Source organism: Lentzea jiangxiensis (genome assembly GCF_900104175.1).
In the GTDB taxonomy this organism is placed as follows: Bacteria; Actinomycetota; Actinomycetes; order Mycobacteriales; family Pseudonocardiaceae; genus Lentzea; species Lentzea jiangxiensis.
Map to the genome: position 1 here is coordinate 221,545 of NZ_FNIX01000007.1, position 42,478 is coordinate 264,022.

The 42,478-nt window shown below is 70.0% G+C and carries 44 protein-coding genes (1 of these 44 cut by a window edge); 22 read left to right on the top strand and 22 right to left on the bottom strand.

The window, feature by feature from the left end; genetic code table 11:
• Both BLQ91_RS41510 and BLQ91_RS21565 read left to right on the top strand, forming a co-directional pair.
• On the top strand, positions 1 to 1,370 hold the 3' portion of the coding sequence (locus BLQ91_RS41510) for a hypothetical protein (RefSeq protein ID WP_090099095.1). The gene continues 217 nt to the left of window position 1, outside the view; only the last 1,370 of its 1,587 coding nucleotides appear in the window; its start codon lies beyond the left edge, outside the window; it ends in the stop codon at positions 1,368 to 1,370.
• A gap of 113 nt (positions 1,371 to 1,483) precedes the next feature.
• Positions 1,484 to 3,523: a VWA domain-containing protein gene (locus tag BLQ91_RS21565; RefSeq protein ID WP_090099097.1), complete on the top strand. Its 2,040-nt coding sequence runs from the start codon at positions 1,484 to 1,486 to the stop codon at positions 3,521 to 3,523.
• Here the strand turns inward: BLQ91_RS21565 and BLQ91_RS41515 are convergent.
• From BLQ91_RS41515 to BLQ91_RS21575, 3 genes are all read right to left on the bottom strand, one after another.
• Positions 3,494 to 3,661 (bottom strand): hypothetical protein, encoded by a 168-nt coding sequence (locus tag BLQ91_RS41515; RefSeq protein WP_176959876.1) that lies wholly within the window; start codon positions 3,659 to 3,661, stop codon positions 3,494 to 3,496. The two genes, BLQ91_RS21565 and BLQ91_RS41515, sit on opposite strands and share 30 nt — an antisense overlap.
• 86 nt (positions 3,662 to 3,747) lie before the next feature.
• Complete coding sequence (gene trxA, locus BLQ91_RS21570; RefSeq protein WP_090099099.1) at positions 3,748 to 4,056, bottom strand: thioredoxin; 309 nt, start codon at positions 4,054 to 4,056, stop codon at positions 3,748 to 3,750.
• Positions 4,047 to 4,433 carry a MerR family transcriptional regulator gene (locus tag BLQ91_RS21575; RefSeq protein WP_090099101.1) on the bottom strand — a complete coding sequence of 129 codons (387 nt, stop codon included), beginning with the start codon at positions 4,431 to 4,433 and terminating at the stop codon, positions 4,047 to 4,049. The genes trxA and BLQ91_RS21575 overlap by 10 nt, the downstream gene beginning before the upstream one ends.
• 328 nt (positions 4,434 to 4,761) lie before the next feature.
• Between BLQ91_RS21575 and BLQ91_RS21580 the strand changes: the two genes are divergently transcribed.
• From BLQ91_RS21580 to BLQ91_RS21610, 7 genes are all read left to right on the top strand, one after another.
• Positions 4,762 to 5,616, top strand: coding sequence for an LLM class flavin-dependent oxidoreductase (locus BLQ91_RS21580; RefSeq protein WP_090099104.1), 855 nt, complete (start codon positions 4,762 to 4,764; stop codon positions 5,614 to 5,616).
• Positions 5,613 to 6,884, top strand: a complete 1,272-nt coding sequence (locus BLQ91_RS21585) for an LLM class flavin-dependent oxidoreductase (RefSeq protein ID WP_090099106.1) — start codon at positions 5,613 to 5,615, stop codon at positions 6,882 to 6,884. Before BLQ91_RS21580 ends, BLQ91_RS21585 begins: the two co-directional genes overlap by 4 nt.
• Positions 6,885 to 7,115: 231 nt before the next feature.
• Entirely contained in the window at positions 7,116 to 7,964 is an 849-nt protein-coding gene (locus BLQ91_RS21590; protein ID WP_218130353.1) for an amino acid ABC transporter permease, read from the top strand.
• Positions 7,961 to 8,683 carry an amino acid ABC transporter ATP-binding protein gene (locus tag BLQ91_RS21595; RefSeq protein ID WP_090099110.1) on the top strand — a complete coding sequence of 241 codons (723 nt, stop codon included), beginning with the start codon at positions 7,961 to 7,963 and terminating at the stop codon, positions 8,681 to 8,683. The genes BLQ91_RS21590 and BLQ91_RS21595 overlap by 4 nt, the downstream gene beginning before the upstream one ends.
• 12 nt (positions 8,684 to 8,695) lie before the next feature.
• On the top strand, positions 8,696 to 9,628 hold the full coding sequence (locus tag BLQ91_RS21600) for an ABC transporter substrate-binding protein (RefSeq protein WP_090099112.1): 933 nt from the start codon (positions 8,696 to 8,698) through the stop codon (positions 9,626 to 9,628).
• Positions 9,629 to 9,639: 11 nt separating this feature from the next.
• The gene (locus tag BLQ91_RS21605; RefSeq protein ID WP_090099114.1) at positions 9,640 to 10,092 is read left to right on the top strand and encodes a winged helix-turn-helix domain-containing protein; all 453 of its coding nucleotides are present in this window, start codon (positions 9,640 to 9,642) and stop codon (positions 10,090 to 10,092) included.
• Positions 10,093 to 10,228: 136 nt separating this feature from the next.
• Positions 10,229 to 11,095, top strand: a complete 867-nt coding sequence (locus BLQ91_RS21610; RefSeq protein WP_090099116.1) for an aminoglycoside phosphotransferase family protein — start codon at positions 10,229 to 10,231, stop codon at positions 11,093 to 11,095.
• 146 nt (positions 11,096 to 11,241) lie between these two features.
• On the opposite strand, the gene BLQ91_RS21615 is transcribed toward BLQ91_RS21610, so the two are convergent.
• Positions 11,242 to 12,063 (bottom strand): helix-turn-helix domain-containing protein, encoded by an 822-nt coding sequence (locus tag BLQ91_RS21615; protein ID WP_090099223.1) that lies wholly within the window; start codon positions 12,061 to 12,063, stop codon positions 11,242 to 11,244.
• A 54-nt stretch (positions 12,064 to 12,117) separates the two neighbouring features.
• Between BLQ91_RS21615 and BLQ91_RS21620 the strand changes: the two genes are divergently transcribed.
• The gene (locus BLQ91_RS21620; protein WP_090099118.1) at positions 12,118 to 12,870 is read left to right on the top strand and encodes a nuclear transport factor 2 family protein; all 753 of its coding nucleotides are present in this window, start codon (positions 12,118 to 12,120) and stop codon (positions 12,868 to 12,870) included.
• A gap of 350 nt (positions 12,871 to 13,220) precedes the next feature.
• On the opposite strand, the gene BLQ91_RS21625 is transcribed toward BLQ91_RS21620, so the two are convergent.
• From BLQ91_RS21625 to BLQ91_RS21640, 5 genes are all read right to left on the bottom strand, one after another.
• On the bottom strand, positions 13,221 to 16,118 hold the full coding sequence (locus tag BLQ91_RS21625) for a helix-turn-helix transcriptional regulator (RefSeq protein ID WP_090099120.1): 2,898 nt from the start codon (positions 16,116 to 16,118) through the stop codon (positions 13,221 to 13,223).
• Between the two features lie 504 nt (positions 16,119 to 16,622).
• Complete coding sequence (locus BLQ91_RS40415) at positions 16,623 to 16,826, bottom strand: hypothetical protein (RefSeq protein ID WP_143022750.1); 204 nt, start codon at positions 16,824 to 16,826, stop codon at positions 16,623 to 16,625.
• Between the two features lie 105 nt (positions 16,827 to 16,931).
• Positions 16,932 to 17,429: a hypothetical protein gene (locus BLQ91_RS21630; RefSeq protein ID WP_090099122.1), complete on the bottom strand. Its 498-nt coding sequence runs from the start codon at positions 17,427 to 17,429 to the stop codon at positions 16,932 to 16,934.
• A gap of 32 nt (positions 17,430 to 17,461) precedes the next feature.
• Positions 17,462 to 18,682, bottom strand: a complete 1,221-nt coding sequence (locus BLQ91_RS21635) for a beta-ketoacyl-[acyl-carrier-protein] synthase family protein (RefSeq protein ID WP_090099124.1) — start codon at positions 18,680 to 18,682, stop codon at positions 17,462 to 17,464.
• A complete protein-coding gene (locus BLQ91_RS21640; protein WP_245733721.1) occupies positions 18,679 to 18,906 on the bottom strand; it encodes a phosphopantetheine-binding protein in 228 nt (75 codons plus the stop codon). The genes BLQ91_RS21635 and BLQ91_RS21640 overlap by 4 nt, the downstream gene beginning before the upstream one ends.
• Positions 18,907 to 19,298: 392 nt before the next feature.
• Between BLQ91_RS21640 and BLQ91_RS21645 the strand changes: the two genes are divergently transcribed.
• The 5 genes from BLQ91_RS21645 to BLQ91_RS21665 all read left to right on the top strand — a co-directional run bounded on the left by BLQ91_RS21645 (position 19,299) and on the right by BLQ91_RS21665 (position 24,713).
• Positions 19,299 to 20,933 carry an AMP-binding protein gene (locus BLQ91_RS21645; protein ID WP_090099127.1) on the top strand — a complete coding sequence of 545 codons (1,635 nt, stop codon included), beginning with the start codon at positions 19,299 to 19,301 and terminating at the stop codon, positions 20,931 to 20,933.
• Positions 20,930 to 21,214 (top strand): acyl carrier protein, encoded by a 285-nt coding sequence (locus BLQ91_RS21650; RefSeq protein WP_090099129.1) that lies wholly within the window; start codon positions 20,930 to 20,932, stop codon positions 21,212 to 21,214. The genes BLQ91_RS21645 and BLQ91_RS21650 overlap by 4 nt, the downstream gene beginning before the upstream one ends.
• Entirely contained in the window at positions 21,211 to 22,440 is a 1,230-nt protein-coding gene (locus BLQ91_RS21655; protein ID WP_090099131.1) for a cytochrome P450, read from the top strand. Before BLQ91_RS21650 ends, BLQ91_RS21655 begins: the two co-directional genes overlap by 4 nt.
• Positions 22,437 to 23,426, top strand: a complete 990-nt coding sequence (locus BLQ91_RS21660; protein WP_090099133.1) for a 3-oxoacyl-[acyl-carrier-protein] synthase III C-terminal domain-containing protein — start codon at positions 22,437 to 22,439, stop codon at positions 23,424 to 23,426. Before BLQ91_RS21655 ends, BLQ91_RS21660 begins: the two co-directional genes overlap by 4 nt.
• 102 nt (positions 23,427 to 23,528) lie before the next feature.
• Positions 23,529 to 24,713, top strand: coding sequence for a glycosyltransferase (locus tag BLQ91_RS21665; protein WP_090099135.1), 1,185 nt, complete (start codon positions 23,529 to 23,531; stop codon positions 24,711 to 24,713).
• Between the two features lie 87 nt (positions 24,714 to 24,800).
• Here BLQ91_RS21665 and BLQ91_RS21670 read toward each other — a convergent pair whose 3' ends face one another.
• The 10 genes from BLQ91_RS21670 to BLQ91_RS21715 all read right to left on the bottom strand — a co-directional run bounded on the left by BLQ91_RS21670 (position 24,801) and on the right by BLQ91_RS21715 (position 34,937).
• On the bottom strand, positions 24,801 to 26,618 hold the full coding sequence (locus BLQ91_RS21670) for a beta-ketoacyl [acyl carrier protein] synthase domain-containing protein (RefSeq protein WP_090099137.1): 1,818 nt from the start codon (positions 26,616 to 26,618) through the stop codon (positions 24,801 to 24,803).
• Complete coding sequence (locus BLQ91_RS21675; protein WP_090099139.1) at positions 26,615 to 27,493, bottom strand: ACP S-malonyltransferase; 879 nt, start codon at positions 27,491 to 27,493, stop codon at positions 26,615 to 26,617. Before BLQ91_RS21675 ends, BLQ91_RS21670 begins: the two co-directional genes overlap by 4 nt.
• Entirely contained in the window at positions 27,490 to 28,719 is a 1,230-nt protein-coding gene (locus BLQ91_RS21680) for a beta-ketoacyl synthase N-terminal-like domain-containing protein (protein ID WP_090099141.1), read from the bottom strand. The genes BLQ91_RS21675 and BLQ91_RS21680 overlap by 4 nt, the downstream gene beginning before the upstream one ends.
• The gene (locus BLQ91_RS21685) at positions 28,716 to 29,507 is read right to left on the bottom strand and encodes a polyketide synthase (protein WP_245733715.1); all 792 of its coding nucleotides are present in this window, start codon (positions 29,505 to 29,507) and stop codon (positions 28,716 to 28,718) included. The genes BLQ91_RS21680 and BLQ91_RS21685 overlap by 4 nt, the downstream gene beginning before the upstream one ends.
• Positions 29,504 to 30,247: an enoyl-CoA hydratase/isomerase family protein gene (locus BLQ91_RS21690; RefSeq protein ID WP_090099143.1), complete on the bottom strand. Its 744-nt coding sequence runs from the start codon at positions 30,245 to 30,247 to the stop codon at positions 29,504 to 29,506. Before BLQ91_RS21690 ends, BLQ91_RS21685 begins: the two co-directional genes overlap by 4 nt.
• A complete protein-coding gene (locus BLQ91_RS21695; protein ID WP_090099145.1) occupies positions 30,244 to 31,485 on the bottom strand; it encodes a hydroxymethylglutaryl-CoA synthase family protein in 1,242 nt (413 codons plus the stop codon). Before BLQ91_RS21695 ends, BLQ91_RS21690 begins: the two co-directional genes overlap by 4 nt.
• Complete coding sequence (locus BLQ91_RS21700; protein WP_090099147.1) at positions 31,482 to 31,739, bottom strand: phosphopantetheine-binding protein; 258 nt, start codon at positions 31,737 to 31,739, stop codon at positions 31,482 to 31,484. The genes BLQ91_RS21695 and BLQ91_RS21700 overlap by 4 nt, the downstream gene beginning before the upstream one ends.
• 4 nt (positions 31,740 to 31,743) lie before the next feature.
• Positions 31,744 to 32,004 (bottom strand): acyl carrier protein, encoded by a 261-nt coding sequence (locus tag BLQ91_RS21705; protein WP_090099149.1) that lies wholly within the window; start codon positions 32,002 to 32,004, stop codon positions 31,744 to 31,746.
• A 31-nt stretch (positions 32,005 to 32,035) separates the two neighbouring features.
• On the bottom strand, positions 32,036 to 33,202 hold the full coding sequence (locus BLQ91_RS21710; protein WP_176959879.1) for a cytochrome P450: 1,167 nt from the start codon (positions 33,200 to 33,202) through the stop codon (positions 32,036 to 32,038).
• A 277-nt stretch (positions 33,203 to 33,479) separates the two neighbouring features.
• Complete coding sequence (locus tag BLQ91_RS21715) at positions 33,480 to 34,937, bottom strand: acyl-CoA carboxylase subunit beta (RefSeq protein WP_090099154.1); 1,458 nt, start codon at positions 34,935 to 34,937, stop codon at positions 33,480 to 33,482.
• Positions 34,938 to 35,561: 624 nt separating this feature from the next.
• Here BLQ91_RS21715 and BLQ91_RS21720 point away from each other — a divergent pair.
• The 6 genes from BLQ91_RS21720 to BLQ91_RS21740 all read left to right on the top strand — a co-directional run bounded on the left by BLQ91_RS21720 (position 35,562) and on the right by BLQ91_RS21740 (position 39,109).
• A complete protein-coding gene (locus BLQ91_RS21720; RefSeq protein WP_090099156.1) occupies positions 35,562 to 36,575 on the top strand; it encodes a beta-ketoacyl-ACP synthase III in 1,014 nt (337 codons plus the stop codon).
• A 52-nt stretch (positions 36,576 to 36,627) separates the two neighbouring features.
• On the top strand, positions 36,628 to 36,873 hold the full coding sequence (locus BLQ91_RS21725; RefSeq protein ID WP_090099158.1) for an acyl carrier protein: 246 nt from the start codon (positions 36,628 to 36,630) through the stop codon (positions 36,871 to 36,873).
• Positions 36,874 to 36,905: 32 nt separating this feature from the next.
• Positions 36,906 to 38,108, top strand: a complete 1,203-nt coding sequence (locus tag BLQ91_RS21730) for a beta-ketoacyl-ACP synthase II (RefSeq protein ID WP_090099160.1) — start codon at positions 36,906 to 36,908, stop codon at positions 38,106 to 38,108.
• Positions 38,105 to 38,584, top strand: coding sequence for a MaoC family dehydratase (locus tag BLQ91_RS21735; protein WP_090099162.1), 480 nt, complete (start codon positions 38,105 to 38,107; stop codon positions 38,582 to 38,584). The genes BLQ91_RS21730 and BLQ91_RS21735 overlap by 4 nt, the downstream gene beginning before the upstream one ends.
• A 136-nt stretch (positions 38,585 to 38,720) precedes the next feature.
• On the top strand, positions 38,721 to 38,894 hold the full coding sequence (locus tag BLQ91_RS41520; protein ID WP_176959881.1) for a hypothetical protein: 174 nt from the start codon (positions 38,721 to 38,723) through the stop codon (positions 38,892 to 38,894).
• Entirely contained in the window at positions 38,891 to 39,109 is a 219-nt protein-coding gene (locus BLQ91_RS21740; protein WP_090099164.1) for a hypothetical protein, read from the top strand. Before BLQ91_RS41520 ends, BLQ91_RS21740 begins: the two co-directional genes overlap by 4 nt.
• Before the next feature lie 187 nt (positions 39,110 to 39,296).
• Here the strand turns inward: BLQ91_RS21740 and BLQ91_RS21745 are convergent, their stop codons facing one another.
• Positions 39,297 to 39,551: a DUF6480 family protein gene (locus BLQ91_RS21745; RefSeq protein ID WP_090099166.1), complete on the bottom strand. Its 255-nt coding sequence runs from the start codon at positions 39,549 to 39,551 to the stop codon at positions 39,297 to 39,299.
• A gap of 465 nt (positions 39,552 to 40,016) precedes the next feature.
• Between BLQ91_RS21745 and xynC the strand changes: the two genes are divergently transcribed.
• Entirely contained in the window at positions 40,017 to 41,282 is a 1,266-nt protein-coding gene (xynC, locus tag BLQ91_RS21750) for a glucuronoarabinoxylan endo-1,4-beta-xylanase XynC (RefSeq protein WP_090099168.1), read from the top strand.
• A 4-nt stretch (positions 41,283 to 41,286) separates the two neighbouring features.
• On the opposite strand, the gene BLQ91_RS21755 is transcribed toward xynC, so the two are convergent.
• On the bottom strand, positions 41,287 to 41,841 hold the full coding sequence (locus BLQ91_RS21755) for a DUF6518 family protein (RefSeq protein WP_090099170.1): 555 nt from the start codon (positions 41,839 to 41,841) through the stop codon (positions 41,287 to 41,289).
• A gap of 163 nt (positions 41,842 to 42,004) precedes the next feature.
• A partial coding sequence (locus BLQ91_RS21760; RefSeq protein WP_143022752.1) for a 3-deoxy-7-phosphoheptulonate synthase occupies positions 42,005 to 42,478 on the bottom strand: 474 nt, incomplete at its 5' end.

Here is a 42,478-nt window from a genome sequence, read left to right on the forward strand (position 1 = left end):
GCGACCGCGTGGTGTGGAAGGGCGCTGCCGAGGGCAACAACCGCCGCGAGCAGGTCGTGACGCTGCAGAGCAACGTCTGGGCCGCCCTCCCGCAGGCCGTGCGGCAGCGCCTTTTCGCGCCCGGCAAGTTCTCGGAGATGTGGCCGCTCGGCCCGGACTCCCCGGCGTCCAAGGGGCGTCCCCGCAACATCAAGATCCGCTGGATCGAGGACTGCCTGCTCGACATGGCGCAGGACGTCTACGGCATCGAGGTCGTCCCCGAGGCCTACACCGCGCCGGCGAAGTTCGACGGCCTGCACGTCCTCGCCATCGCCGACGGCGCGCGCTCCGCGACCCGTGACGCGTTCTCGGCGCAGTTCGGCACCCCGAGCCGCGAACTGTTCTCAGTGGACGGTTCCCCGCTCGACGAGCGCGTCCTCGGCATCCGCGTCACCGCCAAGTCGCCCGACGAGCACACCGTCCCGCTCACCGTGGCGCAGAACAGGTTCCTGTTCAACTCGCTCGGCGGCGGCTTCATCAACATGCGCCTGACCGCCGAGGAGGCGTCGGAGATCGTCGCGCTCGGCGAGAGCGGCCCCGTCTCGTGCATCGGCAAGTTCGGCTGCACCATGCGTCCCTCCGCGAACGGCCGCTTCGTCTGCGACCGCCACCGCGCGGTCTTCAAGCCGTCCGTCGACAAGCTCTCCTACCTGTGGCCGCGGATCCTCGACGGCCTGCGCTTCTTCGGCGTCGGCGCGGCGGACGTCGTGGGCATCACGTCGTTCACGCTCGGCATGCAGCAGATGTCGAAGTTCACCGCCCAGCTGGCCCCGTCCACCTTCGGCTTCCTGCTCGGCGACGCCGCGAACTCGCTGCACTTCTGGCCCGGCCGCGGCCTCAACACGGGCCTGAAGAGCGCCCTGTCGCTGGCCGTGAACCTGCAGAAGCGCTGGCGCGGCAAGGATTTCCGCGCCGCCGACTTCGCGCAGCACGAGGGCGTCATGCAGCAGCTGCAGTACCGCGAGAAGTCGCGCGCCTGGACCACCATGCTCATGCCCGACTCCGAGGGCACCCCGCGCGGCATCGAGGACCGCATCCGCGAGGGCCTGCAGGGCCCGTTCGACCGCGCGGCCCTGGTGCAGGCGATGTACGAGCGGGTGCTGGACATCAAGAAGCGCCTGGGTGACCGGATGGGCCCGCTGGCGACCGACGAGTGGTACTACGGGCGGGTGAACGCGCTCGACACGCGGACGCTGAAGGTCATGGTGGAGTCCGGCGCGTGGATCACCCGCGAGATCGGGGGCGAGGAGGTCGAGGTGCCCTCGGCCGAGACGGCGGCGCCGGCCGCGGGTGCCGAGCCCGTTCGCCGCGGCCTTTCCCTGGTGTCGTAGACGATTCGCTGCCATTTCGCGGACAATTCCAGTCCGGCGGGAAAGATCGTGCGCGGCGGGTGGCTTTCGGTTACTTTGTGACCTCGTCGTGATTCCCTGCAGGGACAGAGTTGATGAATCTCGCCTGGCTCCTCGTGCCCATTGCTGTCGCACTGGCGGTCGTCGTTGTCGTCGTGCTGCTCCGCAGGAAGAGCGCGCGCCGCGAGCGGGACTGGTGGGATTCCGGCCCCGCGGTGGCCGATGCCGGGAAAAGCGGCATCGGAGGGGTCAGCGCTCCGGCGGAGGACGATGTCCCGACGCTCGAGCTGCCGCCGGTCGTGAGGTACGGGACCCTTCCCGGCTACGACCAGGGCGTACCGCCGAGCCCGGTCAACGTCGACGAGCCGCTCGTGGGTTACGGGCAGCCCGCGACCGTCAGCACGCACGGTACCGATCCGGACTACGAGCCGGATGAGTGCGACGTGCCCCCGATGAGCCGCCCACAGCCGGATGACCGCGACGTGTTTACGGCGAGGGGCCTCGAGCCCGCTGCCCAGGTCATCCGCCCGATCTCCGCCGAAGCGCCCGGCTGGCCGAGGTTCGTGGTGCCGTTCGACGACGACCGCGGTCCGCTCCCGCGCAACGGCCTGTACGTCCGCCGCAACAACGCGTTCGGCACGAAGGCGACCGCCGGCATCGCCGACCTGGTCGACCAGGGGGTGCTGATCGACCAGACCCAGGTGCGGTTCGACGATTTCGTCGCCTCGAACCTCACCGGGATTCCGTCACCGCCGCCGGGGGAGGCGCTGGCCGTGAGCCACGGCGTCGCAGCGGCGGGAGAGGACTTCCGCGCGAGGCCGGACACCACCCACTTCGTCGAGCTGGCGCTGCGTGCCGGTGACATTCCACGCCGAGCACCGCGAGAAAGCATGCCGGTGAACTTCGTGTTCGTCGTCGACACGAGCGCGTCCATGGAAGGTTCGAAGCTCCGCACGGTGAAAACAGCGATTCGCGAGCTTTATGCCCAGCTGCGCGAAACCGACGTCCTGGGAATCGTCACGTTCGACACGCGGGTCCGCACGGTGCTGAAGGCCACCCCGAAAGCGGAGATCCCGCCGCGACTGCTCGAAGACGTCGTCACGGAGCTGAAGGCCGACGGAGGCACGGACATCAACATGGGCGTGCTCTTCGGCGTCGACGAGATCGCCCGGCACTCGGGCGGCCGTCCGGACCTCGTCAACTGCCTGTACCTGTTCTCCGACGGCGACCCGACCTCCGGTGAGCGCGACTGGATCAGCATCCGCCGCACGGTCGCCGAGCGGGTCCGCGGCGACATCACCCTGTCCTGCTTCGGGTTCGGCGAGGACGCCCGCCTGCGCGAGCTGGAAGCGCTGGCGGGCGTCACCGGCGGCTTCTGCACGCTGGTGACCGACCCCGACGACGTGCGCCTGCACCTCGCCGAGGACCTGACCCGGCGCGAACACCTGGCCGCCATCAACGTCCAGCTGCGGCTCCGGCTCGACGAGTCCGTGACCGCGTGGCACCTCTACGGGCACGACCTGGTCACCGACCCGTCCACCCGCGCCCGCGTCGAACGGGAGGTGGCCACCGCGAAACACCGCGCGAGGGACGACTTCGGCGTCGAGTCGCTGCCCGACCTCGTCACCGGAGACGAGGGCATCCGGATCTTCGCGCCCGACCTCGCGGAAGGCGAGACGTACTGGGTGGTCCTCGAGGTCGAGGCCCCGGACGGCACGACGGACTTCGGCAGGGCCACCGTGCAGTACGTCGACGTGGTCGCCCGTGACACCCGCCGCCACGAACTCGAACTCACCGACGGGGCCATCGCCCCGGAGACGGTCTTCGCGCACGCGGTGGGCCTGCACACCAGCGAGGTCGTGTTCCACGCGCTCGAAGACCTCTACCAGGAGGACCGGGAGGCGGCCCGCCGGAGGCTGGCGGACCACGTCGAGACGCTGCGCGCGGCCCACACCGTCAGCCCGTCGCCGCAGTTCCACTCGGACCAGGTGACCGTCCGGAAGCTGACGAGCCTCGTGCACAACGTCGGCCTGGTCCAGGCGTGGTCGGACCGGGGAGAGGGCGCGTTCACGATCTTCACCCTCAACCGGATGGGCCGCAGCAGGTCAGGCTTCGCGCGCAGGAAGTTCGACTAGCACCGGGTTCGCCACGTCCGCGTTGCTCGCGGCGTGGTGGCGCTGCTCGAAGGCCCGCCGGGCCTGCCGCAGACCGCCGAGCAGCTCGGCGTCCCGCCGCGTGCCGCGCTCGAAGGCCGCCGGCACGAAGCCGAGCACCGCACACGACCAGCAGGACCGGTGCGGCGACGCTCAACCGTTCCGACGCAACGCTGCTCGCCAGGATGCACTGGAAGATGGGCGGCTCACGCGCGCAGCGCGTCATCCAGTTCGGCCAGCAGGCGGGCCTTGGGTCGCGCTCCCACGATCTGGCGGATCGGCACACCGTCGCGGAACAGCAGCATCGTCGGCAGCGACATGACCTGGTGGTCGCGGGCGCTGGCGGTGTTCTCGTCGGCGTTGATCTTGAGCACGGTCAGGTCGTCGCGCTCGCGGTCGATCTCGTCGAGCACGGGCGAGAGCATGTGGCACGGCCCGCACCACTGCGCCCAGAACTCGACGAGCACGGTTCCGGTCCGCGTCTTCTCCGCGAACGTGGCGTCGGTCAGCTGCACTGGAACTCCTCAGATTCGGGCACTAGGCACGGGTCCTGGAAGGCGAGACCGGCCAGCAGGAACTCCCGGACGGCCGTGAGCCGCTCCAGGCAGGCGTCCACCTCGGCGAGCTTGCGCCGGTAGACCTCCCGCGAGTCCGGGCACGAGTCACCGGACTCGTGCCCGGCCCGGAGGCACGCCACGAACGGTCGCGTGTCCTCCAGGGACATCCCGACCGCCTGCAACGACTGGATCTCCCGCACCAGCCGCAGGTCGTGTTCGCCGTACTCGCGGTACCCGTTGGACGTGCGCCGCGCCTCGAGGAGCCCCTGGGACTCGTAGAAGCGCAGCGCACGGGTGGTGGTGCCGGCTCGCTTGGCCAGTTCGCCGATCCTCATGGACCGAACGCTAAACCTTGACGCTCACGTCAAGGCAACCGTTCCAGTCCGCGGACAACCCCATGACCCGCTGCCGCCGGACGACCCGGTGACCCGGCGCGATGCCGGTGCCGCCGTGCTCGGGGTGCGGCAGGTGGACGGGCGCGGTGGATCCGGCAAGCCCGCAAAGCCTTCGCGCCGCCGGGGGTGGGGTGGGGTCCGAGTTCGCCTCGTCTGCGGCGCCTGCTCGAAAAATTCCCGAACCGCCGAGCTTTCCCACCCTGTGGCCGTCCCGGCACCACCCCCTCGACCGCGCCCAGAATGCGAGGACCAGACGAGAGGGGATCCGGTGGGCTCACGACTGCACCTGGCCGCCGCACTGCACGCGTCCGGCGACGAGGCCTTCACCGCGAAGCACTGGGCCGGGCTCGCGCGCGAGGCCGAGGACGCCAAGCTCGACTTCGTCACCTTCGACGACGCGCTCGACGGACGGCCGGGCCTGGACGCGGTGCTGACGGCGGCCCGAATCGCTCCGCTGACCAGCAGGATCGGCCTGGTCCCGACCGCGGTGGTCACGCACACCGAGCCGTTCCACCTGTCCAAGGCGATCGCGACGCTCGACTACGTGAGCAAGGGCCGGGCCGGGGTCCAGCTCACCACAGCCCCGGACGTCGCCACCGCGAGGCACTTCGGGCGCCGTGACGACCTCGGCGACCTGTGGGACGAGGCCGTGGACTACGCCGAGGTCCTGCGCCGGCTGTGGGACAGCTGGGAGGACGACGCCGAGATCCGCGACGAAGCCACCGGCAGGTTCATCGACCGCGAGAAGCTGCATTACATCGACTTCGAGGGCCGCTGGTTCCAGGTGCGCGGCCCGTCGATCACCCCGCGTCCGCCGCAGGGGCATCCGCTGATCGCCGCCACACAGCCGTTGGGGGACATCGTGTTCAGCGACGACCTGTCGGCTTCCGACAAGCTCGTCTTCCGAGACGTCGACGAAACCACACCGGTGGACCGGCTCGTCGCCTGGCACCGGGAAGGCTTCGCGGGCTTCCGCGGCGAGCTCCGCCACCTCACCGGCACCGTCGTGCCGGAGCTGCGGAGAAGAGGGCTGTTCCGCGAGGAGTACGAGCACACGACGTTGCGCGGCCACCTGGGTCTGGCCCGGCCCGTCAACCAGTTCGCCCGAAGGAGCGTGGGATGACCAAGCAGATCCACCTCGCCGCGCACTTCCCCGGCGTGAACAACACGACCGTCTGGAGCGATCCGCAGGCGGGCAGCCACATCGAGTTCGACTCGTTCGTCCACTTGGCACAGACGGCCGAGCGGGCCAAGTTCGACTTCTTCTTCCTCGCCGAGGGGCTGCGACTGAGGGAGCAGGGCGGTGAGATCTACGACCTCGACGTGGTGGGTCGGCCGGACACGTTCACCGTGCTCGCCGCGCTGGCCGCCGTCACCGAACGGCTCGGGCTCGCCGGCACGATCAACTCCACCTTCAACGAACCCTACGAGGTGGCGCGGCAGTTCGCCTCGCTCGACCACCTGTCGGACGGGCGCGCGGCGTGGAACGTGGTCACGTCCTGGGACGCGTTCACCGGCGAGAACTTCCGCCGCGGCGGGTTCCTGGAGCAGGAGGACCGGTACGCGCGGGCCGAGTCGTTCCTGCGCACGGCCTGGAAGCTGTTCGACACCGGGATCGGCGCGTTCGAGCACAGCGACGAGCACTTCGACATCGGCGGCACGTTCGGGGTGCCGCGGTCGCCGCAGGGGCGTCCGGTGATCCTCCAGGCCGGTGACTCCGAGGAGGGGCGGGAGTTCGCGGCCGCCACCGCCGACGCGATCTTCTCCCGGCACGGCACGCTGGAGGCGGGGCAGGAGTTCTACCGGGACGTGAAGGGCAGGCTGGAGAAGTACGGGCGCACGCGCGATCAGCTGGTGGTCCTGCCCGCTGCGACGTTCATCCTCGGCGACACCGACGCGGACGCCCAGGAGAAGGCCGCGGTCGTGCGGCGGCAGCAGGTCAGCGGGGCGACCGCGATCCGGTTCCTGGAGCAGGTGTGGAACCGCGACCTCAGCGGCTACGACCCGGACGGGCCGCTGCCCGACGTCGAGCCGCTGACGGGGGAGAACACCATCGCACGGGGACGCGCGAGCGTGCGGATGTTCAAGGACCCCGCGGCCACGGTGAAGGAGTGGCGGGAGAAAGCGGCGGCCAAGAACCTGACCATCCGCGACCTCGTGATCGACGTCAGCGCGCGGCAGACGTTCATCGGGTCGGCGGACAGCGTCGCCACGCAGATCGACGACCTGGTGCAGCAGGACGCGGCGGACGGTTTCATCCTCGTGCCGCACGTGACACCCGGCGGGCTCGACGAGTTCGCCGACACCGTCGTGCCGCTGCTGCAGGAACGCGGCGTCTTCCGCACCGAGTACTCAGGTCCGACGTTGAGGGATCATCTCGGTATCCGATAGTTGTTCACCACGTGGACGTCCTTGCCCGAGCCGTCGGGCGGTACCTAACGTGAACGTCGTTGAGTGAGTGCTCTCCTCAAGAGCGCAGGGAAGGGAGGACAGGGTGAACGCCGCGTTGGTCCTGTCCTCCCGCTGCCACATCGACTGCACGAGCTGAAGTTCTTCTCGCTCGTCTCACGTCCCCCGCCGCAGCAAGGACCCGCCATGACGTCTTCCGGCACCCTGACGCCGATGTCCACAAAGGACGACGATTTAGCCTCCTCACCGGTCGTGCCGGCCCGCTACCCCTGGCGCTGGGTCGGCGTCGCCTTCGTGCTGGTGCTCGCTGCGCAGTTCGTGCACGGCCTGGTCACGAACCCCGCGTGGGACTGGCCCACGTTCGCCCGCTACTTCACCGCGCAGTCGATCCTGACGGCCGTCGGCACGACCATCGTGCTGACCGTGCTCGGCACGGTGCTGGGGTTCGCGCTCGGCATCGTCGTCGCGGTGCTGCGGATGTCGAAGAGCCCGTTCCTCTCCGCGGTCGGCTGGACCTACATCTGGGCGTTCCGCTCGATACCGCTGATCGTGCAGCTGTTGTTCTGGTTCAACATCTCCTACCTCTACAGCAGGCTGAGCCTCGGCATCCCGTTCGGGCCGGAGCTCGTGAGCTTCGAGACCATCGCGCTGATCAGCCCGATGGGCGCGGCGGTGCTGGGGCTCGCGCTGCACCAGGCGGCGTACGCGGCGGAGATCGTGCGGTCCGGCGTCATCTCGGTCGACCGGGGGCAGCTGGAAGCGGCGGCCGCACTCGGCATCCCGAGGTTCCGCCAGTTCCGCAGGATCGTGCTGCCGCAGGCGATGCGCTCGATCCTGCCCAACGCTGCCAACGAGGTGATCAGCCTCTTCAAGGGCACGTCCGTCGTCTCCGTGATGGCCATCGGCGAGCTCTTCTACCAGGTGCAGGTGATCTACGGCCGCAACGCGCGGGTCGTGGCGCTGCTGATGGTCGCGACCGTCTGGTACATCATCCTGACCACCCTGCTCTCGATCGGCCAGCACCACGTCGAGCGCTACTTCGCGCGAGGAGACCGCCGGTGATCAAGGTTCTGGGCGTGCACAAGAGCTTCGGTTCGCTGGAAGTGCTGCGCGGGGTGTCGCTGACCGTCGCCGCCGGCGAGGTCGTGGTGGTGCTCGGGCCGTCGGGTTCCGGCAAGTCGACGCTGCTGCGCACGATCAACCACCTGGAGAAGGCCGACCGCGGGTTCGTCGCCATCGACGGCGACCTGATCGGCTACCGCCGCCGCGCCGGCAAGCTCCACGAGCTCAAGGAACGCGAGATCCTCAAGCAGCGCAAGGACATCGGGTTCGTCTTCCAGAACTTCAACCTCTTCCCGCACCTGACCGCGCTGGAGAACGTCGCGGAGGTCGCCGACCTCGCCTCCGCGCGGCACTTCCTGGAGCGGGTCGGCCTGGAGGACAAGGCGTCCGCCTACCCGCGGCAGCTCTCCGGAGGTCAGCAGCAACGGGTCGCGATCGCACGGGCCCTGGCCACGCGGCCGAAGGTCGTGCTCTTCGACGAACCCACGTCCGCCCTCGACCCCGAGCTGGTCGGCGAGGTGCTGGACGTGATGCGCGACCTCGCCCGCACCGGCACGACGATGGTCGTCGTCACCCACGAGATCGGCTTCGCCCGCGAGGTGGCCGACCGCATCGTGTTCATCGACGGCGGCGTGATCGTCGAGGAGGGGGCACCGGACGAGGTGCTCGACCGCCCGGTCCACGACCGGACCCGCGCTTTCCTGTCCAAGGTTCTCTAAAAGGAGCTCGTTGTGCGCAAACTACTTCTCGCCGTTCTCGCGTTCGGACTGGCTGCCTGCGGCACCGCCGGCGGGGAGGAGCCCGTCGAGGTCGCCGGCCTCAGCGTGAACCTCGGCCCCGACCAGAAGCGGATCACCGCCACCAGGGACGACAAGATCGCCGCGAAGGTGCCGGAGAAGTTCAGAGCCAAGGGGGAGCTGACAATCGGCGGATCCGCCGGCACGGCACCGCCACTGCGGTTCTACGCCACCGACGACAAGACCGTGATCGGCGTCGAGACCGACATCGCGTCCCTCGTCGCCGACGTGCTCGGGCTGAAGCCGAAGCTCGAGGTCTCGTCGTGGGAGAACCTGTTCGTGGGCCTCGACAGCGGAGCCTACGACCTCGGCCTGTCGAACATCACCGTCACCGAGGCGCGCAAGGAGAAGTACGACTTCGCCACCTACCGCCTCGACACGCTGGCGTTCGAGGCGAAGAAGGGCGGCACCTGGAAGGTCCGGGAGCCGAAGGACGTCGCGGGCAAGGTCATCGCCGTCACCTCCGGCACCAACCAGGAGAAGATCCTCGTCGACTGGAGCGCCAAGAACGTCGCCGCGGGCCTGAAGGCCACCGACATCAAGTACTTCCAGAACTCCTCGGACTACTACCTCGCGCTGCAGTCCGGCCGCATCGACGCCTACCTCGGCCCGAACCCCACCTCCGCCTACCACGCGGCGACGTCCGGGCAGACCGAGGTGATCGGCAACTTCTCCGGCGGCGCCACCGTCCAGGGCAAGATCGCCGCGACCACCAAGAAGGGCAGCGGACTGGTCGTCCCCGTCCAGGAGGCGCTGAACCAGCTGATCGCCAACGGCAAGTACGCCGAGGTCCTGAAGCGCTGGGGCCTGTCCGACGAGGCCGTGCCGACGTCCGAGATCAACCCGCAGGGTCTGCCCAAGAGCTGAGGAGGTGCGTCATGAGGTTCAGCATCACGATCGACACCGAGGACGAGGGGACCGCGCTGCGCCTGCTCGGCGCGCTCAAGGAGGCGGGCCTGGCGCCCGCCGCCGAGGCGGCGGTCGAGGAGGTGGACGTCCGGATCCTCCCGGACACCCGCCAGGTGCTGCTCCACGGGCGGCCCGTCGAGCTCACGCGCCTCGAGTTCGAACTGCTCCAGCACCTGTGCGAGCACACCGACCGGGTGCACCGCCGCCGTGAGCTGCTGGCGGCTGTCTGGGGCGTCAACGACGGCTGCAGCGGCGCCCGCACGGTCGACGTGCACGTCCGCCGGGTGCGCCAGAAGCTCGGTGGCGCGGCGGACGTCATCCAGACCGTGCGCGGCGTCGGCTATCTGGTCGCGTCCAGCGCCCGCGTCAAGGTGGAACGCTCCCCGAACGTGGTGCGGCTGGCGGACCGGCGCGCCGGATGACCGACGGGGCAGGGATGATGGCCGGCTGCACGAGTGCGTGAGCAGGGACGGCCGGGCCGCTGCCGTTCGAGAAACGAGTTGCCGAGGCGGTGGGGACGGTGTTGCATGCGTAGCTGACCTCCGGGGGAGTTGATCGATGCCCGAGATCGCTACGGATGTGGCTCTCGTGCGGGAACTGGTCCGCACGCAGTTCCCGCACTGGCGGGGGTTGCCGGTCCGGGAGGTCGCGCACGGCGGCACCAGCAACGCGCTCTACCGGCTGGGCGACGAGCTCGCGGTGCGGCTGCCCCGCCGCGAGTGGTCGTCCGGCGACGCCGCCCATGAAGCTCAGGTCGTGCCGGTGGTCGCGCCTTCCCTGCCGGTCGCGGTGCCGGAGCCGCTGGAGCTGGGCTCGCCGACGGAGTCCTACCCCCACCAGTGGTCCGTGGTGCGGTGGATCGACGGCGTGATGGCTCCCGTCGAGGCGGTCGGTGAGGACGTCCCGGTCCGGCTGGCCGAGCTGGTCCGCGCGCTGCAGTCGGTCGACGCCGGTGACAGGCCGTGGAAGACCGGTCGTGGCCGGGTGAGCGGCATCGAGGACGACGCGGCGGTCCGCTCGTGCATCGCCGAGCTCGGCGGGAACCCGCGGCTCACGGCGATCTGGGAGGAGTCGCTGACCGCGCCCCGGTGGGAACGGCCGGGACGGTGGCTGCACGCCGACCTGCACGAGGGCAACCTGCTGTTCACCGGCGGCTCGCTGACCGGCGTGATCGACTGGGGGAGCGCGGGGGTCGGTGACCCGGCGGCCGACCTCATGACGGCCTGGCTCTACCTCGACTCCCGCGGGCGCAAGCTCTTCCAGCGCGAACTCGCCGAGTTCGACGACGCGGACTGGGCACGGGCGCAGGGGTGGGCGTTGCACCTCGCCGTGCTCGCGCTGCCGTACTACCGCGAGACCAACAGGTTCCTGGCGGGCATCGCGAGCCGCACCCTCGACCGGCTCTGCCCGGGCTGGGACGACTGACGCGGATCGACCTGTCCGTCAGCGACATCTCCGTCAGCGACGCGGGCGTCCAGCGGGCTGTCGCGGAGCTCTCCGTCCTGGCCCTCGCGCGGCACGGCGACAGCATCCCGTCCGTCGCCGGGATCGCCCGTCACGCCCTCGGTCAGCTACTCGCGGAACGCCCCCGGTGATGTCCCCGTCTCCCGGATGAAGAACTTCGTGAAGTTCGTGGCCTCGCTGAACCCCAGCCGGTGTCCGATCGCGGCCGAGGACAGGTCGGTGTGCACCAGCAGCCGCTTGGCCTCCAGTGCCACCCGCGCGTCGATCAACGCCTTCGCCGACTGCCCGGTCGCGGCGAGGCAGATGCGGTTGAGGCTGCGCGGCGAGTAGCCGATCCGCGCCGCGTACTCGGCGGCGTTGCGGGTCGTGGCGAACGAGCGCTCCAGCTCGTGCTGGAAGCGTTCGAACCGCGGGTCCAGCCGCGCGGGGTCGTCGCCGGTCGGCAGCCGGGCGACGCGGAGCAGGAAGGCGCCCAGCAGCACGCGGAGCAGGTCCACCGGCTCGTTGGTCAGCAGGTTGCGGCGGTACTCCTGGCGGAGGTCCTGCGCGGCACGGGTGAAGACGGCCATCTCCGCCCGCGGCACCGAACGCCGCACCGGGCCGAAGGCGCTGGGTGCCGACGCCGGGAACGCGGGGGTGAAAAGCACCACGGACGCCTCCAGCTCACCGCTGGGCAGGCGCAGCACGCGGCCGGGGCTGACGTGCAGCAGCGTGCCGGGGGAGCAGGGGTGGTCCACGAAATCGACCATGGTGCCGCCGGTGCCCGACGTGACCAGGAACAGCTGGTGGAAGTCGGTGCGGTGCACCTTGGTCAGGGTCTCGGCGGTGAGCCTGCGGCGGAGCGCGGCCAGGTCGAGCGCTTCGAGGCCCAGCTTCCCGCGGTCGGGGTTGCTGAAGCCGAACTGTGCGACCTGTCCACTTCTGACCATGACGAGGCGGGATCCTACCTCGTTCCGCAGCGACCGCCGGGCCACTGTGGAGCCATGAACAACAAGGAACTCGTGCTCAAGGCCACCGGCGAACTCTTCGGCGACAGGGACCCGTCCGCGGTGGACCGCTGGGTGTCCCCGGACTACCGCCAGCACAGCTCGCTCGTCGCGGACGGGCCGGAAGCGTTGCGGGGCCTCGTGTCGGCCCTGCCGGACGGTTTCCGCTACGACCTGGCGCGCGTGGTCGCGGACGGCGATCTCGTCGCCCTGCACGGCGTCTACCACGGCTTCGGGCCGCAGCCGCTGGTCGCGTTCGACCTCTTCCGCGTCGAGGACGGCAAGCTCGCCGAACACTGGGACGCGCTCACGCCCGTCGTCGAGGAGACCGCGAGCGGACGGTCCCAGACGGACGGTCCCGCGCGGCCCACCGGTGCGGACACCGAACGCAGCCGTGCCCTGGTGGAGGAGTTCGCGCAGCGGATCCTCCAGGACGCCGACTACTCGGCGCTGACCGACTACATCTCGACCGAGACCTACCTGCAGCACAACCCCGAGGCCGCCGACGGGCTCGACGGGTTCGGCGCCGCCGCGGCGAAGTGGTCCGAGCAGGGCAGGAACCTCGTCTACAAGACCGTCCACCGCGTCGTCGCCGAGGGCGACCTCGTGCTGCTGCAGTCGGAGGGCGAGTTCGGCGTGCCGGTCGCCTACTGGGACCTCTTCCGCGTGCAGGACGGCAAGATCGTCGAGCACTGGGACGTGATCACGCCGGTCCCCGCCGAGCTGTCGCACTCCAACGGGCTGTTCTGACGTGCTCGCCACCCTGCCGGGGGGTGCCGGCTCGGCGAACCAGTCGCCAAGCCGGCGCGGCAGGGGAAACGCCGGTGTGCCGTCGCATCGTGAAGTCATGCCGAGTCGCGGGGAACAGCGATCCGGGATTGGTGTCTTGATGAGCGGATCGCAAAAACCGGACCAGCCCCGGCTGCGGTCCTGTGTCAATCGTGTCCACGTGCGACTGTTGAGGCACTTCGTCTTGTTTTGACGCGGCGAGCGCCTTCACGCGAACGGCGAACTCGGGCCTCGTGGCCGCGGCCCGATGTGCAGTGGGGCACGGCAGGGGAAACACTGAAGTGCCCCGAACACCTGCTCGCCGGCGGATGTCACCTCCGTGAGACGAATCCCGCGAGTGCGGAGGGCAGCTGGGTCCGGCGGCGCACACCGAGCTTGCGGTAGATGCTCGTGAGGTGGAACTCGACCGTGCGTCGGGAGACGCTCAGCTTGCGCGCGATCTCGTCGTTCGAGTTCCCTTCGAGCACCAGCCCGGCCACTCGGTGCTCGTGCGGCGTCAGCGCGAGCGCGTTGGCTCGAGGACCGGGTGGCACGACCTTCGTCGGTTCGGCCGGCCGCGGGATCCGGGCGCGTGCAGTGCGGGCGGAGACCGGGTCGGCGGGCTTTTCTCCCGTTTGCACGGCGACGCCGCACTGCTCGCCGAGCTTCTTCGCCTCCGCGAGGTGGTTCCGGGCGGTGTTGTGCTGTCCTTTCTCCCCCAGCGTGCCGGCGAGTTCCAGCAGCACCTGCGCGTGCAGCATCCGCGCGGACGACGGCCGCAGCACCGACTCCGCCTCGGTGAGCCACGGAGCAGCGGCGGCGCCGCCGGTCACGATGCCCATCGTCAGCAGCGCACGGCCGATCACGCTCGGCGCACCCCACTTCCGCGCCAGTTCCACCTCCCGCAACGCCAGGTCGAGAGCGGGATCCCGCTGCCCGAGCTTGAGGTGCGCCAGCGCCGCGTACGACCGCCAGGGGCGCAGCGCCGGGCTGGGCCGGCCCCACGCCTCGAACCGCTCACCGCACTCGAGCTGGTCGGCGAGCGCTCCCTCGGTGTCGCCGAGCTCCATGCGCAACGCGCCCCTGGAGTGCAGCAGTGCGGTGTGGTGCCAGGTGGACGGCAACGCCCTGAACCTGCCGAACGGCCGGAGCGCGTTCTCCGCCGCCTTGACGTCGCCGAGGGCCAGCTGGGCGCGAACCTGGGCGTCGACGGCGTAGACCTGTCCGAAGTGGTCCGGGGGGAGTGCCGCTGTCCGCGCCGCGGACAACGCGAGCTCCGCGTCCGCGACCGCCTCCGCGAAGGACCCGCGGTGGTAGTGCGCCCGCGACCGGAGGGTGTGGCCGAGCAGGACGATCAGCGACAGCCCTTCTCGATGGGCCTCGAGCAGGATCTCGTCGCAGTACCGCATCACCAGCTCCGCCTCGTCGGCGCGCAGCAGGGAGTTGAGCACCCCGACCATTCGTTGCGGGTAGTGCAGGATGGCGGGCGCTCCGCCGGACAGCGCCGCGAGCGCCGTCTTCCGGCACAGCGGCAGATCGATGCCGCGGTTGCTGGCGTCCTCGGCGATCAGTCCCGCCAGCCTGCGGCCGTGCTCGTCACCGCGGCGCCACTCCTGCTCGTCGAACTGGCGGAAATCCACCTGACCGGTTGTCTGGGTCCGGGACGGCACGGTGATCCGCTCCAGCAGCCGCAGCATTTCGACGACCGCGGGGATCTTCGACCCGATCTCGGCCTCGGTCCGGCGCAGCACCTCGCTCGCACTGTCGTAGGCGCCGTCGAAGTAGAGGACCTGGGCGAGGCGGCAGGCGACCGCGAGGACCTCCTCCGGATCGTCCAGCCCGGTCATCCCCTCTTCCAGGTGCACCACGGCCATCCGCGGGTCGAAGTAGACCTCGGCGAGGCCGAGCCGCACCAGCAGGTCCTTCCTCTGCGAGGTGGACAGTTCCTCGTCGAGAGCTCTGCTGAGGAGCTTCGCGCCGGTGCGGGGATCGCCCGCGGCCGTCGCGGTGTCGGCCGTGGTGCGCAGGGCTGCCACCGCCCAGGCACCCAACCGGGAGGACGTTCGCAGCACGTGGTGTGCCACGACAGGAGCGGGGGCCCGCGTGCGGTGCAGGTGTCGCGCGGCCTTGGCGTGCAACTCCTCGCGTTCCTGGTAGGGGACCGCGCCGCCGATCGCCGTCTTGATCACCGGGTGGGAGAACGCGAGTTCGTCGTCCGGTGCGAGCAGCCCCATCCCCTCCAACTGCCGAACCAGATCGGCGGCCGCGCCGTTGCTCACGCCCATGACAGCGGTCAGCAGGTCCAGGTCGTCCGGCTCCACGACCGCGATCGCCTTGGCGACCTCGACGAGTTGGCGTGACTGGCGGTTGAGCCGTGCGAGCATCGATCGGCCGAGTTCCTCGGGGTCGAGGCCGGGCAGGGCACCCGCGGCCTCTTCGTCCGGTGGGGTCGATCGTTCCCGCATCTGACCCAGGACGTGACTCGTCACCATGGGACAGCCGCCGGTGGCCTGGAGGACGGCTTCGACGAAACTCCCGTCCGGTGTGCGTCCGAGCACCTGCTCGGTGAGCTGCACGACGTCCTGCGCCGTGAAGACCGTGAGCCTCGTGGACTGGGAGTAGAGCTCCAGCTCCGCGATCAGCAGGGGATCGGCCGGACGGATCCCGGGCGTGCGGGTCAGCAGGGTCACGACCGGGAGTTTGGCGACGCGGTGGAGCAGGTAGTTCAGCCAGCGCAACGACGGCACGTCAGCCCATTGCACGTCGTCGACGACCAGGCAGAGCGGTGCGCGTTGGGCGAGACGCACGGTGAAGCGGTAGACGTCCCGGATCGCCCGCAGGACGTGGACGTCGTCCATGTCGCGCACTTCGGCGGTGAAGTGCCCGGCGATGGCGCCGTGCCCGTGCGGTGTCCCCTCACCGTCCTGGCCCTGGGACAGTTCCTCGCGCAGGTGCTCGAAGAGCTGCTGGACGACGGCGAAGGGCAGCTCCCGCTCCATGGGCGAGGCTTTCGCCCGGCAGACCACGAACCCGCGCGCCTGGGCGAGGTCGCACGCCGCGTCCAGCAGCGCCGTCTTGCCGATGCCGGTCGCGCCTTCGACCAGGATCGTGGCGGGCGTCGCGTGCTTCGTCGATTCGAGAGCATCGACAATCCGTTTCAACTCCGGACCTCTGCCGACGAGAGTGGTCCGGCTTCCGGTATTCCGGTGGTGCTGCGAGTCGGCGACCATTCTGCGCGCTCCGTGGTTGTCGGCTAGGCCATTCGGGTATTGCGTGACTCACACCTTGGTCATATAGGGCGTCCTGTTGATTTCACGGTGGGAGTACCCGTTTGGTCAAGTTGATGACCTCTCGCGGGTGTAGGACTTTCTGGCGATGAAACCGCAGTTCAAGCGGATGGGAGTCGGTGCCGGGGTGCGACAACGCCATGATCGGGCATGCGTTACGCCGAGATTTCTCACATGTTCATCTGGGAGTCCCCGGCTCTGCCGGAAACCCGGTGTGCTCCCTCCGGAGGTTTTGTCGATCTCCGAGTGAGTGAAATCACGCCGTTGGACGATCTTCGCGACGGCGGAAACGCTGTGCTCGCATTGATGCCGCTGACGCGGAAGATTTCACCGCATCGGTCTTGTGCGAGACGCTGGGAGCGGTCCGCCGGTACCGGAGTCGCGGCGGTCGTGCACGAGATCCCGCCGTCACCGCGGCATGGTGCGGGTCTTCTCGAGAGCGATCACTCAGGTCAGCGGCAGGCCGGACACCGGCAGCAGCCGCGCGTAGGCCTCGACGTAGTCCTCGGCCGCGATCGGGACGCGCTGGACGTCGTTCGTGATGCCGAACGCCTCGACGACGTCCTCGGCGTGCGGCAGGAGGAGCTCGTCGAGCCGTGCGACGAGCGACGGGATATCCCGCACCTGAGCGGGGACAGGGTGCCGTCGCACAGGTGCCAGGCCGCGTCCCTGTCCAGCTCGGACACGGCGAACCGCAGGAACAGCGACGTGAGCACCGCTCCGCTGCGCGGTAGGCCCGCCCGCCGTGCAGCCTGCTTAGTTCGGCGGCGAGTACACCGCACGTGTGCGCATCTCGGCGGCGTTGTTGCCGTAACCCAGCTCGGTCGCCAGGAAAACACCGACCGAGTCCATCCGCGCCGGCTCGTCGGCCACCGCGGTGAGTTCCGGGCGGTCGTCGCCGAGCTCCAGGACTGCGCCGAGGCAGAGGTTGTAGTGGATGGTGGGTACCGACACCAGCGTCGGGTCCAGCACGCCCGCCCACTCGTGCAGCACGAGGAAGCGGTCCGGGTCCTCGGTGACGAACTCGCGACCCGGCCCCAGCTCGGCGTTGACGTGCCGCAGCCGCCGGTGGACCATCGCGGCGTTCTCGGCGGGAGAGCTGCCCTCGACGCGGTCGAAAAGCTCGGCGGAGAACAGCTCGGCGAACCTGTCGTGGTCGTCGGCCGCGCCGTACCGCAGCAGGTCGCGCAGTTCGGCGGCCTGGTCGGCGGCGAGCCGTGCGGGGGCCCCGGACCGGGTTTCGCGCTGGACCACCCCGTCTGCTCCTCGGTGTGCGTGGTCGGACATCAACGTGCGCCGATCAACAGCGCGGCGTTCTGGCCACCGAACCCGAACGAGGTGCTCATGGCGACGTCGATCGACTGCTGCCGCGGCACCGGGGCGAGATCCAGGTCGATCTCCGGGTCGACGTGCTCCAGGTTGGCCGTGGGAGGGACGAGCCGGTGCTCGATGCTGAGCGAGGCGTAGATGGCCTCGGCCGCGCCGGCGGCCGCCAGCAGGTGGCCGGTCACGCCCTTGGTGGAGCAGACGGAGACCTCGTCGCCGAGCACCGAGCGCACCGCCTTCGACTCCGCCCGGTCGTTCAGCTTCGTCGACGTGCCGTGCGCGTTGAGGTGGTCCACATCGGTGCCGGCGAGGCCCGCGTCGGCGAGTGCCGCCCGGATCGCCGCCTGTGCGCCCATCCCGTCCGGGTGCGGGCTCGTGACGTGGTGGGCGTCGGCGGAAGCGCCGTAGCCGAGGACACGGCCGCGGATGGACGCACGCCGGGCACGGGCATCGGTTTCCCGTTCCAGCACCACGACCGCCGCGCCCTCGGCCGCGGTGAAGCCGTCGCGGTCGCGGTCGAACGGGCGAGACGCGCGGAGGGGGTCCGCCGAGCGCTTGGTCAGCGCTCCCATCCTGGCGAAGGCCGCCAGGATGAGAGGCACGAGCGAAGCGTCGGCCGCGCCGGCGATCGCGATGTCGCACGCGTCGGCCTGCAGCAGCTGCCGGGCCGTCCCGATCGCGGTGGCCCCGGAGGCGCAGGCGGTCGACACGGTCAGGTTGGGGCCGGTCGCCCGCAGGTGGATGGCGAGCTGCCCGCTGATCATGTTCACCAGGGACATCGGCATGGTCAGCGGTGAGGTCGCGGCAGGACCCCGCTGCAGGAGCGCGACGTGTTGTGCGGTCAGGGTTTCCACTCCGCCGACCGACACGCCCATGACGATGGCCACGCGGCTGCCGTCCCACTCGTCGCTCCGCAGACCCGCGTCGCCGACCGCCTCGGTCGCGGCCACGAGACCGAGCTGGCTGTAGCGGTCGAGGCGCCGAGCGTCGGGACCGAGCACCGCCGGCGCGTCGAAGTCCTGCACGGGACAGATGACCTGGGTGCCGAGCACACCGAGGTCGGGACCGAGCACCGCGGTGGACACCCCCGCGCTGACGCGCTTCCAGTTGTCGTCGACGCCGGTGCCGGCCGAGGTCACCATGCCCCGCCCGGTGATCACCACGTCGGGACGTGTGGTCATGCCGCCACCTTGGTGTTCATCAGCGCGGCGACATCGGCGATCGTGGTCACCGACGAGAGTTCGTCGTCGGAGAGGTGGGTGTTGTAGCGCTCGCCGACGACGACGCCGAACTCGACCACGTCGAGGGAGTCGGTCAGCACCTCTTCGAGCGCGGTGTCTTCGTTGATCACCTCCGCCGGAACGGCGAACCTGGTGGTGAGGATCTCGACGAGGGTGTCGTACACGGTGGGCAAGGCGGTTCCTCCGGTAGCCGTCGGGGGTTGCACATCGGGGGATGGGATGTTTGCGACCACCGTGCGTCACGACAGGCTCACGCAGACTGCGGAGAACCGCAGCACTTGGTCGCGCTCCGCAGCGGTGCCGACGAGGTCGATCCGCGTCGGGAAGCGTTGGTCACCAGGAGTTCGCATCGATGACGGACTGCGGTCGCGTGGGGGAGTTCTGCGGAATTCCGCAGCGGATTTCCGATTCGCGATGCCTACCGTCGCTGAAGGCCAACCGGTGGAGGCCCCGCGGTTCACCGGCGTGGTGATCGACGACGGCCCGCGTCCAGCCCGCCACCGATCAGCATCCGTCGCACAGCCGGCCCACCACACCGCGACAACAGGGACAACGCATGACGATCGACATTTCCGGCACCCTCGTGGACGCGATCACCTGCGCACCGGGCGATCGAGGTCGGATGATCTTCCCGGAGTCCGCGACCGTCCTGACCCGTGCCGAACTCGGCCCCCGCGCCAACGGCGTCGCCGCCGCGCTGCTCGCCGCCGGTGCCGAACCCGGTGAGGTGGTGGGCGTGCTGCTGCCCGCCACCCCCTCCTTCCCGCCGGCTCTGCTCGGTGTGCTCACGATCGGCGCCGCCGTCAGCGTGCTACCGCTGCCCGCCGTCGCCCACGACGTCGACAGCGTCGCCGACGACCTCGCCGCGTTCATCCGGACCGTCGGCGTCCGGCACCTCGTGACCGGTGATCTCTTCGCCGCCGCCCTCGAGCCGCTGCAGCGCCGTTGCCCCGGACTGCGCGTCGTCAACGCCGACCGGTGCGCGCCGACCACCCGCGTCCCGACCACGCACACCCCCGGCCCGGATGATCGCGCCGTCGTGCAGTTCACCTCCGGCACCACTGCCCGGCCGCAGGGCGTCGTGCTGTCCCACCGCGCCGTCGTCAACGGCGTCCTCGCCCCGGTCGCGCGCTGCGAACTGACCCCCGCCGACGTCGGCTACCAGTGGCTGCCGCTGTTCCACGACTTCGGCATGATCGGTCTGCTGATCTCGCTGTGCGCCGGGTTCGACACCCACCTCGTCTCACCGGCGGCGTTCATCCGGCGCCCGGTGGACGCGCTGCGCTACCTCGGCGAGCACGGCGTCACGATCTGCACAGGACCGAACTTCGCCTACGACAGGCTGGCCGAGGCCGCCCGCACCGCGGACCCCGATGGACTCGACCTCGGACGCTGGCGCCTGGCGCTCAACGGCGGTGAACCGGTCTCCCCGGCCACGGTCCGCGCCGTCACCGAGGTCCTGGGCCGCCACGGACTGCCGGCCGGCGCGATGACCCCGGCTTACGGCATGGCCGAGTACTGCGCCGGCATCACCATCGACCTGCCGGGGCTGGCACCTCGCACCGTCACGCTCGACCGGGCCGCGGCCACTGACGGCCGGGTCGTCCCCGTCACCGACGAATCCGGCTGGACGATCGTGTCGCAGGGTCCCCCGTTGCCCGGCACCGAGGTGAGGGTCGTGGACGCCGCGGGCGCCGTTCTGCCCGAGGCCGGTGTCGGCGAACTCCAGGTGCGCGGTCCCAGCCTCATGGACGCCTACCTCGCCGAGGACTCCGCGGCCGTCTCCAGCGTCCTGGACGACGGCTGGTTGCGCACCGGTGACCGGGGCTTCCTGCTGCGCGGCGAGGTGCACGTCGCGGGCAGGCACAAGAACATGATCATCGTGCGGGGCCGCAACGTCCACGCCGAGGAGGTCGAACACGTCGCCCGGCACGTGCCGGGCGTCTACCAGCGCCACTGCGTCGCGGTGGCCGACCAGGAAAGGGAGCGGGTGGTCGTGGTCGTGGAAACCGTCGAAACCGACAGGGCGGCGGTGGCCGAGGGCGTGCGGCGGGCCGTCAGCGAACGCCTCGGCATCACCGACGCCGACGTGCGCACCGTCGACCGCCGCTGGCTGCCCCGCACCACCAGCGGCAAGTGGAAGCGCGACGAGCTCCGCCGTCGGCTGTTCGGAGAGGAGAACGCGGCATGACCGAACCAGTGCACGACAACGAGGCTCCAGCACTGACCGTGGTGGTCCAGCAGCTCGCCAGGGTGCTCGAGATCCCCGCCGACCAGTTGTCGCCGGAGGACCGGCTCGCCTACCTGCCCAACGTCGACTCGCTGCGGCTGCTCGACGCGATCACCGCCGTGGAGAACATGAGCCGCGTCAAGCTCAGCGAAGACGACCTGGTGACCGCGCGGACGGTGGCGCAGCTCGCGGCACTGGTCGAGTCCGCCAAGACCGCGGATGCGAAGAGGGACCGGTCATGAGCCTGCCCACTCTGGTCTCGTTGCCCGAGGACGACACCAACACCGCCTACTACGCGCGACTGCGTGAAGCCGCGTCCGTGCAGCAGGTGCAGCTGCCCAACGGGTTCCCGATCTGGCTCGTGACCAGGTACGACGACGTGCGGACCTGTCTGCGCGACGAGCGGCTCGCTGTCGATCCCCGGCTGCTGAGCTCCCCCGAGCACAAGTTCGGCGGACGGCGCGTTCCCGAGGACACCCTCAGCTCCACGGGACGGCACATGCTCAACACCGACGGGGCCGAGCACCGCAGACTGCGGTCGTTGGTCAACGCCGAACTCTCCAGCGGTGCCGTGGGTCGCTGGCGCGCGACCGTCGACCGCATCGTGCACGAGCAGCTCGACCACCTCGAGCGCGAAGGCACCGAGGCAGGTGGCGGCCCGGTCAACCTCATGACCGCCTTCGCCAACCAGGTCCCCGTCTCGGTGATCAGCACCGTGCTCGGCCTGCGCCCCGCGGACACGCCGGTGGCCGCCGCGCTGCTGCGGGAGCTGCTGTCCAGCAAGCCCACCGACAGCCCCGAGATGATCGGCTACTACCACGAGCTCGTCGACCTCGTCCTCGCCACGATCGAACACCGCAGGAGCGAGCCCGGCGACGACCTGATCTCCATGCTGCTCGCCCGGTCGGAGCCCGCCGGAGTCCGCGACCTGCTCAGCACGGTGATGGCGCTGTTCGTGGGAGGACCGCCGACCACCGCGACCGCCATCGGCCACGGCGCCGCCACGCTCGGCGCCCGGCCGGACCTGCGTGCTGAAGCCCTGGGCAGCGAGGCGTCCACCGCGCGGATCGTGGAGGAGCTGCTGCGCCACCACCCGCCGTTCCAGTTCGCGATCTGGCGGTTCGCCACCGCCGACATCCCCATCGGCGACGTCGTCATCCCGAAGGACGCGACCGTGCTGCTGTCACTCGCCGCCGCCAACCGAGACCCCCGTGCCTACGACGATCCCGACGCGGTCCGTTCCCACCGCGACGGTGAGCCCAGCCACCTGTCGTTCGGCAGCGGCGTGCACCGCTGCATCGGCGCACCCCTGGCCCGCATGGAGATCACCGTCGCGGTCCGCTCGCTGTTCCTCCGCTTCCCGCGACTGCGGCTCGCCGTCGACCCGAGCGAGCTGTGCTGGAGCGACATGGTGTTCGACCGCAGGCTGGAGTCGATGCCCGTCCACCTCGGCGGTGCGCCCGCATGAGGGTTTCCGGACGGGTGCGCATCTCCGCCGCCGGGACATGGCTGCCCGCGGGACGGTCCCGCGCCGCTGACGCGGTCGCGGCGGGCACGCTCAGCGACATCGACGCGCGGTCGGCCGTCTGCCACGAGGTCGCGGTCGCCGACGGGCAGCAGGCGTGGCAACTCGGCCTGACCGCCTGCCGGGACGTGCTCTCCAGCACCGGGACCACGCCGGAGGAGATCGGGTTCCTCGCCTACGCGGGCATGTCCGCGACCGACGAGGAACCCGCGTCCCCGGCACACCGGCTCGCCGCCGAGCTGGGGACCACCCACGCCGTCGCCGTCGGCCTGAGCCAGATGTCCAGCGGCGGCGACGCGGCGCTGCACGCGGCCATCACCACCCTGCTCACCGAACCCGGCACCCACCACGCTCTCGCGTGCACCGGCACCGACACCCGCGACCTGCCCTACGACCGCTGGCGCACCGCGCCCGAGGTCGTGCTGGGCGACGGGGGCACCGCCGCGCTCCTGCACCGCGACCGGGGACCACTGGCCGTGCTGGCCACCGGCCGGGCCGGCAACCCCCGGCTGGAGAACGCCTTTCCCCGGTTCCACCCCTTCCGGCCGCTCCCACCCGCGCTCGACAACAGCGCCGCCCTGCTCGAGTTCCGCACGACCTCCCAGGAAATCCGCGCCACCGTCGCCACGGCGGTGCAGCAGGCGCTGTCCGACGCGGATCTGCACGACGCCGATCGCATCCAGGTCGTCTGCACCGCGCGACTGCGCCCGGAAACCGTCAAGTACACCGTGCTTCCCGCGCTGCCCGAAGCCGCGCGTGACCGCCTCGTGGTGTTCGGAGACACGACAGGGCACCTCGGTGCGGGTGACACGATCGCCAACCTCGACGACCTCCTCCGCCTCGACAGGCTGACCACGGGCGGCTGCGCGCTGCTCGTCGGCCTCGGCGCGGGGTTCACCGCGACCGCGCTCGTCGTCGAGCGCTGCTGATCCAGTTCACGACCTACGACGAAATCGACCACCGCGACCGGTGACCCCCGTCAGTCGCCGGGTTCCGCCGCAACGGGTGGTCATCACGATCGGAGCACGTCCTTGCGGATTCTCTTCACCGTCGCGAACTCGCCGTCCCACATCCGGGCGCTGGTCCCGGCCATCAGGGCCGCCGAGGCCGCGGGGCACACGGTCGCGATCGCCACCGCCGCGACGTCCGCCGAGGACATCGCCGCCTACGGGATCGAGCACCTGCCGGCGGGTCTCGACATCCTGGAGCTCGTGGCGCGGACGCTGGAGGAATCCGGTACGACGTTCGCGCACCTCACGGCGATGGAGAGGACGGTGGACTTCTTCATCGGCCCTCCGGCCGAGGCGATGGCCGAGGACGTCATCGACTCGGGGTGGAACCCCGATGTCATCGTCCGCAGCACGCTCGAGTTCGGCGGCGTGCTCGCCGCGGAGGTGCTCGGCGTGCCGCATGCCTCCGTCGCCATCGGTGGCGCGGTCAACGTGATCTCGCCACCTTCCACGCTCGCGCCGCTGATGGCCCCGCTGCGGGCGTCGTTCGGCCTGCCGCCGGATCCCGCCGGGGAGGCGAGCTTCCGCCACCTGCACGCCTGCCTGATGCCCGAGACCTACGACCCGGCAGAGGCCGCCGTGCCCCACTCCAGGTTCTACCGGCACGAGAACCCCGGCAGGCGGGGCGACGCCCTACCGCCTGTTCTGGCAGGGTTGCCCACCGACAAGCCGTGGGTGTTCGCGAGCTTGGGCACGCTGGCCGCGTTCGCGTCAGACGGCATCTCTCTGCTCAAGTCTGTCGTCACGGCCGTGACGCAACTGGACTGCGTCGCGGTGATCAGCACAGGACGCGGTGTCGCGCACCAGGAGTTCGGCTCTCTGCCGTCCACCGTGGTCCTGGTGGAGTCGGTTCCCCAGCCGCTTCTGCTGGAGTGCTGCGATCTCTTCATCACCCACGCCGGTCACAACAGCGTCCGTGAGGCGATGAGAGCTGGCGTTCCGCTCGTCTGCACGCCCCTGTTCTCGGAACAGCCGTACAACGCGCGCAGGTGCGCGGAAGCCGGCGTCGGCGAGCAGCTGCGCACGGAAACCATGACTGCCGACGACGTTCTGGCCGCCTGCCGCGAGGTTCTGGACGACCCGCGCTATCGGAACAACGCCAGGCGGATCCGCCGCGACATGCTCGCCCTGCCGACACTCGAGACGTTCGTCGCCGACCTCCAGTCGTTGGTGCGAAGCGGAAGCGGGCGTTCGAACGGTCACTAGTGCCGGCGGCGCGGACGATCCGGCGCGACCCCGGCCCGGCCGCGGGTCGCGCACTCGTCGAAGCACACCCGTGCCGTTCCGCGCTCGCTACGTCGCGTCGGAGCCGGCAGTCGCCAGCGGCCCGAAGGACTCGTGCCAGCACGTGGTCCGGTCGAACGGATAGGCGGACAACGGAACTCGCCGCGGCCGCTGCCCGGCCGGCCACAGGTCGGCCCACTCGACGCGCTCGCCGGCGAGCCAGCGAGCAGCACCCTGCAGGTCCGGCTCCGGTACGTGGCGGTCAGCGGTTGTCGGGTCCGCGGGGTCGAACGTGGTGTGCAGCACCAACGGGTGCGGCTCTCCACGCACGAATGCGCCAGCTGCGACCGCGAACTCATCCGCGTCCCCGGCGAGGATGACGACTCGCTGTGCCAGCTGAGCACGTCCCGTTTGGAGGGTCCACACGGCGGCGGTGAAATCCGGCGGCGCGAGCCCCGGTCCGCCCGCCGGGTCCTGCCTGCCGTGGGGGAGCAGGTCGGCCAGTTCGGTCACCAAACGACGCAGACTGCGCTCGGTGCGTGCGCTCACCGGCACAGGCCAGCGGCCGGACCGCCGCCAGCCGGAGCTGTCGAGCTCGGGCGCTTCCTCCAGCACGATGTGGGCGTTGGCCCCACCGACTCCCAGTGCGGTGATACCGACCCTGCGGGCCGGGCCGTCAGGCCAGGGAACAGCTCGTGCCGCGATGTCCACCGGACCGCGGTCCACAGGGATGTCGGGATGTGGCGTGGTGAAACCGGCGGTGAGGGGAATCGTGCGATAGCGCAGCACCTGCACCGCCTTGGCCAGGCTCGCCGCGCCCGCCGCACCTTCGAGGTGACCGATGTTGCCCTTCACCGACCCCATCCACAGCTTGCCGTCGGGCCCGGCGGCGGTCGTCCGACCCTCCTGCGACCGCAGCAGCTCGACCACGGCCTGCACCTCGATGGGATCGCCTTTGCCGGTACCTGCGGCGTGCGACTCCATGTACCCCAGCGCGGAAGGAGGCAGATCCGCCTGCGCCAGCGCGCGGGTCATCAGCTGCACCTGCGACTCGGCGTCGGAGCGCGTCAGCGTGCCACGCCTGCCGTCGTGGTTCAGCGCGCTTCCCCTGATGACCGCGAGCACCGGGTCACCGTCGGCCACCGCGTCCTCCAGGCGTTTGAGGACGAAGCAGAACACCCCTTCACCGCGGATGTAGCCGTCGGCGTCCGCGCTGAAGCACCGGGCCTGCCCTGTCGGCGAGAGAGCGCCGAACCGGTGCATCACGGCCTGCATGTGGCCGTGCAGGTAGATGTTCGGGCTTCCGGCGATCGCCATGTCGAGCTCACCCGCGCGAAGCCCCGACACCGCTTGGGCCACCGCCGTCAGGCCGCCCGCGCAGGCGGTGTCCAGCGTGATGCTGGGGCCGCGCAGGTCGAACTGGTGCGAGATCCGCGCCGAGGCGAAGGTCAGCAGGAGCCCGATCGCGCTGTACCGGTCGACGAGGTGCCGGTCCGCGGCGCGGTCGCGCATGTCGGAGCTCGTGGTGGAGACGAACACGCCGACGTCGCGCCCGGCGAGCGAGTCGGGTGCCAGGCCGGCGCTCTCCAGGGCGTGCCAGGTGGCTTCGAGCATCAAGCGCTGCTGGGGGTCCATCCAGACGGCCATCCGCGGCGTGATCTGGAAGAGTCCCGGCTCGAAGTCGCCCACGTCCGGCAGCAGGGACACGACCGGGTCCGGCGTGCCGCCCAGGTCGGCGCGGTAGTCGTGCAACCGGCCGGGAATCGCGGGGGACGAGGTGCACCTGCCCTCGGCGAGCAGGCGCCAGAACGCGTCGGCGTCCTCCGCACCGGGCACCCGCGCGGCCATGCCGATGATGGCGACGGGCGCTGCCTTTCCGACGCTCACCGCGCACCTCCCGTGGCAGCGGAGAGCAGGTTCGCCGCGGCGGGGATCTGCCGCAACATCCTCACCAGCACCTGGCTGACGCCCGGCTGGTGGAAGGACACGTCCTGGAAGTTCTCGACCACCCACGTCACGGACTGGTGCCAGCGCACAGGGCTGTGCACGTGCCGGACCAGAGAACCGGCGACGTCCGCCGCACTGTGCGGACGCGCGGTCAGGTTGGACACGACCGGAATGGCGGGCTCCTCGAAGGAGAACCGTTCCAGCCGCGCCCCGAAGTCAGCAGCGGCCTCCCGCATGTGACTGCTGTGGAACGCGCCGGTGATCGCCAGTCGCCGCACATCCGCGGCACCGAGATCGCGCATCCGCTGTTCCGCCGAAGCGAGAGCGCTCTCAGGACCCGCCAGGACCGTCTGCGTCGGCGAGTTGAAGTTGACGGCCTCGACGCCCCGCAACCGCGGATCGCCCAGCGCTTCGCAGACGGTCTCCTCGGCCAGCCCCTGCACGGCCGTCATCGCGCCGACAGCCGCCTGGGACGTGATCTCGGCGCGCAGCCGGACCAGCTCCAGCCCTTCGAGGAAGCCGAACACACCCGCTGCTTCCAGGGCGTTGTACTCACCGAGACTGTGCCCCAGCGCGACATCGGGACTCAGCCCGTCCTCGCGGGCGGCTCGCAGGGCCAGGGCGCTGACCACGTAGGTGGCGGGCTGGGTGTAGCGGGTCTGGGCGAGTCGCTTCTCATCGGCGCAGAGTTCACGCAGGTCGTAGCCCAGCGTCGCCGCGGCGGCCCCGGTCAGGTCGGGGAACCGCGCGAAGAGCTCGACCCCCATGTTCTGACGCTGCACACCCTGTCCTGGGAACAGGAAAACAACAGTCATCGAGTGTCCCTCGTCTGGATGGTCTCGGTGGTGAGTGCGATGGAGGTGTTGATGCCGCTGAAACCGAAGCTGTTGGTGAGCGCCACAGGCCGGTCGAGCCGGCTGGAGGTGCGCCCCGCCAACCGCCCACCCACGTCGGGCATGGGACTGCTGGTGTTCGGGTTGCCGTGCACCCGGCCGTGACGCAGCTGCACCACGGTGGCAATGAGCTCGACCAAGCCCGCCGCGGTGAGCGCGTGACCGAGGAAAGCCTTGGTGGAGTTGACGAGTGGCCCGGCACCGACGCCGAAGACCTGCGCGATGGCGCGGGCCTCGCACTCGTCTCCGACCCGTGAACCGGTGGCGTGCGCGCTGAGATAGCCGACATCGGCGGGTTCGATCCCGGCGGCGAGCATCGCGGCGCGCATGGCTTCGGTCTGCCCGGCCGAGTCGGGGGCAGCGCCGTGCCGGGCGTCGAGCCGCTGCCCGGCGCCCAGCAGAAGCGCCAGTGGTTCCTGCGCCGTCTGTCCGGCGAGTTCCAGAACGACCGCCGCCGCAGCCGGTCCCGGGACGAAACCCTCCCGGTGGTCGTCGAACGGCCGGCACACCGGCTCGGGGCCGGGGTGCAGTGCGCCGCTGGTGCTCAACGCGCGCGTTTCGGTCGACGACAGCTCCGCTGCGGGGGCGACCACCACGCACCGCTGCGCATCGCCCGCGCGGAGCAGGCGCATCGCCTGGATGACCGCCACCGCTCCGCTGGCCGACGCGGCGCCCACGGTCCACCCCTCGGCACGCAGGCCGAGCAGTTCGCTCACCACGCCCACGGTGTCGGTGTCCTGGTAGGCCACCGCGTGGGTGGGACGCACCCGCCGGGTGCCTTGCACCTCGCCCAGCACCGTGCGTGCCTGGTAGTCCATGGCCAGGTTGTTGCCCGCCACGATCAGCGCGCACCCGGCGAGTTCGGACGCCGCCAGCCCGGCCTCGCGGGCACAACGCACGGCGACCACCGCTGCCGTCCTGGCCGGATCGGCGCTGCTCCTCGTGACGCGGCGCACCCGCGCCGCGTCCTCCGCGTCCAGGCGGTGGACGTCCGGATCGTCGAGAAGGCCCACCCAATCCCGTTGCGCCGGAGGTGGATCGCCGTCGGACAGCAGTACGTCCGCGAGCTGGTCGAGGCTGCTGAGCGAAGGGGTGAGGACGGTGGCGGCCCGCACCGCGACCGCAGCCCGGGCCGCGGACGCGGTCATGACGTCGTGGTCCGAAGCAACCCGTAGCCCTCTTCGGTCAGCGAGACGACATCGGGCAGTTCGCGGGAGGTCATGTGGGGCTCCAGCTCCCGTTCCATCGCCGCGTCCGATCCCGCGAGGCACTTGCCCATCAGCTCGCGTTTGAGCAGTTCGAGGCTGGCACGCGGCGAACGCGCGATCATCAGGGCCAGGTTCCGGGCCGTGGCCGGCACCTCGTCGTGCGCGACCACCTGCACGCCGCAGCCGCGCTGCTTGAGCTCGATGCCGCGGTAGCCGCGTGCCGTCAGCAACATCTCGGTGCCCAGCGCCTCCCCGATCTTGGCGGGGACGACGTAGGTCGCTCCGACGTACGGTGCGACGCCGTATTGCATGAAGTTGGCGGCGTAGTAGGAGCGTTCGCTCAGCACGGCGACGTCGGCGTAGAGCCCGAGCACGAGTCCGCCGCCCAGCGCGTGGCCCTGCATCTCGGCGACCACCGGTAGGGGACACGTCGCGAAGACCCTGGCGAACCGCCGGTACTCCGGCAGCGGCAGACCGTCGGCGATGCCGACCAGCGTCTCCCTGGTCGCTCCCGCGCAGAACACGGAAGGCATGCCGGCCGCGATGACCACACGGGTGTCCGGGTGGCCGGTCGCCGCTTCCACCGCCTGGAAGAGGTGGTCGAGCCACTCCCTGCGGAACGTGTTGCCGTTTTCGGCGTCGGCGAAGCGCACCGTGGCGATCGGCGCTTCGAACTGCACGGAGATCGGTCCGAACACCTGCCCGGGAACCGCGCTGCTGTCGCTCACAACAATCCCTCCGTCACCAATGCCTTGATCCGCTGGGAGACCTTCGGGTCGTTCAGGCGTGCGCCGAACACCCGTTCCGCCATCAACCCGTACTGGTTGTCGGCCGGGAACAGGGCCTGATGCGCCTGCTTGAGGTCCGCGAGGGTGTCACGGTCCGAGCGGCGCAACGAGAGCAGCACTTTGCGCATCGCCGTCCGCGGATCGTCGCTCACGATGTCGACGAGTCCGATGCGCTCGGACTCGGCGGCGGTGAGCTGATCCGCGAGCATGGCCAGCCGGAGCGACCTGTGCTCTCCGACGCGCCGGGCGATCCACGGCATGATGATGGTGGGCAGCATGCCGAAGAAGACCTCGGTGAGCTGAAGGGTCACCTCGGGCGAGGCGATCACGATGTCGCAGGCCGCTGCCAGACCGACCCCACCGCCACTGGCCCAGCCCTGCATGACGGCGATGGTGGGCACCGGCCCCGAACTCATCCGGGTGAGCAGGTGCCACAGACCGGTGGTCAGCCCCTTGAACTCGGCCTCGCCGAGTTCGGTGATGTGCGCACCCGCGGAGAAGACCGGGCCGTCGGAGAGCAGTACGACGGCGCGGCAGTCCGGGTCGGCCTCGGCCTGGTCGAACGCGGCGTGCAACTGGGCGATCAACGCCGGCGTGAGCGCGTTGCGGGACTCGACGTCGTTGAGCTCCAGCACGAGGTGACCCGGCTTGGGGACCACTCGGAAACCGTCGGATGTCATGACATGTCCTTGTCGCACCACAGGTACTCCCGGTGGTGATCCTTGATCGAGCCGAGCATCAGCAACGGCCCTGCGGTGTGTGCGGCCGTGGTGACGAGGTCGCTGACGCCGCGCAGGCAGTCATCGGCGTCCGGCGTGCCCGGCAGGGTGCGGCGAGCAACGTCGAGCACGGCGTCGTAGCGTTCGACGCTGATCTTCGTGCGCGCGGACAACGCGGCGTCGAGCTGGGCCGCCGCCGGTGTGCGTTCGGTGTCCGCGGAAGCGGTGAGACCGATGAACTCGGACGAACACCCGCCTCCGTAGGAGTAGACACCGAGCTCGTGACCGGTCGTCGTCGAATGGTGGCGCAACGAGCTCGCCAGAGCCATCAGGGTGCAGCCGGAGTAGATGTTGCCGACTTCGGCCGGGACTTCCAGCGAGGCGCTGACCCGCTTCTTGAAGTCCAGGTCGATCCCGGCGGCGTCCATTCCGGACAGTCGCCGTGCCGCGGTGCGATGCGCTCCGCGCACCATTCCCGGGAACGGGGTGTGCATCGCCAGCGCGTCGAAGGACGCGCCGAAATCGGACGCGGTGTGCTCGGAGTAGTTCTTGTACGAGCCGATGAGGCAGTCGATGTACGACATGATGGACAGGTCGACGTTGATCACGTCGACGTCGACCGCCGGCCGGCGGAAGTCGGTGTTGTCGAAACTCCAGAGGCCGTAACGGTCCGCGTGCCACCGGGCGAGGCGGGGTTCGCCGAGCAGGACCGCGATCGCCCCGGCGCCCTGGCTGGGCTCGGCGTAACTGCCCTGGACCGGAATCGGCGCGTCACCGGCGATGACCAGTGCCCTGCCGCGACGCGGCGAGACGGCGAGTGAAGCGGCCGCCATCTGGAAAGCGGCGGCACCGCCGTGACACGCCTGCTTGACCTCGAACACCCGGCACGTCTTCGGCAGGTCGAGGAAAGCGAGGGCGAACGCCGCGGCGGACTTCGCGAGGTCCACACCGCTCTCGGTCGCCACGACCACCGTCTCGATGGTCGCCCTGCCCTCCGCGCCGAGGCGGTCGAGCACCGGCCGAGCGGCGTTGACCGCCATCGTGACGATGTCCTCGCACGGCAGCGCGACGCTCTTGCGCCGCATCAACAGGTTCGCGAGCCTCGCCTGTTCCAGGCCGCGAGCCTGGAACAGCTCGCCGACCTCGACGTGGGCGGTGCCGAAGTAGGCGCCGATGTCCTCGATGCCGACCGCGGTCATGCCGGCACCGCCTCGAGGATCAGATCGGTCAGCTCGCCGAGGTTCGCGGCGTCACCGAACCGGTGCAGTGCCGCGTCGATGCCCAACGCCTCGACGGTGCCGACCACGACGTCCATCCGATCCATCGAATCGGCGCCGAGCGACCTCATGCTGGCGCTCGGGACGACCGAGGCAGGGTCGAGATCCGGGAGCACCGCGAGCAGCTGCTCCTTCAGCACGGCGAAGACCTCCTCGCGAGAGGTTCGGTTTCCCACCCGGTCACCCCGCGACGACGGGCTTGAGGGCAGCCGCCAGCTGACGCACGCTGTCGTTCTCGTAGATGGTGTCGACCGTGATGACGCTGTCGAACTTGGTGCGCAACATGCTGACGAACTCGACGGCGAGGATCGAGTCCACGCCGACGTCGGCGAACGACTGGTCCAGCGCGATGTCCTCGGGCGAGAGCATCAGCAGCTCGGCGAGCACGTCGATGATCACGGTCTCGTTCTCGGTGTTCGTTCCGGCAAGGCGGTCGCTCATGTCGATCTCCGTTGTTCGTTGGTGTCGGTGGTCAGCGGGAAGCCGGACTCGGCCCGTCCTGCAGCAGCCGCACAGGGACGGTCCGGTAGCCGGTGAAGGTGTTGGACGTGGTCGTGGTCGGTTGTCCGGAGAGGACGACGCGGAGCCGGTTCTCCACGAAGAACTCCAGCAGCGCGGTCAGCTGCGACTTGGCGACGACGGCGCCCAGGCAGTGGTGCGGGCCGAAACCGAAGGCCATGCTCGTGCCTTCCCTGCGCAGCGGGTCGAACACGTCCGGATCGCGGTAGCAGCGCGGATCGCGCAGGACCGCGCCGAGCACCACCCGCACGGTGTCGCCGCGGCGGATGAGCCGTCCACCCAACTCCGCGTCACGACCCGCGGTCCTGCCGATCGTGGTGGTCGGTGCGGTCCAGCGCAGCGCTTCGTCGACGAAGCCGGACACCAGTTCCGGCGCGGCCGCGAGGCGGGAGAGCCACGACGGCTCCCGGGCGAGCAGCACGGCCAGCCCCGTGAAGGCCAGGCGAGGTGCGACAGTGCCTCCGACGACGACACCGATCAGGTTGGAGAGCACGTCCTTGCGTGAGATCCCGCCGGCGCGTTCGGCTCGGTGCAGGTGACCGATCAGGTTGTTCAGCCCGGCGTTCCGGTGTTCCACCATCAGATCGCTGAAGAGGCCCGCCGCCTTGGCCAGGGCCTGGCGTGCCGACTCCCGGTCGGTACCGGTGAAGGCCTCCGAGCCCGTGTCACCGAGAATGCCCGCGACCTGGTCGCCGATCTCGGCCATCTGCGGCTCGTCCAGCCCCAGGAGATCGGCCATGGACGCCAACGCGAGCGGCCAGGCGATCTCGGCGTTGAAGTCGAACGACGCAGTGCCGATCCGGGGCCGCACCAGGCGTTCGAGCGCTTCGGTCAGAGCCGTGGTGCGGGTCTCGACGCGCCGTTTGGTGAACAGTTCCTTCATGGCGGAACGCACGACGCCCCGATGTTCGCCATCCGTGGCGATCAGGATGCTGCCGCGCAACGGGTCCGGGTTGGCGGGTCCGTTCCACGGGAAGACACCCTGACCTGAGAGGAAGACGTCGTCGTCGCCCAGTACGACCTTCGCCTCCTCGGCGCGGAAGACGCCCCAGAATTCGTCGCCGACAGCGGCGGACGCGAGCCTGTGCACAGCCGCGGCCTCGCGGAACCGGGCCAGCACGGCGTGCGGCTGTCCGTTCGAGAAGAGTTCGGCGGAACCGAAGTCCGGGGCTCCGGCAGCACATTCGGTGCAACACGAAGACGCTCTCGCGGAGAGGTGCGCATCCTGCTGCGAAAGCATGGTTCCTCCAGGTGGCGCTCGTCGCCGAGCGCTCGGGACGAGTCGATCGAACCGGCTTCACCGCTCTGCCGGGCACGGCGAAAGGCGATGCGGGTGAATCTCAGCTTCAGGAGTGCCGAACGGCCTTCCTCGGTGGTGTCCGAGGCTCCGGGGGTTGTCACTGCGGCATGTTGTCGTGACTGTGACGAGGTTGCCGGGCGCGCATCAGCGGACGGATGACCTTGATGATCGCGTCGCGGGTCTCCGCGGGGGTGATCATGGCGTCGACCGCCTGGCGAGAAGTCGCCAGTGCCGGTGAGAGCGCCTCCGCGCGGTAGTTGTCGAGCAGTTCCTGGCGCCTGCCCGGATCCGCCGCGAGCTCGCGGCGGAACACGATCTCCACCGCGCCTTCCGCACCCATCACTCCGATCTCCGCCGTCGGCCAGGCGAAGACGCGATCGGCGCCGAGCTGCTTGGAGTTCATCACGATGTACGCCCCGCCGTACGCCTTGCGGAGGATCACGGTCACCCGGGGCACCGTGGCCTCCGAGAAGGCGTACAACAACTTGGCCCCGCGGCGGATGACGCCGTCGGTTTCCTGCGACCGCCCCGGCATGAACCCCGGTGTGTCGACCAGGGTGACCAGCGGGAGGCCGAACGCGTCGCACATCCGCACGAACCGCGCGCCCTTCTCCGCCGCCTGCGTGTTGAGGGTGCCGGCCAACGTGTTCGGCTGGTTGGCCACCACGCCCACCGGCATTCCGTCGAGGCACGCGAAACCGATGACGATGTTCGGGGCGTAGTGCGGCTGCAGTTCGAGGAAGCTGTCCGCGTCGACCAGCCCGCGGACGACCTGCCGCACGTCGTAGGTCTTGCGCTGCTCCGCGGGGACCTCGGGAACCAGCTCCGGGTCGCGGGCCAGGTGCAGCGGCAGTTCGTCCCAGCACGAGCTGGGCAGGTAGGACAGCACCCTGCGGACCAACGGGAACGCGTCCTCGGGACGCTCGGTCACGAGGTGTGCGAGACCTGACATCGCCGAGTGGACCCGGGCGCCGCCGAGCTCCTCGGCGGTGACCTCCTCACTCGTCACGCTGCGCACCACTTTCGGGCCGGTGAGGAACATGTAGGCCCGGCGGTCCATCACGATCAGGTCGGTCAGCGCGGGGGAGTAGGCCGCGCCACCGGCACAAGCACCGAGGATCACGCTGATCTGGGGAACGCGGCCGGACAGGGCCACGTTGCGGCGGAAGATCGACGCGTACCCGTCCAGAGCGGAGACGCCCTCCTGGATGCGCGCACCGCCGGAGTCCAGCACGCCCACCACGGGACACCTGGCCCGTTGCGCCTGGTCGAGCACTTGGGCGATCTTCTGCGCGTGGGTGGCCCCGAGAGTGCCCCCGAGCACGGAGACGTCTTGGGCGAACACGGCCGCGGGCCGCGCGTCGATCTCGGCGGTGCCGGTGATCACGGCGTCACCGGCGGGCCGCTTGGCCTGCATGCCGAAGGCGGTGCACTGATGTGTCGCCTCGGCACCGAACTCCAGCAGACTGCCCGGATCCACGAGCGCGTCCAGCGCGTCGCGGGCACCGAGCTTGACCGGCGTCAGCGCGGTGGTCGTGTTCGTCGTCGTTGTCAAGGAATTCCTGTTCCTGTCAGCTCTCGAGGTCGGACCAGCGGCAGATCGGACAGGAGCGGCAGACCTGCCCGGTCCGTGCGCAGTCCGGTGATCGGCGGGAACGCGTGCCACATCTCGTGCGGAACCACGCGTTCAGTCCTTTCCCTGTCAGGCAGAGCGATCGGGGTGCGCCGGTCAGCGGTGCGGCGTTCCGGCCGGCGTTCCTCCCGCCGCGGTGGGATCACGGGTGCACTGAGCGGCCGGAGCTAGAACGACAGTGCGGCGGAGGACGCGATTCGGCACTGTGGAGAACCGCAGTGCTCTGGCGGCGATCCGGCGCAGCAGAATCCGTGTCGGAATGCAAGGCTGCGGAACGGTTTCATCCTTTCGGTCCAACGAAAGCGGCGCGGTCGAACGTCCATTCCGGACTTCCGGGTGTCGTTTGATTTCCAACGAGGGCTGAAATGGCAGGTGGGGCAAGAACGAATGCCCCCGCAGGCGAGGGTTGCGGATTTCCGCAGTCCGGCTCGGCTCAGCTCTGACCTAGGCTCGTGGAGTCCCGCCGACCTGGAGGGCGCCGGTGTCATCGTGTGACGCCCTGCGCATCAGTCGAGGCGCTGGTGCAGTCGACCAACGGGAGAACGTATGACAGCGGATCATCGCCGTGCCGCAGTTCTGTGTGGAATCGGTACGTGGTTGCCGCCCAGGGTGGTGACGAACGACGACCTCGCTCAGCAGCTCGACACCTCGGACGAATGGATCCGCTCCCGGACGGGGATCCGGGAGCGCCGTGTGATCGATCCGGGCACGTCGACCTCGGACCTCGCGGTCGAGGCGGGAGCCCGTGCGCTGAAGTCCGCGGGTGGGGGGAACGTCGACCTGGTGATCGTGGCCACCACGACACCGGACCACCCGTGCCCGTCGACCGCCCCCGAGGTCGCGAGTCGCCTCGGACTGACCGGAGTGCCGGCTTTCGACCTGAACGCCGTGTGCGCTGGGTTCGTGTACTCGCTCGCGACGGCCGTCGGGCACATCGTCGCGGGCATCGCCTCGCGCGTGCTGGTGATCGGCGCGGACACCTTCACCACTGTGCTGAACCCGCACGACCGCACGACTGTCGCGATCTTCGGTGACGGTGCGGGCGCGGTGGTCCTCCGCGCGGGGACGGCTGACGAGCCGGGCGCGCTCGGCCCGTTCGACCTGGGCTCGGACGGCACGAACGCGGAACTGCTCATCGTGCCTGCCGGTGGATCCCGGCAACGCGGTTCCGGGCAGCCCCTCGACCCCGCGGACGTCCACTTCCGGATGGACGGCCAGCCGGTGTTCCGCAACGCCGTCACGAGGATGAGCGAGTCGGCCGCCAAGGTGCTCGCCCAGGCCGGCTGGCGGATCGAGGACGTGGACAGGTTCGCCTGCCACCAGGCGAACGCGCGGATCCTCACGGCGGTGGCGCGCACTCTCGAAGTGCCCGAGGAACGTGTCGTCATGAACGTCGACCGTGTGGGCAACACCGTCGCCGCCTCCATCCCGCTCGTCCTCGCGGACGCGGCCGCGGCCGGCGACATCGTCCCCGGCCACCGCGTCCTCATCACCTCCTTCGGCGCGGGTCTCGGATGGGGCTCCACCGTGATCACCTGGCCGGACATCGACCTCGGCTGACCCAGCCGCGAACCCGTCATCGAATCCCGCTCACATCCTGGAGAACCACATCATGAGCAACAACGACACGTTGAACCGGTTGACCACGCTGCTCGTCTCGCACTTCGGCGCGTCCGAGCAACGCGTGAGCGGCACGGCGACGTTCGAGGAGCTGGACTTCGACTCGCTCGCGCTGGTGGAGCTGGCGATGGTGGCCCAGAAGGAGTTCGGCGTCGAGGTGGACGAGCAGGAGATCACTCCCGACCAGTCCGTCCAGGACGTCGCGGAGCTGATCGACGCGAGGACGGTCGCCGCCTGATGTCGTGGCCGGGTGCGGGTTTCGCAGCAGCTGTGACCGGACTCGGCCTGGTGACCCCGGTGGGCATCGGTGTCGAGTCCTCGTGGCGACGTGTTCTCGCGGGGGAGGCGGCGGGGAGCCACGACCCGCTTCTCGCAGGCCTGCCGGTCGACTTCTCGTGCCGGGTGGCGGGATTCGACCCGGATGCCGCGCTGGGCAGGAGTGCGGCGTGGAGGCTGGACCGGTCGGCGCAACTCGCGATCGTGGCTTTGCGGGAGGCGCTGCAGGACTCGGGTCTCGACCAGACGACCTGGGATGGCGCACGGGTCGCCGTGGTGCTCGGCAACGCGCTGGGTGGTGTGCAAACGTACGAACTGCAGCAGCGCCAGCTCGACTCCGCCGGTGCGCGCGCGGTCTCCCCACTGCTCGTACCGATGTGCGCACCCAACATGGTGGCGGGTCACCTCGCCATGGAGTGCGGTGCCGGCGGTCCGAACCTCGTCACGGCAACGGCTTGCGCGTCGGGTACCACGGCGATCGGGACAGCACGCGACCTGTTGCGCAGCGGACGCTGCGACGTGGTGATCACCGGAGGCGCGGAGGCCGCGATCGGTCGAACGATGATCGCGGGGTTCGCCAGGATGGGCGCGTTGTCCCGCCGCGCCTCGGAACCGGACGCCGCGTCGAGGCCTTTCGACGCCGGTCGTGACGGCTTCGTGGCGGCGGAGGGAGCCGCGGTCCTCGTGCTGGAGCGCGTCGCCGACGCCAGGGCGAGAGGTGCCCGCGTGCACGGGATGATCAGCGGATACGGCGCGTCGGCGGACGCCCATCACGCGACGACCCCCGACCCGTCCGGTGACGCGGTGGAGCGGGCGGTCCGCTCGGCGCTGGACGACGCGGGCCTGACGACGGCGGATGTCGACCACGTCAACGCGCACGGCACCTCGACGAAGATCAACGATGCCACCGAGGCGAAGCTGATCCAGCGCTTGTTCGGCGATCGTGTTGCCGTGACTTCCACCAAGGGGGTCATGGGACACGCCTTGGGTGCCGCGGGGGCGATCGAGGCCGTGTGCACGGTCCTGGCGCTGCGCGAGGGCGTCGTCCCGCCGACGGCGAACCTCGAGACGCTCGACCCGGAGATCGAGCTCGACGTCGTGGCGAAGGCACCCCGGCTCGCGCCGCACAGGGTGGCGGTCAGCAACTCGTTCGGGTTCGGTGGCCAGAACGCCGTTCTCGTCGTGACCGCGCCATGACGGAGCGGGTCTTCACCAGGCCGGCGGAACTGCTCGAGGCTGTGGGTGACACGCTCGGCACCAGTTCTTGGCACACCGTCAACCAGTCCGCTGTGGATGGTTTCGCCGAAGTCACAGGTGACCACCAGTGGATCCACCAGCCGGGTCCCGCGGCCGACGCAGGCCCGTTCGGTGGCCCCGTGGTGCACGGATTCCTCACGTTGTCGCTGCTCGTACCGATGCTCGACCAGATCCTCCGCGTGGACGGAGCCTCGTTCTTCGTCAACAAGGGCGTCGACAGGTTGCGGTTCACCGCGCCGGTTCCGGTGGGAGGCCGAGTGCGGGCCAGAGCCGTCCTGGCCTCGGCGAAGTCGCGTCCGCGTGGCTTCACCGAGGCTGTGTTGTCCGTCGTGGTCGAGGTCGAGGGAAACACCCGACCGGCGTACACGGTCGACGTGTTGTTGCTCTACCGGGCTGATGGAGAAGCGACGGCATGAGAAAAGGCGCGGACTGCGGATCCGCGGTCCGCGCCAATTCGCATGAACAGGAATTCCCGTCGAATTCTGGCCTTCCCGCCGGCGCGGCTGATCTGGTACCGATTCCCGGCCGGTGTCGCATGACGCGGCAGCGTGAATGGGCGAACACACCTGCCCCTGCCGCGGGGTGTCGGTGGAAGCCTGCCCGCGCGGCGGGTGGTCCAGCCGGTCGGCTTGGATGCGGGGTGTGCTGTGGTTCGACGAGGACGACGTGGTGGCGCGGGCCGGTGACGAGGTGTACGCGCGTGGTTTCGCACTTGGCGACGGGTGAGCATCTCGGTGTCCGAGGGCGCGGTGCTGGCGCGGGCGGCACGCGTCGCGATCGACCGGCGGGCGGACTACCCGTTGGCTGCCCGGTTGCTGGTCGAACTGCGCCATCTGCACCACGAACTGGGTTTGGACTTCACTTCCGGGTTCGAGCGTTTCACCGCCTCCTACGGCCACAGCGAGGAGTTGATGCGGGCGCTGCGCCGCGTCGGACTGTGACCCCGTCGCTTCATGCCAGCCCACGACGTCGGCCTCCGTGCCCTCGATACGGCGTCGTACCGCCACGGGTGGCTGCGGGGCTCAGGTGGGCGGGTGGGGTCGTCGCGGTGCTGCTCACCGGGCGAGTACGGCGACCATCAGCGGGAACCGCGCCGCCGGAGCTCCTCGCCGCCGACGCCGATCGGAATCAGAACGCGGTGAACCAGCCCATCAGCGTCGCGACCATGAATGCGAGCGTCAGCAGGGTCAGGATCACGATCGCCACCAGCGTCACGATCGGAGCCTTGCGCGACGGCATCGGTTGCGGATGGGACAAGCCGGAGGTCTGCCCGGAGTCGGGCGGGGTGTCGCCCGGTGCGACGCCGCCACCTCGTTCCAGGCCCGGGGTGCGGGCGGGATCCGGGTCGGGCGGCGTGTCGCGGGGAGCACCGCCACCCTTCATCCCGGCGTTGCGGTTGGGATCGGAATGTGCGGGAGTTGCGGTCATGCCCGCCGAGTACCCCGGCGTACCAGCCCGAACCGCTGCCGGAACAGCGCAGGCGGGGACCTTTCGCTGAACGGTCCACACCGGAACTTCGCGGTTGTCGCTCGACCGGGTGAACGGAGCTGGTCCAGCGCTGGGCCGGGTTCAGCGACCCGCCGGGAACCAACCCGGTTCCGGACGCCTGCGACGACCGCGCCGTCGCACTGGAGCGGCTTCGACCAAATGCTGCGTCGAAAAGCGCGAGGGATATCACCGCAGCGCATTTCCGGTATTCGACTCGTTCGACTGTCGAACGCCTTGACCGTGCATGCGGCCGCTGTTACGACTGGGTCGTCGGCTTTCTCGTCCGATTCTGGTCGTGGTGACGGTCAGGCGGAATTCGAGTTGTTTGAGCCGTGAACGAGATCAACTCCTGGAGACGTCATGACGGCAGGTCGAGACCACTCGGAGAACAAGTCGCCGCTCGTGCACCGGCGGACGCTGCTGGCCGCGGGCGCCGCGCTGCCGGTGCTCGCCACGGCGGCACCGGCTTCCGCGGCGACATCGGTGGTCGTCGAACCGTCGAACGTGCAGCAGACGATCCTCGGCTTCGGCGGGATGAACCACACCGTCTGGATCAACGATCTGACCGCCGCCCAGCGCGAAACCGCCTTCGGCAACGGCGCGGGGCAGCTCGGCTTCACCGTGCTGCGCATCCCCGTGCACGAGGACAGGGCCAACTGGAGTCGCGAGGTGGCCACGGCGCGGCGTGCGATCGAGCTCGGGGCCAAGGTCATCGCCTCGCCGTGGAACCCGCCCGCCTCGATGACCGAGAGCTTCTCCGGGGGCAAGAGGCTGCGGTACGCCTCATACGGCGCCTATGCGCAGCACCTGAACGACTTCGTCGCCTTCATGGCGGGCAACGGGGTGAACCTGTACGGCATCTCGGTCCAGAACGAGCCGGACTACGCGCACGAGTGGACGGCGTGGACGTCCGGCGAGATCGTGCGGTTCCTGCGCGAGAACGCGGGTGCGATCAACGCCAGGGTCATCGCCCCCGAGTCGTTCCAGTACCGCAAGAACCTCTCCGACCCCATCCTCAACGACCCCGCCGCGCTCGCGAACGTGGACATCATCGGCGCGCACCTCTACGGCACCCAGCCCGCGGACTTCCCCTACCCGCTCTTCCGGCAGAAGGGCGCCGGCAAGGAGCTGTGGATGACGGAGGTCTACCACCCCAACAGCAGCGACTCCGCCGATCTGTGGCCGCAGGCCCTCGACGTGGGTGAGCACATCCACCGGGCGTTGGTGGACGGCCGGTTCCAGACCTACGTGTGGTGGTACATCCGCCGCTCCTACGGCCCCATGCGCGAGGACGGGCAGATCAGCAAGCGCGGGGCCAACATGGCGCACTTCGCGAAGTGGGTCCGCCCCGGCTACTCGCGGATCACCGCGACCGCGAACCCGCAGGCGAACGTCTACATCTCGGCGTTCAAGAGCGGGTCCAGGATCGTGATCGTGGCCATCAACAAGAACACGTCGCCGGTGGACCACGTGTTCACCATCCGCGACACCGGTTCCGCGACAGCCTCGACCTGGTTGACGAACGCGAGCGCGAACCTCGCCCACTACAACAACTTCACGATCTCCGGGGGGACGTTCAACGCTCAGCTGCCGGCTCGCAGCATCAGGACGTTCGTCCTGAACTGATCACTCACAGGCCGGTCACGTGGGAGATCGACAGCAGGCAACCCAGCGCGACGAACGAGAGCGCCGCTGAGACCGCCAGGGCCTGCCATCGGCTGCGCGAGATCAGCAACGGCAACACCACCGCGAGTGCGCAGGCGGTGATCCCGGTGTCGCGGTAGCCGAGCACGAACAGGTGCCACAGGCCTTCCATCCCGAACACCGCGCCCAGGACCCCCGCGCCTGTCCAGTGCCGCCAACCCCGGTCGTGCCGCCACCAGCTGCCGGCTGTCCCGAAGAGCGGTCCCGCGAGGAAAGCCAGAGCCAGCCACACCGACGGGGCGTGGAGGTCGCCCATGCCGTCGCGGAAGAGTTCGGCGTACCCGTAGTAGCCGACGACCGCGCCGACCTGCGTCAGGGTGCCGGCGAGGATCGGGCGCCGGGACCGGGCGCCGGCGACGAACGCCGCGACGACCCAGACGGCGCCGGAGTTGGCGAGGGAGTTGAAGCTGCCGGGGAGAACGCCTTGTCCGAGGTTGGTCAGCACGCCGAGCAGCAGCCCGGCAGGAAAACTGAAGATCATGTGATCCAGAGTTCCCGGGACCGTCCACTCACGACATCGGCATTTCGGCTGATTCCGTGTGATCTCACGCCTGGGCCGGACGACGCGGAGCGTCCCGCCGGTGTGGTGAGCGCGATCGGCGAGGAGCCCCGGCCGGGAGTGGGTGCGGTGGCAGGCGCAGCGATCAGGCGGTGAGGGCTTCGTACGGAGGACGGGAGTCGGTTCGCAGCATCTCCGCGACGAGGAACGCGAGCTCGAGTGACTGCTGCGTGTTCAGGCGCGGGTCGCAGGCCGTCTCGTAGCGGCCGGCGAGGTCGTCGTCGGAGATCTCCTGGGCGCCGCCGAGGCATTCGGTGACGTCTTCGCCGGTGAGTTCGATGTGGATGCCGCCGGGGTGCGTGCCGAGGCGGCGGTGGACCTCGAAGAAGCCCTGGACCTCGTCGACGATGCGGTCGAAGTGGCGGGTCTTGTAGCCGGTGCTCGACTCGTGGGTGTTGCCGTGCATCGGGTCGCACTGCCAGATGACCTTGTGGCCGCTGGCCTCGACCTTCTCCACGATGGCGGGCAGCACGTCGCGCACCTTGTGGTTGCCCATGCGGGAGATGAGCGTCAGGCGGCCCGGCTCGCCGCGGGGGTCGAGGCGCTCGACGTACTCGAC

Bases quoted from the DNA above. Each gene is read 5' to 3' on its own strand.
- BLQ91_RS21605 (WP_090099114.1), top strand. From the start codon at position 9,640: ATGAGGTTCAGCATCACGATCGACACCGAGGACGAGGGGACCGCGCTG.
- BLQ91_RS21725 (WP_090099158.1), top strand. From the start codon at position 36,628: ATGAGCAACAACGACACGTTGAACCGGTTGACCACGCTGCTCGTCTCG.
- BLQ91_RS21660 (WP_090099133.1), top strand. From the start codon at position 22,437: ATGAGGGTTTCCGGACGGGTGCGCATCTCCGCCGCCGGGACATGGCTG.
- BLQ91_RS21650 (WP_090099129.1), top strand. From the start codon at position 20,930: ATGACCGAACCAGTGCACGACAACGAGGCTCCAGCACTGACCGTGGTG.
- BLQ91_RS21720 (WP_090099156.1), top strand. From the start codon at position 35,562: ATGACAGCGGATCATCGCCGTGCCGCAGTTCTGTGTGGAATCGGTACG.
- BLQ91_RS21585 (WP_090099106.1), top strand. From the start codon at position 5,613: ATGACCAAGCAGATCCACCTCGCCGCGCACTTCCCCGGCGTGAACAAC.
- BLQ91_RS21695 (WP_090099145.1), bottom strand. From the start codon at position 31,485: ATGACCGCGGTCGGCATCGAGGACATCGGCGCCTACTTCGGCACCGCC.
- BLQ91_RS21645 (WP_090099127.1), top strand. From the start codon at position 19,299: ATGACGATCGACATTTCCGGCACCCTCGTGGACGCGATCACCTGCGCA.
- BLQ91_RS21655 (WP_090099131.1), top strand. From the start codon at position 21,211: ATGAGCCTGCCCACTCTGGTCTCGTTGCCCGAGGACGACACCAACACC.
- BLQ91_RS21620 (WP_090099118.1), top strand. From the start codon at position 12,118: ATGAACAACAAGGAACTCGTGCTCAAGGCCACCGGCGAACTCTTCGGC.
- BLQ91_RS21615 (WP_090099223.1), bottom strand. From the start codon at position 12,063: ATGGTCAGAAGTGGACAGGTCGCACAGTTCGGCTTCAGCAACCCCGAC.
- BLQ91_RS21690 (WP_090099143.1), bottom strand. From the start codon at position 30,247: ATGACATCCGACGGTTTCCGAGTGGTCCCCAAGCCGGGTCACCTCGTG.
- BLQ91_RS21680 (WP_090099141.1), bottom strand. From the start codon at position 28,719: ATGACCGCGTCCGCGGCCCGGGCTGCGGTCGCGGTGCGGGCCGCCACC.
- BLQ91_RS21705 (WP_090099149.1), bottom strand. From the start codon at position 32,004: ATGAGCGACCGCCTTGCCGGAACGAACACCGAGAACGAGACCGTGATC.
- BLQ91_RS41520 (WP_176959881.1), top strand. From the start codon at position 38,721: ATGGGCGAACACACCTGCCCCTGCCGCGGGGTGTCGGTGGAAGCCTGC.
- BLQ91_RS21575 (WP_090099101.1), bottom strand. From the start codon at position 4,433: ATGAGGATCGGCGAACTGGCCAAGCGAGCCGGCACCACCACCCGTGCG.
- xynC (WP_090099168.1), top strand. From the start codon at position 40,017: ATGACGGCAGGTCGAGACCACTCGGAGAACAAGTCGCCGCTCGTGCAC.
- BLQ91_RS21610 (WP_090099116.1), top strand. From the start codon at position 10,229: ATGCCCGAGATCGCTACGGATGTGGCTCTCGTGCGGGAACTGGTCCGC.
- BLQ91_RS21745 (WP_090099166.1), bottom strand. From the start codon at position 39,551: ATGAAGGGTGGCGGTGCTCCCCGCGACACGCCGCCCGACCCGGATCCC.
- BLQ91_RS21565 (WP_090099097.1), top strand. From the start codon at position 1,484: ATGAATCTCGCCTGGCTCCTCGTGCCCATTGCTGTCGCACTGGCGGTC.
- BLQ91_RS21735 (WP_090099162.1), top strand. From the start codon at position 38,105: ATGACGGAGCGGGTCTTCACCAGGCCGGCGGAACTGCTCGAGGCTGTG.
- BLQ91_RS21590 (WP_218130353.1), top strand. From the start codon at position 7,116: ATGTCCACAAAGGACGACGATTTAGCCTCCTCACCGGTCGTGCCGGCC.
- BLQ91_RS21675 (WP_090099139.1), bottom strand. From the start codon at position 27,493: ATGACTGTTGTTTTCCTGTTCCCAGGACAGGGTGTGCAGCGTCAGAAC.
- BLQ91_RS21635 (WP_090099124.1), bottom strand. From the start codon at position 18,682: ATGACCACACGTCCCGACGTGGTGATCACCGGGCGGGGCATGGTGACC.
- BLQ91_RS21625 (WP_090099120.1), bottom strand. From the start codon at position 16,118: ATGGTCGCCGACTCGCAGCACCACCGGAATACCGGAAGCCGGACCACT.
- BLQ91_RS21755 (WP_090099170.1), bottom strand. From the start codon at position 41,841: ATGATCTTCAGTTTTCCTGCCGGGCTGCTGCTCGGCGTGCTGACCAAC.